Source organism: Rhizobium sp. P32RR-XVIII, from assembly GCF_012641395.1.
Taxonomy (GTDB): Bacteria; Pseudomonadota; Alphaproteobacteria; order Rhizobiales; family Rhizobiaceae; genus Rhizobium.
Genome location: NZ_JABAIH010000001.1, coordinates 279394 through 335424 on the forward strand (window position 1 = coordinate 279394; position 56031 = coordinate 335424).

Sequence of the window (56031 nt, forward strand, 5' to 3'; positions counted from 1 at the left end):
CTCGAAGCCTACGCCGCTACCGTCAAGCAGAGGAGGAATGACGATGAACACCGCAAATGAAATCCGTCTCTCCGGCCGCAGCCGGGAGATCCTGCTTACCCGTGAGATCGACGCCCCGCGCGAATTGGTCTTCAGCCTTTGGACCGAGCCGGAGCATCTGTTGCAATGGTGGGGTCCGCACAATTGTTCGGCACCCTCGGTTTCGGTCGATCTGCGCGAAAGCGGCGCCTGGCGTCACTGCATTCTGGGGCAGGATGGCAAGGAATATTGGAGCCGGGGCCGTTACATCGAGATCAGCCCACCGGAACGCCTCGTCTTCACCTTCGCCTGGGAAAATGATGCCGGCCAGCCAGAGCACGAGATGCAGGTAACGGTCGAGCTGGAGGAAAAAGGCGAGGGTACGCGCCTCATCTTCCGCAAGCGCGAGCTGCCGAACGACACCGAATTCAAACTGCAGTCGGAAGGCTGGAGCGAGGCGCTCGATAAGGCCACCGCCTATGCGGAAGCCGCCGCCAAAGGGAGGAAATGATGAAGAGGACATATCATGGAAGCTGCCATTGCGGCGCCGTCAGCTACGAGGCCGATCTTGATCTGCAGGGTGGCACGTTCAAATGCAACTGCTCGATCTGCAAGAAGAAACGCAATTGGCTGGCAGTTGCTACGCCGGCCGATTTCCGCCTGATCTCGGGCGAAGACAACATCAGCGAATATCAGTTCGGCTCACACAGATTGCATCATCTGTTCTGCAAGAATTGCGGAATCAGCTCCTTCAATTGGGGCGAAAATCCTGGCAAGTTCTATGCGATCAGCGTCAGCTGCCTCGACGATGCCACCGACGAGGAGCTCGCCTCCTCTCCGGTCGGCTATTTCGACGGCCGCGACGATCGCTTTGATCGTGCGCCGGCTGAAACGCGGCATCTATGATGCCGCTATTTTTCCCAATCCTCGATCCGTAGCCCGGCAATACGCCCGAACTCCTTGAAATTATGCGTGATAAGCGTCAGGTCTCGTGATACGGCCTGGCCTGCAATCAACACATCATAATGACCGATCGGCGTTCCGGCGGCGTTGAGCATAGCGCGGATCTCGCCGGCCTTCCGGGCGTCGTCTTGATCGAATTCGAGAATTTGGAATTGCAATGCGTCGATGCGCGCAAGGTTTTCGCTTGTCCGCAGGCTCTTGTAGGCACCGTAGAACAGATTGTGCGCTACGATTGCCGATATAGCGAAGTCCTGTGGGCTATGCTTGCGTAGCGTTGCCAGGAAGGCGTCATTGCCCTTCATCAGGGCAATGACCGCATTGGCGTCGAGCAGGTATTTCATTTGAAGAAGTCGAGCTCGGGCTTATCTTCGCCGGCTGGCTGCTCATTGGCACCATCTGCGAAATCGCTATCGACCTCCGCCGTCACATCGGCCAGCCAATCCCAATCGTCTGAAACGGGTTCGAGGATGATGGCCTTGCCCTGGCGGCGGATGGCAACGGTGTCGCCTTCGAAGCGGAATTCCTTCGGCAGACGTACGGCCTGCGAGCGGCCCGACCAGAATATCCTTGCCGTGTTCATTGCCATGTCTCCTGATGAGATATGGCAATGATATATACCATTCCCGCTTTAGCTTCAACCAAGCCTGATATACGGCACATTCTTCTTCTGCACCTCATCCAGCGCTTCCTCGTATCCGGCGTCGGCGTAGCGCATGACGCCGAGCGCCGTGTCGTTGGTGAGCGCATGGTCGAGCCGTTCGTCGGCAGCGTCCGTGCCGTCGGCGACCACGGTCACGCCGCAGCTGGTCATGTAACCGGCATAGCCGCCGCCGCCGGAATGAACGACGACGAGATCGGCCATCGAGGAGCAGAGCATCATGGCGTCGATCAGCGGCCAGTCGGCGATCGCGTCAGAGCCATCCTTCATGCGCTCGGTCATGATGTTCGGATGCGCCATGGCACCGGCATCGAGATGATCGCGCGAGAAGGCGACGGGGCCCTTGAGTTCGCCGCTGGCAACCAGCCCATTCACGCGTCGCGCAAGCGCCGTCCGTTCGCCGTGGCCGAGCCAGGCGATGCGCGCCGGCAGACCCTCGAAGGGGATATGTTCACGGGCAAGTCGGATCCAGTTGGTGATGATCTTGTTGTCGGGGAACATCTCGAGCAGCAGCTCGTCGATCCGGGCGATGTCGCTCTCTTCGCCGGAAAGCGCCATCCAGCGAAACGGGCCGATCGCGCGGGCAAAGAGCGGCCGCAAATAGGCTTCGGTGAAGATCGGAATGTCGAAGGCGTTCGCAACGCCGCCTTCCTTTGCCTGCGTGCGGATCAGGTTGCCGTTGTCGAAGACCTCCGAGCCCTTCTTCTGGAACTCCAGCATCGCCGTTACATGCTGGACGATCGACGCGCGGCTTGCCGCCATCAACTGGCCCTGGCCCTCATCCCGCAGTTCCTTGACCTGAGCAAGGCTCATGCCTTTCGGCACATAACCATAGACGAGATCATGCGCCGAGGTCTGATCGGTGACGATATCCGGCACGATGCCGCGCCGGGCGACTTCCGGATAGATTTCGGCCGCATTGCCGACAAGGCCGACGGAACGCGCCCGCTTCTCCTTCACGGCCGTGTCGATCATCGCGAGCGCCGTATCGAGGTCGGGCGCGATCTCCTGCAGATAGCCGATCTCCTGGCGCTTCTTTGCCCGCTCCGGATCGATATCGACGCAGAGGATCGCCGCACCCGCCATGCCGCCGGCGAGCGGCTGCGAACCGCCCATGCCGCCGAGCCCCGCGGTCAGCACGAAGCGGCCAAGGAGATCGCCGCCGAAGCGCTTTTCGGCGATGCGCATGAAGATCTCGTAGGTGCCCTGAATGACGCCCTGGCTGCCGATATACTGCCAGGCGCCGGCCGTCAGTCCGCCCCAGCAAATCAGTCCCTTGCGCTGCAGCTCGTAGAACACCTCGGCTTTCGCCCATTGGCCGACAATGTTGCAATTCGCCATGATGACGAGTGGTGCGTTGGCGTGGGTTTTCACGAGACCGATCGGCTTTCCGGACTGGATCAGCAGCGTCTGATCCTCATCCATCTCGGTCAGCGCCTTGACGATGCCTCTATGCGCCGGCCAGTTGCGGGCAGCCTTGCCGAGCGCCGCATAGACGACGAGATTATCGGGGTCCTCGCCAACGGAAAGCACATTTTCGAGAAGACGCAGTAGCGCTTCCTGTCGCCAGCCTTTGGCCCGCAGCTCCGGCCCGCCGGGAATCGGAAATTTCGGATGGCGTGGATTGGCCTTCGGCATGAAATGTCCTTCCTCAAGTCCCGGTTTGTTACTTTGCCGGCAGCGAGGTCACATAGGCGACCGCTGCATCGAGCAGTCGCCGGCGCAGCGCATCGTCGCCATAGGCTCGCGCATCGGCGCGTACCCAGCCCTGCATCGCCCGTTCGCCCGACAGCATCTGGACTACGCCTGGTAAATTCAGCGCCCAACCGTCATTGCCTTTGCCGAGCCGAACCAGCATCCCGTCCTCTCGCGCACCACAAAGGAGGTTGCCATTCAGCATCAGGGCCCAGCCGCCGAACATGGTCTTTTCGCTGAGGCCCGGCATATCGCCGAGCTCCTCTTTCAGCAGTCCCTCAAGCCCGGTATCGCGCGCCATGGCATCAGACCTTCGTCTCCAGGGCGTAGCGCATGATCTCGATGCCCATCGCCCTTTCGACGGGCGGATAGACGGTCGGATCGAGCACGCTTGCGGAAAGCGGGATGATTTCCTTCGGCACATGCAGGATGAAGACCGGCATGCCCTCCTTGAGCTGGCCGACGCTGAGCGGTTCGCCCTCCGGCGAAAGCGTCGTGATGACCGCGGGAAATGTAGCCACGCGCTTACCATCGGCGTCGTCGACGGCCATGTACTCATTCATCACATGCATGGTCACGGTCTTCGCGCCGGAGCCGACGACGATCGTACCGATATCGAAGGCCTCGGTGGTGTAGACCACGTCCTTCTTAGTGATCGTGCCTTCAGCGAGGATATGGCCGCCGGTCGTCTTGCAGATAGCGTCGATCACCGCCGTCCCGCCCTTCTTCTCCGCTGCGATGATTGCCTCGCCGAGCGAAAGCGCCATCGAGATGCCGCCAAGCGCCGCGTTCTTGCGCACATAGGAGGCTCGCAGCGGATTGCGGCAGCTGGCGATGAAGCCGCCCGATTGGTCGGCGGCGGCACGCAGAATCGGCGAGATCTTCGCGGTCGCGCCTTTCACGACCAGCTCGATGTAGCGGTTTTCGGCGCGGTTGCCGCCTACTGCCGTCTGGATCATCTGCTCCGGCGAACCGGCCATGCCGATCGAGCCCATGTCGCCGGTCGGATGCGCACGGATATCGCCGATCGCGTCCACGACCTTGGTGCCGAGGATTGCCGAGGGCAGCCAGCCGTTCAGCGTCGAGGATCTGCCGTTCTGTCCAATGATCAGCCCGGAAAGCTTTTCGCCAAGCTCGTCCTGCAGAAGCTGCACCGCCTTCACATAGTCGATGCCCTGCATTTCCCAGGGCGTGGTGGAGGCCGGCGCGCCGATCGCCGCCGCTGTCGCAATCCAGTCGTTGTCCTCCAACTCGTCGATCGTAACGAGCTCCGGCTTGCCGACATTGACCGCCGCATAGCCGAGCATACGCCCATGATCGGCCCAGCCGCCGCCGCCCGCCGCATAGACGGAGCCGCCCTTGACGGCTGCTTCGACATCTTTCTCAACGAGTATGCGCCCCATCACGCCTTCTCCTTGTTCAGCGTCCTGTCCATCTCCCGCACGGCCTCGAAAAGCACGGCGGCACCGAGGGCGATGTCGTCGTTTTCGGCCCATTCGTCCGCCGAATGGCTGCGGCCTTCCTTGCAGGGAACGAAGATCATGGCGGCCGGGGCCACCTTGGCGATCCAGGCCGTATCGTGTCCCGCGCCGGAGGCCATGCGCCGGTGCTTGGCGCCGACGGTATCGCAGGCCCGCTCCAGCGTCTCCAGGAGGCCGGCATCGCCGGGCGTCGGATAATTGTCGGACACGCGTTTTGGGGAGTTGATCGTCACCCCATGGGCAGCTGCAAGCTGGAGAACATGCACATCCAGCCATTCGCAGAAAGCTTCCATGTCGCTGCGGATTTCCGCACGGCCGTCGATCAGCATCACGGCCTTGGACGGGACGACATTGGCGGCATTCGGCTCGATCCGGAATTCGCCGACGGTTGCCGCAAAATGGCCCGGTGTCTTTGCCTGCTCGGCTGCCGCGTCGCGGATATCGAGCACGAGTCGCGAGGCGGCCACCAGCGCATCCGCGCGGCCATCCATTGGGGTCGTACCGGCGTGGTCGGCCCGGCCTTCGACCGTGATCTCGATCCGGGTGATACCTGCAATCGCCGTCACGATGCCGATATCCTTCCTCTCGTTTTCAAGCACCGGCCCTTGCTCGATATGCAGCTCAAGGAAACCCGCAAGATCGGGCCGATTCTGCTGCAAGAGCACCCCTGGACGACCGCCGACTTGCGCAATCCCCTCGGCAAGGTCGCGGTCGCCGCTGGTGCGCGAAAGCCACGCCTCGGGAAGCTGCCCGGTCATGCCGCGGCTGCCGACGCACGAAACGCCAAAAATGCTGACCTCTTCCGCAAGGAAATCGACGATCTCCAGATCGTGCTCCAGCGCGATCCCCCGATCCTCCAACGCACGCGCGACCTCCAGAGCCGAGATGACGCCCGCGATGCCATCGAAGCGCCCGCCATCCGGCACGGTATCGGAATGCGAGCCGACCATGATCGTGCCGAGCCCCGGCTTGCTGCCCGCTCGACGCCCGATGAGATTGCCGCCGGCATCGATCCGCGTTTCGAGCCCGGCCGCCTGCATGCGCGCTTCGATATAGGCGCGTCCTTCGAGAAACAGCGGCGAAAAGGCGCGGCGTGTCCAGGGATGTCCAGGCTCGGTGATCTTCGCCAGCGCATCGATATCTTCTGCGATGCGGTCTGCGTTGACGGGCAGGTTACGGCTCATGCGATTTCTCCGGCAATGATTTGGCGCGGCAGCGGACGGACGAATTTCCCGGTGCCGGGCTCGGCAAGCACCTTCGTGCCATCGGTTATCTGTTGGCCGCGCAGATACGCGGCTGAAACGGTCCATGGCAAGGCTATGCCATTGTACGGGCTCCAGCCGACGACATTGTTGCCGCTCGCGGCGGCATCATAGACCTTTTCGCGCGGCTCAAGCACAGTGATATCGGCATCCTTGCCCGGCGTCAGCGCGCCCTTGATATGGTCGAGGCGGAAATGTTTCGCCGGATTTTCCGCCATGAGCTTTGCAGCCCAGGTAAGCGGAATGCCGCGTTCGAGCGCGCCCTTGACGAAGAGTGGCACCATCACCTCGAGCCCAGGCACACCGGATGCATTCGCCAGCATGTGCGGATCGGTCTTGCGGTTTTCGGACCAGCTGACATGGTCGGTCGACACCAGCCAGACATTGCCTTCAGCGACCTTCCGCCACAGCGTTTCCACCTCGGCGCGCGGCCGGATCGGTGGATTGATCTTGGCCTTGCCCCCGAGGCGCTTCACGTCGTTTTCCTCGTCCAGCGTCAGGTAGTGGATGCAGCACTCGACGGTCGCCTCGAAACCGTCGCGACGATAGGCGCGAGCGATATCGTAGCCGCGGCCGAGCGAACAATGCACGACATGAGCCGGGCAGCCGGTATTGGCGCCAGTCTCGAAGATAGTGTGCATGGCAAGCAGCTCTGTAATCGGCGGGCGCGAGAGACCATGGGCACGCCAATCGGTGATGCCGCAGGCCTTTACCTGCTCGATGTAGGCGCGCACGGCTTCGTCGTCCTCATTGTGGACGCCAGCCGTCAGCCCGGTCGGTGCGATCGCCGCAAAGCACTCGTCGAGCAAGGCGGGAGGAATGCGGGGGAAACGCTTAGGATCCGTGCCGAAGGTCGAAAACTTGAAGGCCGCGACGCCGGCGTGCACCATTTCGGGGATGCGCGCAGCACGCTCTTCCGGATTGACCGTGCCATAGAGCGCGAAATCGACACGCGCCTGCGGGCTCGCGTGATCGATCTTCTTCTTTACCGCTTCCGCCGAGCAGACGAGATTGCCTTCGTCATAGGGCATGTCCACGATTGTCGTGACGCCGCCGGCCGCCGCCGAGCGTGTCGACCAGATGAAGTCCTCCTGATCCTTCTGGCTCAGCGAATGCACCTGCGCATCGATCGCGCCGGGAAGGATCAGCGCCTTGCCGAGAAGATGCCGCTCCTCCCCCGAAGGCGGCACTCCGACGCCAACCTGGACGATTTTACCATCGCTGACCGCGACATAGCCCTCTTCGAGGATGCGCTCCGGCAGAACGACCGTACCCTGCAGAACGAGATCGAAATCACTCATGCGGATGCCTCCGTGCCGTTCAAGTGTCAGATAGTACAGGGTTGCCCGCAAGCCGCTCCTCGATACGCTCCCGCGAACCCAGCGCGAAGAAGTCGTCGAAAGAGGCGATCGGCACTTCGGCGATCAATTTGGAAACAAAGGCGTCGGCTCCAAGACCTTCCTCGATCGCCTCGACCTCGGCCGAAAGCGGCCGGTCGACCGTATAAAAATCTGCATGGCTGCGGACGACGTCGTAGATCATGCCCGAAACGCCCTTCGGCTGGTCGCCCAGAATGTCGGCCGCCTGCGCGGCAAGCAGGGCTTCGAGCGCCGCAAGCCGCCTCAGCGCCCGCATCTGCCGTTCGAAGCGCTCGATCACCAGCGGCAGAAAAGCGGCCTCGTCCTCGAGCCCCGCCGCAACCACCAGCGACTGGGCCGATACCGGGTTGGACATGGAAAGGACGCGCGAGAAGATTTCGCCGGCGAGCTTGATGATCGGCCCGAAGCCTGTCGCGATCCGGCCTTTCGGCACCAGATTGACCGGCAGATCGCGCCTCTGTCCGTTACCGAGGAGGACGCAGCGGTTGAAGGCATTGCGGGCAGCATGCGCCATGCAGATTGCTGCCGATTCCAGCAGGATCGTCACGTCAAGAGGCAGTGAACCGCCGGAGGTCATCACCTGGCCCTCGACGACCACGGGGTTGTCATCTGAGCGACCTGTAGCCGCGAGAATCTTGTGGCCAGTCGTAAGCAGATTCTCGATCACCGCACCGAAGACCTGCGCAATCATGCGAAGGCTGAGCGGGTCCTGCACGTGGGTCGCAACCGGCCATTCCCAGGCGTCTGACGCATTGCAGAGCCATGCACCGATCAACGCTTCCCGGGGGGTGCCGACATGGCGCACCGACCGCCATGGATCGCGGGACGCGCCAAGCGCGCCGGCGGCCATCATCCCGGTTGCGAGCAGCACGCGGATCGACGCTGCGGCATTGCGCGTCGCCTCCGCTGCCGCCGCAAAACTCACGGCATTGATGCTGAGCGAAGCAAGGCTGTCACGCGGTGCCATCCTGACCGGCTCGAGGCCGGCTGCCTCGAAGGCCTCGACCGCCTGCATGCGCCTGCCGCGATAGACCGCCTCGCCAACGCCGGTCAGAACCGCACCGATTTGCCCCATGAGGCCGATATCCGCACAGCCGATCGAGCCCGTCCGCCGGACGACGGGGATAAGATCTGCCCTGAGAAGCCGCAGATAGGTTTCCACGAGTTCGGGTGTGCACCCGACCTGGCCCGTCAGAGCGGTATTGATGCGGATCGCCATGGCATTTCGCACGACAGCGGTCGAAAACGGCGTACCGGTGCCGAAGTGATGGGCGCGGACGAGGCCGAGGTTGAAAGCGTCAAGGTCTTCCGGCGACCACTCGACATCCTTCATCGCTCCGACGCCAGTCGTAGAACCGTAGACCGGAATGCCGGCCCCGATCGCATCCTCCACGACCGAACGCGCAAGTTCCACGCGCGCCATGCCCGTCTCCGTCACCGACAGGGCAACCTTGCCGGAACCAATCCTCACCATCTCGGCGAAACCGAGTGGTTGGCCGGAAAGTTCGATGCCGGGGCGTTCGTGCTTCATCTGCAGGTCTCCTTGATGGCGAGATTAAGCGAGCATCTCGCATCATGGGATATCCCAAATGCCGAACACAGCATGCGATTGTTTGTGTTTCAGCTCAACTCAGCATCACGGCTATGTAGATAAGCGTCAATGCGATAATCCAAAGCGCGAGACGGCCGTACCGGCTGTGCCTCGCCTCGGATTTGCCGATCGCCTCCGCAGTCTGCGGATCGAAGCGCAGACCATGCTCGCTCATATGCAGCAGCTGGTGATGGAATTTCTCTGTCTTCGCGGCGATTTCCGGTACGGCTTCGGCGAGCTTCACCGCCGCCTTCAGCCCATCCTTGAGATCGGTCACGACCCGCTTCGGGCCGAGATTGTTGCGAATCCAGTCTCCGACAACAGGCTCCGATGCCTTCCACATGTTGAAGCGCGGGTTCAGCATGCGCGAAACACCTTCGACGACCACCATGGTTTTCTGCAACATGACCAGCTCGGGCCGGGTCTGCATGTCGAAAAGTTCCGTCACCTCGAACAGGAGCGTCAACAGCTTGCCCATCGAGATCGTCTCGGCCGGCTGGCCGTGGATCGGTTCGCCGATCGCCCGGATCGCCTGTGCGAAGCTTTCAACATTGTGATGGGCCGGCACATAGCCTGCTTCGAAATGGACTTCGGCAACGCGCACGTAGTCGCGGGTGATGAAGCCATAGAGGATTTCGGCGAGGAAGCGCCGCTCCTTCTTCCCAAGCCGTCCGACGATACCCATGTCGACGGCAACGATATCGCCGTGCACATCGACAAAGAGGTTTCCGGGGTGCATGTCGGCATGGAAGAAGCCGTCGCGCAGCGTATGGCGCAAAAAGGACTGGATCAGCGTGTCGGCAAGCGTATTGAGGTTGTGGCCGGCCGCCTGCAAACCCTCGACGTCGGACATCTTCACGCCGTCGATCCATTCCATGGTCATGACGTCGCGGCCGGTCCTTTCCCAGTCCACCTTGGGAACGCGGAATCCGGGATCCTGGTCCGTATTCTCGGCAATCTCGGAGAGGGCGGCGGCTTCCAGCCGAAGGTCCATCTCCACTTTCGTGGTCAGCTCGAGCGTTTTTGTGACCTCTACCGGTCTCAGGCGCCGGCTGGAAACCATGAAGCGTTCCTGCATGTGGGCAACGAGATACATCGCCTCGATGTCATGCGCGAAGCGCTGGCGCACGCCGGGGCGCACGACCTTCACGGCGACCTTCTTGCGGCCTGTGGCCGTATCGACCTCGGCGGGGTGCACCTGTGCAATCGAAGCAGCGGCGATCGGATCATCGAAGCTGGTGAAAAGCTCCTGGATCGGCCGCCCGAGCGACCCCTCGACGCTCGCCTTCGACGCCGCGGTGGGGAAAAAAGCCATGCGATCCTGGAGCTGGGACAGGTCGTTGGCGAATTCGACGCCGACAACGTCCGGGCGCGTCGCCAGAAACTGACCGATCTTCACATAGGAAGGTCCGAGCCGTTCAACGGCGCGCGCCAGCCGGTCACTGCGCTTTTTGTATTTCGCCCGGCTGCGGGCAAAGATGCTGACGAAAGATTTGGCAAGGCTGACGGAAGGCGGCAGTCCCTCGGAGGGCAACGCCTCGACGACGCCCTCGCGCACCAGGATCCAGCCGACCCGAACGAGCCTGAGATATGCTCCGAAAGCACTCATCTAGATTAAAGTTTCCAACCCGAGTGCAGGGCCGCGATGCCGCCAGTGTAGCTGGTATAGGTCACACGCGAAAAACCCGCCCTGCGTATCATCTCGGCGAAATTTTCCTGGTTCGGGAACTTACGGATCGATTCCACCAGATATTCGTAGGGCTCGGCTTCGCCGGTTATCGCCCTGCCGAATTTCGGAATGGCGTTGAAAGACCAGGCATCATACAGCTTGTCCAGAAGCGGCATCTCGACCTCGGAAAATTCCAGCACGAGCAGTCGGCCCCCGCGCCTCAGCACGCGATAGGCCTCCGAAAGCGCCACGTCGATGCGGGGTACGTTGCGGATGCCGAAGGCGATCGTATAGGCATCGAAGCTGCCGGTTTCGAAGGGCAGATCCTCCGCATTGGCCTCGACAAAGGCAAGGTTGTCCGAAAGCTTCTTCTTTTCTGCCCGTTCGGCGCCGACGCCGAGCATTGAACCATTGATGTCGAGCACGGTTGCGTGCGCCATTCGGTTCGAGGCCTCGATGATGCGAAAAGCGATGTCGCCGGTGCCGCCTGCAACATCCAGCACCTTGTAGCTAGGCTCCTTGCGCGGGTTGAGGGCGGCCACTAGGGCGTCCTTCCAGGCGCGGTGCATCCCCATCGACATGACATCGTTCATAATGTCGTAACGCCGGGCAACCTTGTGGAACACCTCGTTGACGAGGCCCTGCTTTTCGCCCCTCGGCACTTGCCGGAAGCCGTAGGATGTTTCCATGCCGCCATCGGCGGAGGTGCGGCTTTCTGACATCGGACTACTCCGTTACTGGAAATCGGTACGGCCACCATAGCGAAAGGCCGTGCGAGAGGCTATCTGTGGACGAGGGCGATACCCCGCGGTCTACTGGCGCTATAACCCACAACGTCCGCAGTTGAAATACGTTTAGATACAGATGGGTTAAGATGCCGGAATTGCCAGAAGTCGAAACGGTAAAGCGGGGTCTTTCGGCCGCGATGGAAGGCGCGCACATCAAGAAGCTGGAACTACGCCGCGGCGACCTGCGCTTTCCTTTTCCGGAGGATTTCGAAGGTCAGGTTTCGGGCCGTACCATTATCGGGCTCGGCCGGCGCGCCAAGTATCTGCTGATCGATCTCGATAGCGGCAAGACCATCATCTCCCATCTCGGCATGTCCGGCTCCTTCCGCATCGAGGCCGGTTCCGCCAGCGGGACGCCCGGCGATTTTCATTACGAGCGATCGAAGGATGAAAGGCATGACCACGCCATCTTTCATCTGGAAGGCAAGGATGGTCCGCGCCGCGTCATTTACAACGACCCGCGGCGGTTCGGCTTCATGGACATCGCCGATCGCTCCGAGCTGCAGAATAATCCCTTCCTTTTCGCCCTGGGGCCCGAACCGACCGGCAACGAGCTGAGCGCTGCCTATCTGGCCGAGCGTTTTGCAGGCAAGGCGCAGCCGCTGAAGGGGGCATTGCTTGACCAGAAGACCATTGCCGGTCTCGGCAATATCTATGTCAGCGAAGCGCTTTGGCGCGCGCACCTGATGCCAACGCGCGCTGCTGGAACGCTGGTCACCAAGACCGGACGGCCGAAGGAGCCACTGAACCTTCTCGTCGCGTCGATCCGCGATGTCATCGCCGATGCGATCAAGGCCGGCGGCTCGTCGCTCCGGGATCATATCCAGACGGACGGCTCGCTTGGTTATTTCCAGCATGCCTTCTCCGTCTATGACCGCGAAGGCCACCCTTGCCGCACACCCGGTTGCGGCGGTACGGTTTCGCGCATCGTGCAGGCGGGTCGTTCAACCTTCTATTGCCCGGTCTGCCAGAAATAGGGAGAGAAGCATGGCCTACGAGACGCTAATCGTCGAAACCAGAGGCAATGTCGGCCTGATTACGCTGAACCGCCCGCAGGCGCTGAACGCACTGAACTCGACGGTGCTCAAGGAACTGAAGCAGGCCTATGCGGACTTCCACGCCGATGAGGCGATCGGCGCGATCGTTCTGACCGGTTCTGAGCGCGCATTTGCCGCCGGCGCCGATATCAAGGAAATGCAGCCGCTGCAGTTCGCCGATATGTACAAGGCGGAATTCATCAGCGGCTGGGACGAGATTGCCAAGGCCCGCAAACCGGTGATCGCTGCCGTCAGCGGCTTTGCCCTCGGTGGCGGCTGCGAACTCGCAATGATGTGCGACTTCATCATAGCGGCCGAGACCGCAAAGTTCGGTCAGCCCGAGATCACGCTGGGCGTCATCCCAGGCATGGGCGGCTCGCAGCGCCTGACGCGGGCCGTCGGCAAGTCGAAGGCCATGGATATGGTGCTGACCGGACGGATGATGGACGCTGCGGAAGCGGAGCGCGCCGGCCTCGTTTCGCGTGTGGTTGCGCCCGAGCGGCTGCTGGACGAGGCCATGGAAGCCGCCGCGAAGATTGCTTCGCTGTCGCAGCCGTCGGTGCTGATGGCCAAGGAAGCAGTCAATCGCGCCTTTGAAACCACGCAGGAAGAAGGCCTTCGTTTCGAGCGCCGTCTGTTCCACAGCCTTTTCGCGACGGAAGATCAGAAGGAAGGCATGGCCGCCTTCATCGAGAAGCGCAAACCGGCGTTCAGGCACCGGTGAGCGCCGCGGACGGAGAAAGCCTGCGTATCCTGCAAAATGCGCGTTGACGAGCCGCGGCTTTAGAGTTATATGCCCGCCCACGGTTCGGGAAGCCTATCAGGTTTTCCGTTTTGCTCCCGCATTGCTGGATGTTGTGGCCGCAGGGCCCGCGGTGATGATGGAGTTTGTTCGAATTCTTGAGAGAGGCATCCATGGCCAATACAACTTCGGCGAAAAAAGCGACTCGTAAGATCGCCCGCCGTACCGACGTCAACAAGGCTCGTCGCTCGCGCGTTCGTACGTTCGTTCGCCAGGTCGAAGAGGCACTCGCAGCTGGTGACGCTGCAAAGGCAAAGGAAGCCTTCCTCGCAGCTCAGCCGGAACTGGCGCGCGCTGCAGGCAAGGGCGTCCTTCACGCCAACACAGCATCCCGCAAGGTTTCGCGCCTTGCCGCTCGTGTGAAGGCCCTGTCGGCAGCCCCGACCGCGTAATCTTTCATTAACAAAGCTTTTGTTATAGTTAGCCCGGTAACCAAGCCGGGCTTTTTCGATTCTGTTTATGTTCTGCGGATTGGGGAATTTGACAGCTGTTTCATGTCGTTTAGGTGACACGAAAAATCGTTGAAAATCAAATGCTTGCGAGAGGATGTTTGCAGATTGGACGACTCTCGCGCCTTCTGGCCGACTCAGTTGTGAGTCAAGCGGATTTTATTTTTTTTTCTTTCAATGCGTGTCCAAAATGTCGATTTCGGGAATCTCCTTGATTCTCCTGCGATTCTTTTTTGCCTTTGCGGCGGCGCCCTAAAACAGCCGCCGGAGTCAATGGCCGCTTCTTAATTTTGCGTAAAATTCGCCATTGATCTCTGCAACCGATCCTGCCTAAATGCGTTCCAGCAGAGGGCGCGGACATCACCTGCAAAGGCTCGGTCTAAACTGCCATGTCGGCAGGCCGATGTGTTGCACCATCTGTTACGGAGCAGTGTATCTCTCCGTTTTTTCAAGCACTTGAGTTATTTGCGCCGCGGCCGTGGCTGGTCGCGGAACGGAGAAGCTTTGTGCGTTCTACGGCCACACGTTTAAGGTGAGCCGGAAGGGCTGGGGGAAGTAAATTTGCGTTGGGGGTTGGCTGACCGGAAACGAGGTCTGGCAGTCAACCTGGCACCGAGAACATGACGGAGGCCGCATAAAGGCGGTTTCCGCCACGGTTTTCTGCGCCGGTCTCGCTAGGCGGGACAGCGTTTGTGTGAACCGGCAGCCGGTGGCTCATGAAGGAGTCGCTCGCATGCTAGAACGGGGAAAATTGATCGGGCGGCCGTTCTAGGTGATGACCGCCCGGTAGAAGAAATTTGGAAGGCGGCATGATGCAAATGAATTCTCTGACGACGACCGGTGCTCTTGAAAATGGGGACAAGACACCGCAAGCGTTCGGCTCAATTCGCCCGGAAACGGCAGGGGAAAAGGGGGATATGAAGCATGGCGTACTTTTCGATCGTGTCGGTGCACGTCTGAAGGCTCAGGTCGGTCCAGACGTTTATGCAAGCTGGTTCGCACGTCTGAAGCTGCACTCGGTTTCAAAGAGCGTCGTGCGACTCTCGGTTCCCACCACATTTCTCAAGTCGTGGATCAACAATCGTTATCTTGATCTCATCACCAGCCTCTTCCAGCAGGAAGACGCAGAGATTCTGAAGGTTGAGATCCTCGTCCGCACGGCAACACGTGCCGGCTTGAAGCCGATAGATGAGGTGGCTCCGCAGGAGCCGGCCACGCAGGCCGCGCCAATGCGTCGTCCTGCCGCTGCTCAGCCGGCGGGTCACGCCGTTCAGCAGGCGGTTTCGGCCGCTGCTGCGGCTCGTCCCGCGACGGCAGGCCAGCCGTTGTTCGGCTCGCCGCTTGACTCGCGCTTTACCTTCGACACCTTTGTTGAAGGCAGCTCGAACCGTGTTGCGCTTGCTGCCGCAAAGACGATTGCGGAAGCAGGGCAGGGTGCCGTTCGCTTCAATCCGCTCTTCGTTCATTCGAACGTTGGCCTCGGCAAGTCTCACCTGCTGCAGGCGATCGCCAATGCGGCGGTTCAAAATCCGCGGGCTCTGCGAGTCGTCTATCTGACGGCCGAGTATTTCATGTGGCGTTTTGCAACGGCGATCCGCGACAACGATGCGCTGACGCTGAAGGACTCACTTCGCAACATCGATCTTCTGATCATCGACGACATGCAGTTCCTGCAGGGCAAGATGATCCAGCATGAGTTCTGCCACCTGCTGAACATGTTGCTGGACAGCGCCAAGCAAGTGGTCGTCGCTGCCGACCGCGCGCCCTGGGAGCTGGAATCGCTTGATCCTCGGGTGCGTTCGCGCCTGCAGGGCGGTGTTGCGATCGAGCTCGATGCCCCCGACTACGAGATGCGTCTCGAAATCCTGAAGCGCCGCCTGGCGAATGCCCGGCAGGAAGATCCGTCGCTCGAAATTCCGGCGGAGTTGTTGTCGCACGTTGCTCGCAGCGTAACCGCAAGCGGCCGCGAACTGGAAGGGGCCTTCAATCAGCTAGTCTTCCGCCGTTCTTTCGAGCCGAATCTGTCGATCGAACGGGTGGACGAGTTGCTGGCTCATCTCGTCGGTTCCGGCGAGCCCCGCCGCGTGCGCATCGAAGACATCCAGCGCATCGTCGCCCGCCACTACAATGTCTCGCGACAGGAACTGGTTTCGAACCGCCGCACGCGCGTCATCGTCAAGCCGCGCCAGATTGCGATGTATCTCTCCAAGACGTTAACGCCGCGCTCCTTCCCGGAGATCGGCCGCCGCTTCGGCGGACGCGACCATACGACGGTTCTGCACGCCGTTCGCAAGATCGAGGAGCTGATTTCGGAAGACACCAAGCTCTCGCATGAGATCGAGCTGCTGAAGCGCCTGATCAACGAATAGCGCCATCCAGCGCAAGAAAAAATCCACGGCCGGGAGCGATCCCGGCTGTTTTCATTTATAAGGTTTTTATTCTATACAACCCTCGCATCAAAGACGGCGCACACTGGATGAACGGTGGCGCACGGGAGGGAAAGAATGAGTTTCAAGAAAATCGCCGTCGTCGGCCTGGGTAAGGTCGGACGGCTTGCGGCAACGCTTTTGCATGAGGGTGGTTTCGAGGTCACGGGCGTCGATGCCCGGCTGCCGGCGTCGGAGGTACCTTTCGCGTGCCGGACGGGCGACATATCGAGCCCGGCTGTCGTGGCCGAGCTGCTGTCGAGCGTCGAGGCGGTGCTGTCCTGCCTGCCCTATCACCTGAACATTGAGCTTGCTCGCGCCGCACATGCCGCCGGTATCCACTATTTCGATCTCACGGAAGACGTACCGACCACCAATTTCATCATCGAGCTCTCGAAGACTTCGCGCGGCCTGATGGCGCCGCAATGCGGTCTGGCGCCCGGCTTCGTCGGTATCGTCGGGGCAAGCCTGGCGGACGGGTTCGATCGCTGCCGCTCGATCCGCATGCGCGTCGGCGCTCTGCCGCAGAATCCGACCGGTTTGCTGGGCTATGCCTTCAACTGGTCGCCGGAGGGCGTCGTCAACGAATATCTCAATGACTGCGAGGTGATCGAGGGTGGCGTACGCAAGCTCGTCTCACCGATGGAGTGGCACGAGACAATCTATGTCGAAGGCGTCAAGCTCGAAGCGTTCACCACGTCGGGCGGTCTCGGCACCATGTGCGATACGCTGCTCGGCAAGGTCGACAATCTCGACTACAAGACGATGCGGTACCCGGGCCATATGGACCTGATGAATTTCTTCTTCCATGAGCTGTTGATGCGCGAGCAGCGAAAGCTCGCCGGCGAAATCCTGACCAATGCCAAGCCGCCCGTGGAGGACGATGTGGTCTATGTCCATGTCGCTGCCGAGGGCACAGAGGCAGGAAGCCTTCGGCGCAAGGAATTCGTGCGGGCCTATTATCCGATCGAGATTGCCGGTGCACGCCGCACTGCGATCGCCTGGACAACCTCGGCCTCCGTCGTTGCCGTTATCGAAATGGTCCGCGATGGTCTGCTGCCGGCTGCCGGCTTCCTGCATCAGGAGCACATTCCGCTCGACATGTTCCTGCAGACGCCGACCGGCAGCCTGTTCGCGGCCGGCGCCTCAAGCCGCCATTAGCGCCTTGAAAGGCGCTAGGATTTGAGGCTCGCCCAATAGGCGCCTTCGAAAGGCACGGCAGCAAAGCGCTCGTTGAGCTCGGAAAGGCTGCCTGCCGGATCGACGTCACCGAAGAGGTCGGGCCTGACCCAGGTCGCGACCGCTTCGGCGGCCAGAATGTTCAGTGGCACGGCATTGAAGAAGTTCCACATGCCGTGCACCTTGCCCTCCCGGACCGCCTTCAGCGGTGCAAGATTTGGCATCTTCACGGTTTCTTCCAGCGTGCGCCGGGCTTCCGACGGATCGACGCCCGGGCCGATGGAAAAGGTCGTATAGGTCCCGCCTGGCGATCCGGTCGCAATGTAGACGTCAGGATCGGCGGCAATGACATACTCGGCCGTCACCGGCCCGCCCTGCGGAGGAAGGTTGTCGCTCGCGACGTTGCGCCCGCCGGCCAGAGTGATCAATTCGCCAAGCCCCGTCCGGCCGATTGCCCAGCTTCCCCGGATGTCGCTCGGAAAGGCATCCATCAGCACAAGAGGGCGGGCATCCGTCGCGCCCGCCGCTTTGGTTCTGATGCGCTCCCGCCGCATCTCGAAGAATTGGGCAAACTCCTCGGCCTGCTGGTCTTGCTCGAAGATCCGGCCGAGGAGGCGCATGTCGCGCGGTGTTGTGTTCAGCGGATCGCGATTGATATCGACGACGACGACGACCGGGATGCCGACCGAATCGAGATATTGGATGGCGAGCTGCCCCACTTCGCTATCGGCCTGCCATATGCTCATGATCGCGAGATCGGCGTTCAGCGACAGCGCCGTCTCCACGGATAGGCCATCCGCGTGGCCGTTGCCGACGATTGGGACGTTCTCGATAGCCGGAAACTTTTTCCGGAACGCCTCGTAGATAAACGGATTGTCGCCTTTCATGTCGGTCGACCAGCCGGCGAGCAGGCTGACGGGGTCGGGATGGATCAGCGACAATGGGACAAGGTTGAAGCCAGTCGCGAGGATCACGGCTTCCGGCTTCTTCTTGATCGTCACCTTGCGGCCGGTAGCATCGGTGAAGCTCAACGGCCAGCGCGTCTGCGCCTTTGCGATATTTGGAGCGCAAAGAGCAACGGACGCTGCGGCGAGCAGATCCCGCCGGCTGATAAGAAACTGGGTCATCGCTGGTTCCTCTGATTTGGCAGTGCGCAGAGCTTGCCGCAGCTCGGAATTCCGGGAAGCATGTATCGAAGGCAGCAAATCTTGCGCCGTGCGACCTGCTCGCCGTCCTCATCCAGGTAGCTGAGGCAGCCGCAAAACGGATTCACGCTTCCATCCGGAAGGCGGCTGCTAACAAAAAGCGGCAGATCGGGACCGGCCGGTGGTGCATCCCGCTCGGTTAGCCGCAGCGCGTAGTCGATATAGACGGCGGCATTGTTCCAGCAGAGTTTCGCCGAGATGCCGCAAATCTTCAGAATGGCCACAACCTCGCCAAGATGGGTTTCAAGCAACGAACCGACGGCCTCGAAACTGTCGGTCTCGATCTTGTCTTCGATGATGCCGGCGTGCGGAACGCCGAAAGAGCGCGGCAAACCGCTCTCCTCCAGTGCAATCGTCATGCCCGCGAATTCGACGGGAAGCGCCTGCGACGCGAGGCGCCGCGCAAGCAGGTAGGGGATGGAAAGTCCCGAGAAATAATAGAGCGACCACATGGAAACGACGGCGCGCCGGTCGGTGCCTCCCGAGACCTCGGCGTAGCGATCAACCGCGCGCTGGAAGCCGCCGCCGCGAAAAAAGGCAGGCAGCGGCACGCCGTCGGCAAGCTCCTCGCTGAGCATCATCTTGTCTCGGCACCAGGCATGCTCGCCGGAAAAGGCAGGAGACAGGCCAAACGGCCTGTCACCCATCTTCATGTCCCCATCGCTTGCCATCGGGTTACCAAGCGTAACGCAGTGTGCCGATCACCGCGCGGCCCTGGTCGCGGTAGCAGAAGCCTGCAGAGCAGACGGGCTCACGACGGTCGAACAGATTGGTGGCGTTCACTTGCAGGCTGAGGCCATCGTACTTCTTGTCGAGAGCCGCGAAATCGTAGCTGACGGCTGCGTCGAAGAGGACACGGGCGCTGTTCTGCGTCGTGTTGTAGTCACTGCCGTAGCTCTTGCCGATGTAGCGGGCTCCGAGGCCGACCCCGAGACCGTAGACCGGGCTAGTCTCCTGGAACGTGTAGTTCGCCCAGAGCGAGGCCATATGCCTCGGCACCGAGGAGACGTAATTGCCGACCGTCCCCGTCGTGCCTTCGAGGATCTTCGCATCCGTATAAGTATAGGCGGCGATGAGGGAGAGGCCGTTGTCAAGGCTGGCATTGGCCTCGAGCTCGAGGCCTCTCGAGCGGATCTTGCCGCGCTGGACCTGGATGTTGGCGGGACCTGAAGGCAGGTTGACGACCTCGTAATACAGGCTGTTCTTCTGATCGATGTTGAACAGCGCGGCCGTAAGCATCATGTTGGTGTCCGGCAGAAGATATTTGACGCCGATCTCTTCCTGTTCGCTTTCGGTCGGCTTGAAGGGTTGACCGGTTGCCTGATTGATGCCGGCATTCGGCGAGAAGGCGGTGGAGTAGCTGATATAGGGTGCGAGGCCAAAATCGGTCTCGTACGTCAGGCCCACTCGACCGGTGAACTCGTTGTCGTTCTGCGAGTAGGTATCGACGGCGTCGGTCACGAGATCAGTGTTCTTGGTGTCGCTCCAAACCCAGTCGTAGCGCCCGCCGACCGTCAGAATCCAAGCATCGTAGCGGATCTGATCCTGGACATACGTGCCGGTTTCCCATTGGTCCTGAACGGTGCGCGTCTGGAAATCGATGTGCGGGACGGGAGCGCCGGCATCAGGATTGTTTGTATCGAGTGGCGGCGAAACGCCACGGCCGTCGAGCGAGCGCCAACGCAGCCGCGTGAATTCCAGTCCGGTCAGAAGTGTGTGATCGAGGGCGCCGGTGTCGAACTGGGCTTCGAGCTGGTTGTCGATCGTGAAAGTCGTCAGCCGCTCGTCGAAAGTACCGGCACTGCGGTCGAGAAGCGTCGGATCAATGGCGTTCGGGGCGTATGCGAAGGCCCAGTCGGCATCGATATTGAGTGTCGAAAAGCGTGCGTTCTGGCGGAATACGAAGGTATCGTTCAGCCGGTGCTCGAACTCATAGCCGATGCGGCCCTGGTTCTGGACCGAGTCGTTGAAGGCCGGATTACCGGCAAAATAGTCGGTCACCTCGCCGGTAACCGGATCGTTGTAGTAGGCCGCTGTCCCGCCGGTCTTGGTCCTGGAATATTCTCCGAGGATCGTCAGCTTGGTGTCCTCGTCCGGCTTCCACATGAAGGCGGGCGCGATGTAGGCGCGATCGTCGGGAACGCTGATCTGCTCCGTCTCGGCGTCGCGGTAGAGACCGGTCACGCGATAGTAGAAAGGATCCTCATCGTTGACCGGTCCGGAGAAGTCGAACTGGCCCTGATAGCGCTGATCGGTGCCGAACTGTCCCATGACCTCGTGGTAAGGCTCTTCCGTCGGGCGCTTGGTGATCAGATTGAAGAGACCGCCGGCACCCGTGGCGCCATAGAGCGCAGAGGAGGGGCCGCGCAGGATCGAAACGCCCTCAAGACCGTAAGGCTCCGTCTTGAAAAGCGAGGAGCCGGCGCCCGGCTGACGCAGGTTGTCGCGGAACACGCCCGTGTAGGTCACGTCGAAGCCGCGTACGGTGAAACTGTCGAAGCGCGGATCGAAGCCATAGGCGCCGACGCGGGTGCCGGGCGTGTAGGCGATCGTGTCGAGAAGTGTCTGAGGGTTGCGATCCTTAAGTTGCTGTTCGGTCACCGACGAGATCGATTGCGGCGTCTCGATGAAGGGTGTGTCGGTCTTTGCGCCGGTGGCGCTGCTCTTGCCGACATAACCGTCCGCCTGGATCACGCCGCCGCTGCCGCCATTGACGATGATGTCCTGCAGCACTGTCGCTCCATCATCCTCTTGCGCATTGGCAGCCGCGTCCTGCGCGGCGGCAGGCAGAAGAAGATGGGCCATTGCAGCCCCCGTTAATGCCGATGTGCGCAGCAATCTCATAGTAAAAAGGTGAATTTTCATTGCCTCATGACCCTTGGGAGCTCATTTCAAAAAAACATGAGTCTAATAGTCATGAAAGAACCAAAAGAAAACCTTTTTATGAGTAATTTTGTCAAGTTTTTGGAGGATGCTGTGCCGGTGCAAGAGCCCTCAGCTCTTCGCTTCCGAAAGCAGCCAACGCCGGAAGGCCGCGACAGCCGGACGCTCAAGGGCGGCGCCCGGATAAACGAGATGAAAGGCGAGGCGGCTCGCGACGCCGAGAGGGAAGGGTGCGACCACTGAGCCCGCGGCGAGTTCTTTCTCCAGGAACGACCGCCGCATCAAGGCAAAACCCAGCCCCGCCTTCATTGCGTCATAGGCGCCGTTCCCATGCATGAAGATTGGCCCGCGCGAAGGATCCACCTTCGTCGCACCCACCGCCTCCAGCCAAAGCTTCCAGTCGTGGCGATAGACGTCGTGGATGAGTTGGAAGCCGGCAAGCGTGTCCGGGGAAGGCTGTTTCCCAAGTTGTTCTGCCAGCCGTGGGATGCAGACGGGCACCAGTTCGTCATCCACAAGCCGCTCGCTGACGAGGCCGTCATAGCCACCGAGCCCATGTCGGATCGCCAGATCGATGCCGTCCCGCTGAAAGTCGAGCACGCGATGCGAGGCGCTGATGCGCACGTCGATCTCCGGATGGATCTCCTCGAAGCGTCTTAGCCGAGGGACGAGCCAATAGGTCGCAAATCCCGCCGTGCAGGTGACGTTCAGCACGGAACCGCGCGCCCGCGCGGTGATCGCCGCTGTCGCCTCCCGCACCAGCCGGAAGGCGGCACGTAGCGTCGTAAAGTAATCGGCCCCCTCCACAGTGAGAGAAAGCGCCCGCGCCTTTCGCTCGAAAAGCCGCACGCCGAGCGCAGCCTCTAGATCGCGGACCTGCAGGCTGACGGCGCCGGGAGTGACGTTCAACTCCTTTGCCGCCATCGTCATGCTGAGATGCCGCGCGGCGGCCTCGAAAGCCCTTAGGGCCGAAAGGGAAGGCAGATATTCGCTCATGATTTAGCTCAGCTAAAGAGTAGATCGAAAAAGACTCGTTTGTCGAAGCTGAATTCACGAAATAATATCAGCAGGAAAGCGATGTTCAAACGGAATTGCGAAGAACAGTTCAACGAGCATAATTCGCGGCTTTGCCGAAGCTGGAACGCAAGAAACGGGTGGCGCGACGGACCGTTAAAGCCTAACCCACCGTAGAACGGGAGGAAGAGTGGCATGCAGCAGAAACAGATGGGCCCAGCCGAATGGGGCATGTTGCTGATCCTGTCCCTGCTCTGGGGCGGGTCCTTCCTCTTCAACGGCATTCTCGTCAAAGCGCTGCCGCCGTTTACCATCGTCGCGGGTCGCGTGCTGCTCGCGGCAATCGCCCTCAATATTATCGTGCGGATCATGGGACATTCCATGCCGCGCGACGGCAAGAGCTGGGCCGCCTTCTTCGGCATGGGTGTACTGAACAACATGATCCCCTTCTGCCTCATCGTTTGGGGGCAGACTCACATCGCAAGCGGCCTCGCTTCGATCTTGAATGCCACAACGCCGCTGTTTACCGTCGTGGTTGCTCATATTCTGACTGCTGACGAGAAGATGACCGGCAATCGCCTGATTGGCGTGCTCGTCGGCTTTGCCGGCGTCGCCTACATGATCGGCTTCGATGCGCTTCACGATCTCGGCTCGAATGTCCTGGCGCAGTTCGCCGTCCTTGGCGCTGCGATCTCCTATTCTTTCGCCGGCATCTGGGGGCGCCGCTTTCGGGCCATGGGCATGCCGCCACTGCTGCCGGCCGCAGGACAGGTCACCGCTTCAACGATCCTGATGCTGCCGATAGCGCTGATTGCCGACCGGCCTTGGGCTCTGCCTGCACCCGGCATCGAGACCTGGCTGGCGCTTTTCGGTCTCGCCCTGCTTTCGACGGCAATCGCCTACGTGCTTTTCTTCCGCATTCTGGCAACGGCGGGTGCGACGAACCTGGCGCTGGTGACTTTTCTGATCCCGGTCAGTGCCATTCTGCTGGGCGCGATCGTCCTCGGAGAGCAGCTGCAGGCGAAACACCTGATCGGCATGGCAATGATCGCTGCCGGTCTGGCAGCCATCGACGGACGGCTGATCTCGCTTGGGAAAAGGCGCCCGGTCTGAGCCTCAGCAGGCGAGATCGGCGACGAGGGAATCGAGGATCAGCATGCCGGCGGGCGTGCAGCGGAGCCGGGAATTGCCGATGCGCTCGATAAAGCCAAGTTCCAGTAAAATTTCCTCGCGCTTGCGGTCGAGGTCCCGGCCGGAAAGCTGCTGCCAGCGAGCAAGGTCGATGCCTTCCTTCAGCCGCAGGCCCATCAAGAGCAGCTCGTCTGCCTGCTCGTCATAACCGAGCCGTTCCTGCTCCAGAATGCCATGGCCATCGCGTTCGACAAGCTCCAGCCAGGCCTCCGGTTTGCGCTCGGTGGCCGTTGCAATCTTTTCGGGCCCGCGCGTCAGGCGGCCATGTGCGCCGGGGCCGATCCCGGCATAATCGCCGTAGCGCCAGTAGGTCAGGTTGTGCCGGCTTTCGGCGCCGGGTCGCGCGTGATTGGAAACCTCGTAGGCTGGCATGCCTTCGCGCGCCGTGATCTGCTGCGTCGCTTCATAGAGCGCCGCCGATTGATCGCCATCAGGAACGATCAGCTTGCCGGCCTTGTGCAGGCCGTAGAAGGGCGTGCCCTCCTCGATCGTCAATTGATAGAGCGAGAGGTGATCGACGGCATAGGAGATTGCTTCCTTCAGCTCCTTCTCCCACGCCTCCACCGTCTGGTCCGGGCGCGCATAGATCAGGTCGAAGGACATGCGCGGGAAGATATCGCGCGCCAGCTTTATCGCCTTCAGCGCATCGGCGACGTCATGCAGGCGGCCGAGGAACTTCAAGTCACGGTCGTTCAACGCCTGAACGCCGAGCGACACACGGTTGACGCCCGCCGCGCGATAGCCCCGGAAGCGCTCGGCCTCGACGCTCGACGGATTGGCCTCCATGGTGATCTCGATGCCATCAGGCACATGCCAGTGCTTCGCAATGCCCTCGAGTATCGCCGAAACGGTCGCCGGGTTCATGAGCGACGGCGTGCCGCCGCCGAGGAAGATGCTCGTCACCGTCTTCGGCCCGCCCATTTGGCGAACGGAAGCCATCTCTCTGAGGAAGGCTGCGGTGAACCGCTCCTGATCGACCGGCTGATGGCGGACATGGCTGTTGAAGTCGCAGTACGGGCACTTCGCCGCGCAGAATGGCCAATGCACATAGACGCCGAAACCCGGCTCTCCCGTGTCGGGGAGAAGCGTCGCATCGCGTGTCAGGCTTGCCGTATCGAGAATTTCCACGAACCGACCCTACGCTTCCAGGCAGGTTTCGACAAAGAGTTTGAACGCGCGCGCCCGGTGCGACAGCGCCTGCGGCTTGCCGATGCTCCAGCCGTGCTTCTCCTCGGCGCTCATCTCCCCGAAGGTGATGCTGTAGCCTTCCGGTTGAAAGACGGGATCGTAGCCGAAGCCCTGGCTCCCGCGTGGCGGCCAGACGACCGTTCCTTCGACCTCGCCGCGGAAGAGCTCGGTATGTCCGTCCGGCCAGGCGAGGCATAGTACGCTGACGAAGCGTGACGTCCGCTGCTCGGGCTTCATGGCTCCGGCTTTTTCCAGTGCCTGTTCCACCTTTTCCATGGCCATCGCAAAGTCCCGCGTGCCATCGGGCCTTTCCGCCCAGTTGGCGGTGTAGACGCCCGGATCGCCTCCGAGTGCATCGATGACCAGGCCGGAATCGTCCGAAAGCGCCGGCATATTTGCTGCCTTCGCGGATGCGAGCGCTTTGATCGTCGCGTTCTCCTCGAAGGTCGTGCCTGTCTCATCCGGCTCGACGAAGTTGAGCTCTGCTGCCGATTTGGCGATGAAGCCGAGCGGACCGATTAGATCCTGGATCTCGCGGATCTTGCCGGCATTGTGGCTGGCGACGACGATCGTTTTCGTGTCAAGCGTGCGCATGGTCGGTCCTATTTGATGCCCCAGATTCTGGCTTCGGCGCATTCGAGGCTGTTTCCTGCCGGATCGCGGAAATAGATCGAGCGGCCACCATTCGGCCAGTGCACTTCGGATTCGATGTCGATGCCGGCGGCCTTGAGCTGTGCGGCCATGACATCGATGTTTTCACCTGACACGCGGAAGCATGCGTGGCCCTGACCTCTCGTGCCATGTGGTGGCACCTGCAAGGCATCGGCCGCCGGCGGCTTGACCGTTTCGTCGGGGTTGAAGATCAGGAGCACGCCTTGCCCGCAGCGGAAGAATACATGCCGGTCTCCGCCACGCGCGATCTTGGCAAGGCCGAGCACGCCTTCGTAGAAAGCCTCGGCCTTGTCGAGATCGTCCGCGTAGAGCGCGGTTTCCAGCATGCCTTCCAGCAAGGCAGTCATCCGGCGATCGCCTGTTTCTGCATCTCGACGAGCTCTGCAATGCCGGCCTTCGCCAGCGTCATCAGCGTGGTAAATTCCTCGTCCGTAAAGGGTGTGCCTTCGGCGGTGCCCTGAATTTCAACGATGCCGCCGGCGCCCGTCATGACGAAATTCGCATCGGTTTCGGCCGAAGAATCTTCAAGATAGTCGAGGTCGATCACCGGCTGGCTGGCGAAGATACCGCATGAAATTGCGGCGACATGATCCTTGAGCACGCGCTCGACCTTGATCATGTTGCGGGCTTCCATCCACTTCAGGCAGTCATAGAGCGCAATCCAGGCGCCGGTAATCGAGGCGGTCCGCGTGCCGCCGTCAGCCTGGATGACGTCGCAATCGAGCGTGATCTGGCGTTCTCCGAGTTCCTTGAGATCGACGATGGCGCGAAGCGAACGGCCGATGAGTCGCTGGATTTCCTGCGTGCGCCCGCCTTGCTTGCCAGCTGCCGCCTCGCGCTTCATCCGCTCGCCGGTTGCCCGCGGCAGCATGCCGTATTCGGCCGTGACCCAGCCCTTTCCGGTGTTGCGCAGCCATGGCGGCGTCTTATCTTCAAGGCTCGCCGTGCAGAGCACATGCGTATCGCCGAATTTCACCAGGCAGGAGCCTTCCGCATGCTTCGAAAAATTGCGCTCGAAGGTGACCTTGCGCATCTGGTCGGTTTTTCTGCCTGAAGGCCGCATTCTAATCTCCTGAAGCAAGATACCGAAAAGTGTCAGCGGTTTTCTGACAGCATCATGCAATGGTTTATGGTGTTGACCGCTTCTACGATTGGCGGCAGCCATTTGCAAATTCCCTTTTGCCTCGGGGGCGAGAATGACTATATTTTCGGGGTGATTGTTAGCAGCGCGGGTGCAAGGAAGTTCATGGGGTTCAGGTCGACGTCGATTTCGGATGCCGTTGCTGCGCTGGATGAACGCTCCAAGGAGATCTTCCGTCGCATCGTCGAAGGCTATCTGGAAAACGGCGAGCCGCTTGGCTCACGCAATCTTTCCCGCATTTTGCCGATGTCGCTATCGCCGGCTTCCGTGCGCAACGTGATGAGCGATCTGGAAGAGCTGGGCCTGATCTACTCGCCGCATGTCAGCGCCGGACGCTTGCCGACGCAGGGCGGTCTCCGCTTCTTCGTTGATGCCTTTATGCAGGTCGGCGACCTTTCCGCGGAGGATCGTGCGACTATCGAGCGCCAGGTTCGGCCCGAAAGCCGTGACAATGCGATGGAATCGATGATGAACGAGGCAAGCAGGATGCTTTCGGGCATTTCGCGCGGCGCCGGCCTTGTCATCACGTCGAAGAGCGATCCGATCCTCAAGCATGTCGAATTTATCCGCCTGGAACCCACCAAGGCGCTTGCCGTCCTCGTTGGCGATCACGACCAGATTGAAAACCGCATCATCGAATTGCCCGCAGGCGTCACCTCGGCGCAGCTGACGGAGGCTGCGAATTTCCTCAACGCGCATATGAGCGGCCAGACGCTGCCGGAATTGCGAAAGCAACTCAGCCATTTGAAAGAGAATGTCCGCAATGAGCTGGACGCCTTGTCCCAGCAGCTCGTCGAGCGCGGTATCGCCGTATGGTCGGGCACCGCCGATGAAGGCAAGCCGCCGCAGCTCATCATTCGCGGCCGCTCCAATCTGCTGGAGGGCCTTGCGGGCGTGGAAGACCTTGACCGCCTCCGGATGCTCTTCGACGATCTGGAAAAGAAAGACAGCCTGATCGAGCTCTTGAATCTTGCCGAAACCGGCCCGGGTGTGCGGATCTTCATCGGCTCGGAGAACAAGCTTTTTTCGCTTTCCGGCTCTTCGCTCATCGTCGCGCCCTATCGGGACGAGGACGATCGCATCGTTGGCGCCGTCGGCGTCATCGGACCGACGCGACTCAATTATTCCCGCATTGTGCCGATGGTTGATTACACGGCACAGCTGATTTCCAGGCTTTCGCGCGGCACCTTGTAAAAGCCGGAATTTCCCCTTCTTTGTCACGCAGACTTGATTTTTTGCGGTCAAAGCTCGATATCGGGCCCATCCCAAGACAACCCCAGTACCGGAGACCGTCATGATCGACGAAACGACGAAAAACGGACCTGACGCTGCCGCGGCCGAAGCCGCAGCCGACGCTGCCGCAAACGTCGAGAACGAAACCACCGCGGAAACGCCGGCCGAGCTTGATCTCATTGAACGCATCAAGTCGGAAAATGCCGAGCTGCGCGATCGCTATCTGCGCCTTGCTGCGGAGATGGATAACCTGCGCCGCCGCACCGAACGCGACGTCAAGGACGCCAAGTCCTATTCCGTCGCCGGCTTTGCGCGAGATATGCTCGCTGTCTCGGACAATCTTCGCCGCGCGCTCGAGTCCATCCCGCCGGAAGCAAAAGAGAGCGGCGACGCTGGCCTTACGACATTGATCGAAGGCGTCGAGATGACCGAGCGTTCCATGCTGTCGGCGCTTGAGCGCCATGGTGTTCGCAAGCTGGAGCCGGTCGGTCAGAAGTTCGATCCGCACTTCCATCAGGCGATGTTCGAGGTTCCGAACACCGAAGTGCCGAACAACACCGTCGTCCAGGTCGTCCAGGCTGGCTTCACGATCGGCGAGCGCGTACTGCGCCCGGCCATGGTCGGCGTCGCCAAGGGCGGCCCGAAAGCAGCCGAAGCCGATATCAACACCGCCTTCACAGAAAAAGACGCCTGATCCCTCAGGCGTCTTTCGGCAACCAGTTTGAAAATCAGATGCGGGCGAAGCGCTCGATCAGCAGATCGTAGAAGCCGTCCGCATCCACATGGCGCATCACCTTGGCGTTGCGCTTGCGGTCGGTCACGTGCCACCAGTCGATCACGGTCATGCCCGCGGTCAGTTCCGATTTTACCTCGATCTCGACGTTGCAGTGACGGCCCTTGAAGAGTTCGGGCTTGAGCAGATAGGCGATAACTGCCGGGTCGTGCAGCGGTCCGCCATCGGAGCCATATTTCTCGATATCGAAGCGCTCGAAGAATTCCAGCATCTCGACCATCGCTTTTACCGGCGCCGTGCCAAGCTCGGCCATGCGCTCGATCCGGCCCTTCTGCGTCAGGAGCTGATGCGTCACGTCAAGCGGCATCATCACGATCGGAATGCCGGAACCGAAGACGATCTCGGCTGCTTCGGGGTCGACATAGATGTTGAATTCCGCAGCCGGCGTTATGTTGCCGCCTTCGAAGAAACCGCCTCCCATCATCACCAGCTCGCGAACGCGGGGAATAATGTCCGGCGCCTTCTGGAAAGCCAAACCGATATTGGTGAGTGGCCCAAGCGTGCAGAGCGTCACCGCGCCCTCCGGCTCGCGGCGGAGTGTTTCGATGATGAAATCGACCGAATGCTGCTCCTGCAGCGGCATCGCCGGCTCATTGAGTTCCGGACCGTCGAGGCCGGTTTTCCCGTGCACGTGCTCGGCTGTGACCAGCTTGCGCGCCATCGGCGCGTCTGCGCCTGCGAAGACCTTCATGTCCGGCCGGCCGCATAGCTCGCACACGATGCGCGCATTGCGGCTCGTATAGGAGAGCGGCACATTGCCTGCGACGGTCGTGATGCCCAGTACCTCCAGCTCTTCAGGGCTGCCGAATGCCAGCATGATGGCTGCGGCATCGTCCTGGCCGGGATCGGTGTCGATGATAATCTTTCTAGGCTTCGCCATTCCGTCTTCCATTCCCCAAGGTGCACGTCGCGGCGGGCACCGTTCGTTTATCTTTCCGTCGCAAATCGGCCCGGCCGCTGCGGGCGACGATTTGATGCGAGCGGCCATGGCAATTGTCAAGCAATCAGCGAAGCCCGGCTCGTGTGTTTGCCGGCAGCGGCACGAGGCTTGCGCAAAAGACGCAGCCTTCCCATATTAACGGCATCCGGATGCTGCGCTTGAGGTCCGGAAAGGTCGCTTGCATCAAGGACTTGAAAGATGAGCCGCATGACACCCTTCGCCAGCCCGCTGCTTCTGGGCTTCGACGCCATGGAAAAGACGCTGGAGCGTATCTCCAAGGCAAGCGACGGTTATCCGCCCTACAATATCGAACGGATTGCCGCCGGTCACGGAGCGCCTGAGCGCCTGCGCATCACGCTTGCCGTCGCTGGCTTCAGCGAAGAAGAACTCGACGTCACGACCGAAGAAAACCAGTTGCTGATCCGCGGCCGCCAGGTCGAGCAGGGCGAGCACGAATATCTCTATCGCGGCATTGCCGCCCGACAGTTCCAGCGCACCTTTGTGCTGGCCGATGGCATGCAGGTTCTGGGCGCCAGCCTTAAGAACGGATTGCTCGCCGTCGACCTCATTCGTCCGGAACCGGCGCGCATGGTGAAGAAAATTAACATTTCGGTCTCACAGTAGGACAACGGCCCCATTCGGCTGTTGGTCCCTTCTTCCGGAGGAACAGGAATGTTGATGAAAGAAGCGAATTCTCACCTGACGAAATCCGAGCTTGCCGGCATCGGCAACGGCGAGGTCGCGTATATCCGCAAAATGCGCACCGAAGAAGTTTCGAAGTGCTTTCCCGAAGCACCGGATATCGATCCGGGCGTGGACCTCTGGGCACTTTTCGGCGCCGACGGCACGCCGATCCTGCTGACGGATAATCGCTCCAGCACGTTCTTCAAGGCTGCTGAAGACGAATTGAAAACGGTCAGCCTGCACTAGAAAGCAGGCTTAGACTCTCTTGAATGTGAGATAGGCCGAGGAGCGGCCCTCTCGCCGGGCCTTGGCCTCGTAGCGTGTACTCGGCCAACCTTCGTAGGGCGCCAGCCAATCGGCGGCGTTTTCCGCAATCCAGTCGAAGCCGCCATGGTCCCGGCACTTCAGCAGCGTCCAATTCACGTAAGTATCGATGTCCGACGCGAAGCAGAAAAGCCCGCCGGGCTTTAGCACGCGATGGAAGCGGTCGAGATTGGTCTTGGAGACGAAACGCCGCTTCCAATGTTTTCGCTTCGGCCATGGATCAGGATAAAGAAGGTCGATCTGATCCAGGCAATGGTCCGGTAGCCAGTCGAGCAGCTGCGTTGCGTCGTCGTTATAGACGCGGATATTCTTGGCGCCTGTCGCCTCGACGCTTGCAAGCAGCTTCTGCATGGAATTGATGAACGGCTCGACACCGATGAAGCCGGTGGAGGGCATTTCCTGCGCGCGATGGATCAGATGTTCACCACCGCCGAAGCCGATCTCCAGGCGCAGCCTTTCCGTTGGAACCGGAAAGAGATTGTTCAGCGGCTCGGGCGGAGCCGCTGAAAGGTCGATGAGGAATGCCGGGAGCAGGGTGGTGAGCCGTTCCGCCTGATGTTCGCGGAGAGCCTTTCCCTTGCGGCGGCCGAAAAAAGCTTCGGTCGCGCGCCCCCGGCGTTCCATATCCGTCATGCTGCTTCCCGGATCTTGACGGCTTCCTTCAGCGCCTTGACGAGGTCCGTGCGCTCCCACGAGAAGGAGCCGTCGCGGCCCGCCTTGCGGCCGAAGTGGCCATAGGCGGAAGTCTTGGCATAGATCGGCTTATTCAGGTCGAGGTGGCGGCGGATGCCGGTCGGCGAGAGATCCATGTTCTTGCGGATCGCAGCTTCCACCTGATCCTCGCTGACGCCCTTGCCGGTGCCGTGCAGATCGACATAGATCGACAGCGGCTGAGCCACGCCGATCGCGTAGGACAGCTGGATCGTGCAGCGGTCAGCGAGACCGGCGGCAACGACGTTCTTGGCAAGGTAACGGGCGGCATAGGCGGCAGAACGGTCGACCTTGGTCGTGTCCTTGCCGGAGAATGCGCCGCCGCCATGCGGTGCGGCACCGCCGTAGGTGTCGACGATGATCTTGCGTCCCGTGAGACCAGCGTCGCCGTCCGGGCCGCCGATGACGAACTTGCCGGTCGGGTTGATGTACCAGTTGCAATCGGCTGCGATCTTCAGATCACCGAGGGCTTCGCGGATATAGGGCTCCACGACCGAGCGAACCTTCTTCGAATCCCACGTGTCGTCGAGATGCTGGGTCGAAAGAACGATCGAGGTCACTTCGGCCGGCTCGCCGTTGACGTAGCGCACCGTCACCTGGCTCTTGGCGTCCGGTCCGAGCTTGCCGACGTCGCCTTCGCCCTTCTTGCGGGCGGTGGCAAGCAACTGAAGGATCTTGTGGGAGTAGTAGATCGGCGCCGGCATGAGATCCGGCGTTTCCTTGCACGCGTAACCGAACATGATGCCCTGGTCGCCGGCGCCTTCGTCACCCTGCTGGTCGGCGGCGTTGTCGACGCCCTGCGCGATATCGGCAGACTGCGAGTGCAGCAACACGTCGATCTTCGCCTTCTTCCAGTGGAAGCCGGCCTGTTCGTAGCCGATGTCCTTGATGGCCCGGCGGGCAGCAGCCTTGAACTTCGCGGGGTTGATGACGTCGTTACCGTCCTTGTCCTTCTTCATCAGGCTCGGCGGCAGGCGGACCTCTCCGGCGATGACGACGCGGTTGGTTGTCGCCAGCGTTTCGCACGCAATGCGCACGCTCCAGGGGTCTACGCCGTTCTTCGCCGCCTCACGATAAACGAGATCCACGATCTCATCGGAGATACGGTCGCACACCTTGTCCGGGTGACCTTCGGCAACAGACTCACTAGTGAAAAGATAATTAGCGCGCATTTCGGGATTTCCCTCAAAGAACAAAAGCCGTGTAGTTGGTACTCATTTCACGTCGGAAAAACAAGCACAGAAGGACATAAATATATCTTTATATCTAGTGTGAATCGATAAATTTTGCCCTTAAAACGCAAAAAAGGCGGTCTTTCGACCACCTTCTCAAACGACACTCCTGGAGGCGCTTATTCCGCGTCGGCTTCCGCCGCCAGAGCCTTGACAAGCTCCACGATCTTCCGGCGGACCTTTGGGTCCGAGATTTTTACGAATGCGCGATTGAGTTGCAGGCCTTCCGACGAAGAGAGGAAATCGACAACGTAATTCGAGCTTGACGCTTCCGCCATCCCGGTCAAGGAGCCGGATTGTTCGCCCGGAGCGTCCTCGAAGAAGAAGGAAACCGGGACATTCAGAATGCTAGAAATGTTCTGGAGGCGGCTTGCGCCGACGCGGTTCGTCCCTTTTTCGTATTTCTGGATCTGCTGGAAGGTAATGCCCAGGCTCTCGCCAAGTTTTTCCTGACTCATGCCAAGCATTGTCCGGCGAAGACGGATACGGCTGCCAACGTGGATATCGATCGGGTTTGGCTTCTTCTTGTTTTCAATCATGGTCTTGCCCTAGCAAAGAATTTCAACCTCGTTAAACCGGCAGTGCCCAGACCCACCCGTAACGCCACGTTGCAAGTGACGCGTACCCATCATCAAGCATATGTTAACAACGCCGATTGCGACCACTATGCAATTTTAGGGGTTTTTGGTCAATTCGCCTTGAAAATAAAACCCATACGGGAAATCGACCCGATCAAAAGCAGTAACGTTTCAGTCAACCAGAAGTACGTCTGCCGGGGAAACGAGTCCGAGGCACCGCCGCCAAATCCCTCAAGAGTTGCGTCAGCGAACCCGGTCTCGTTGAGCCCTAGCCCGGCAACGATCTGCCCATGCGCGTTCACGATTGCGGAAATACCGCTGTTGCCATCCCGAATCAGTGGCAGGCCGGTCTCCACGGCGCGCACACGCGCCTGCTGAAAATGCTGGTAAGGGCCAGGCGTATTCCCGAACCATGCGTCGTTCGTGATGTTCAGGATCGCGCCCGCTTCGGCAATGTCGCCGGTCATCTCATCCGGAAAGATGATCTCGTAGCAGACCAGGGGATAGAGTTTCAGTCCCGTCGGCAGTTCCAGGAGATGACGTGTCGCCGAGGCAGAAAAGCCGCCGGGCATTTCGACGATATTCTGGATACCGAGATCGTTGAGGAAATTTTCGAAAGGCAGATATTCGCCGAACGGAACGAGGTGCACTTTGTCCGAAGCGGCGACGATCTGGCCCCGCCCGTCGATCACGATGATCGAATTGTAGTATCGAACCGGGTTTCCGGGCCCCATCTCTTCGGCCCGCACCGCGCCTGCAATCAGAATCTGATTGTCGTCCAGGGTGTCGGCGATCCGGGTGAGCGCATCCTGATTGTCGGTGAGAATGAAGGGGATCGCCGTCTCCGGCCAGACGATGATGTCCGGCTTCCTGCCGCCACTTTGGGGAGGTGCGGCGGAAAGCTTCAGATGAGTCTCGAAGATCGCCGACCGGTCCGCATCCGAATCCATCTTCGCGGCCTGGTCGATCATCGGCTGAACGAGCCGGATCACGGGCCGCTTTTCTTCCGGCACGGGGCTAGCCTTGGGGGCGACGTACAGCGCGTAGGCGCCATATCCGAGATGCGCCGCAAAGAGCAGCGTCGCCAGCCCCACGCCCCATGCCGCACCCTGCCGCGTCCCAAGAAGCGCAGGTGCTGCGAAGACAAAGACGGCAAGCGCGGTCACACCCATGGCGCCGATGACATGCGCGGATTGCATCATGAGCGGCATGGGCATCATGCCGTAGCCGATCGCGTTCCAGGGAAAGCCGGTGAATGTCACGCTGCGCAGCCATTCGAAGAGGCCGAAGCTTGCAGCAAGCGCAGCGATGCGGCCCATTCCGTCCGACCAGAAGATGCGGGCAATCGCCGTAGCGAGGCCATAATATACAGCAAGCACCGCCGGCAGGCCGAGGATCGCCAACGGCAGCGCCCAGGCAAATTCTTCCGAATCGATCAACAGGGCGTGGCCAAGCCACCAGAGGCCTGCGACGAAATAGCCGAAGCCGAAAAGCCAGCCGATCGCGAACGAGGGCCAAAGGCGGCCTAGAAAACTTGCCTCAGGAGAGGCGGCTGCGCCGTCGATCAGCCAGACGAGGAGCGTGAATGAAATAAACATTGCGGCGAAGAAGCCGATTGGCGGCAACGCCAGAACCGCAAACGCGCCGGCAAGCACCGCCAGCAATGCTCTTTTGAAACCCCAGACCAGGATAACCTTGTCCGCAAACCGCTCCATGCGCGCTCCGTTCAAGCCGCGAATCAACTCGGCTCGCAGTCTTTCAAAAAAGGCGCGTTTTGTCGTCCTGCGGAAATCAGCTCGACGTCGATTCGGTGGGCCGGTCGTCCGTTAATCCGGTCGTGCCGTCGCCGTCGGCCTTGACGCGGCGACGGATCGCTTGGCGCTTGCGGGTGATGCGAACGCGCTTGATGCGGCGCGGATCGGCCTCGAGAATGTGGAATTCGAAGTCCGGCAGTGCTTGTACGACTTCGCCTCGTACCGGAATGCGGCCGAGGGCGGAGAAAATCAGGCCGCCCAGCGTATCGACTTCGTCGACCTGCTCGCTGATGTCGAAATCCGGGCCGATAGCCTCTGCGATCTCCTCCAGCTCGACGCGGGCATCCGCCACGAAGACGTCTTCGGAAATACGCTTGAACATGACCTCCTCATCGTCATGCTCGTCGTCGATATCGCCGACGACCATCTCGACGATGTCCTCGTGCGAAGCGAGCCCGTCGGTGCCGCCATATTCGTCGATGACGAGCGCCATCTGCGTGCGGTTCACCTGCATGCGGCGAAGCAGATCGGATGCAAGCATCGATGGTGGTACGAAAAGAATCTTGCGGATGATGCCGGCCTCGGCGAGCGTCTTCTGCAAGTCGACGCGAGCGAGATCGAAATTCGGCTTCGCCGAGCGTGCCGGCTTCTGAATGTTCTCCGGGGCGATCTCGACAAGCGGGTCCGGCCCTTTGGGTGTCTTCGCGCCCGCTCGGCGCTTGTTGCGCGCCTGCTTGGCGACATAGGAAAGGAGGTCGCGGATATGCACCATGCCGCGCGGATCGTCGAGCGTCTCGGCGTAGACCGGCATACGGGAGCGTCCGGATTCCTCGAAGAGAATCATCAATTCGCCGATGGTTATGTTCTGATCGACAGCCTCGATATCGGCCCGAGGCACCATCACGTCTGCGACGCGCACCTCGCGGAAGCGGAGGATGTTATGGAGCATCGCCCGCTCGTCTGGCGAAAAGGCATCGTCGCCGGTGTCCGACGTCATAAGCGCGTCGGCGAGATCTTCGCGAATGCGCGAGCCCTGCTGCGGGCGAAGAATGCGGGCGGCGCGCGCCCAGAAGGATCGTCCGGATTGCCTGCTACTACTGCCCGCCTCATCTGAGGAGGAGGATTGATCGGCGTCCTTGGCTTCTGCCGCGGGTTTCGTCGTAAAGTCGCTCATGGTTCCATTTTTAGGTCTTGACCCTCGTATGGGTCAGATAGGCCGAGTACCGCCAAAATGCGAGTCTCTAACCCCTCCATAATTTCGGCTTCGTCACTATCCATATGGTCGTAGCCGAAGAGATGCAAGAAACCATGTACCATCAAATGCGTCAGATGGTCTTCGAACGGCTTTTCGAGCTCTCGTGCTTCTCGTTCGACGGTTTCCTTGGCGATGATGATATCACCAAGCATCGGTCCTGGCATCTTTCCCGGCGTCACCGGAAAGGCTGGGAAGGAGAGGACATTGGTCGCCTTGTCCTTCTTGCGCCATTCGGCGTTGATCGCACGGATGGATTCGTCATCCGTGAAGACGAGCGAAAGCTCCGTCCCCGTCTTTGGAAACTTCTGCTTCTCATTGCTCTTGAGAAAGCTCGCCGCCGTTTCGAGCACGCGCTCCGCCAACGCCCGAAGCTCATCTTCGGAGGGCCAGTCGCCCTCCTCGATGCTGATCTGGATATCGAGCTCGGCCATCAGACCTGCGGGCCGGCATCTTCCGGCCGGGTTGCATAGGTGGCGTCATAAGCCCTGACAATCCGTCCGACCAGCGGATGGCGCACGACATCGACATCCTTGAAGCGGATCGTCGAAATTCCTTCCACGTCCTCCAGCAGCTGCAGCGCCTCGACAAGTCCGGACCTCACCCCGCGCGGCAGGTCGATCTGGCTCGGATCGCCGGTCACCATCATGCGTGAATTCTCGCCAAGACGCGTCAGGAACATCTTCATCTGCATGGATGTCGTGTTTTGCGCTTCGTCGAGGATGATCGCTGCGTTCGACAGCGTTCGACCGCGCATGAATGCGAGCGGGGCGATTTCGATGACGCCGGCCGTGATCGCGCGCTCGACCTTGTCACCCGGGATCATGTCGTAGAGCGCATCATAGAGCGGTCGGAGATAGGGGTCGACTTTCTCCTTCATGTCGCCCGGCAGAAAGCCAAGGCGCTCGCCGGCTTCGACGGCTGGGCGGGAAAGAATGATCTTCTCGACGGCTCCGCGCTCCAGGAGCTGGGCGGCATGCGCAACGGCGAGATAGGTCTTGCCGGTCCCGGCAGGTCCGACGCCGAAAACCAGCTCGGCCCGCTCCATGGCGCGTATATAGGCATCCTGCGTCGGCGTCCGCGCAACGATCGTCTTCCTGCGCGTCGAAATCTGCGCCATCGTCAGCTTGGTTTTTTTCTCCATAGTCGGCAGGCTCAACTGATCGTCGGCAGCAACCGCCATGCGGATTGCGCCCTCCACGTCGGATCGTTCCACGCTGCCGCCTTTCTGGAGCTTTTCATAGAGGTAGTCGAGGGTGCGTCGCGCTTGATTGGTGGTAACGACATCACCCGTAATAACGACGGAGTTGCCCCGCGCGCGCGCATCGATATTGAGCCGCTCTTCGAGAAGTTTCAGGTTCTGGTCGAATTGACCAAATAGCTCACTGGCGAACCGGTTGTTCTCGAACGTTAGGACGAAATGATTGGCGTCGCTCGCTATGCGTGGGTGGCGCGGTGAAGAAGAAACCAATTCTTGTCCCTTCAAGCGGTCGAGCTCCTTAGGTTAGACCTCAGCCTCTGCAAACTCGGCAAACAGGCTGTTAGTTCCGGTTCCGGTGATTCGCACATTGATAATGTCACCGATTTGCGATGCTTTTGCATCAACATTCACTGACTGAAGCCAAGGGGAACGACCGATAATCTGTCCCGGCAGCCGGCCCGGCTTCTCAAGCAGCAGATCGATCGTCTTGCCGACGCAGGATTCGTTGAATTCCTGCGTCTGCCTGAGAAGAAGCGCCTGCAGCCGCTCGAGCCGTTCTGCCTTGATCTCTTCCGGCACCTGGTCCTTCATTTCCGCACCGGGCGTACCCGGCCGTGTCGAGTATTTGAAGGAGAAGGCCTGCGCATAGCGCACCTCCCCCACCAGACGCAGTGTAGCTTCAAAATCCTCGTCTGTCTCCCCTGGGAAGCCAACGATGAAATCGCCGGACAGCGCGATATCGGGGCGGGCAGCCCGGATGCGCTCCATCAGCGTCATATATTCAGCCGCGGTATGGCGGCGGTTCATGGCTTTCAGGATGCGGTCCGAACCGGACTGCACGGGCAGGTGCAGGTAAGGCATCAGAGCGCGCAGATCGCGATGCGCCTCGATCAGGCGGTCGTCCATATCGCGCGGATGGCTGGTGGTGTAGCGGAGCCGGGCAAGGCCTGGGATTTCCGCAAGCCGGTAGAGAAGGTCGCCAAGGCTCCACTCTTCGCCATTGGGGCCGGCGCCATGCCAGGCATTGACGTTTTGCCCGAGCAGCGTGATTTCACGCACGCCGCCGTCCACAAGTTTTTGTGCCTCCTCGAGAATCTGACTGACCGGCCGGGAGACCTCCGAACCACGGGTATAAGGAACGACACAGAAGGTGCAGAACTTGTCGCAGCCTTCCTGAACGGTCAGGAACGATGTCACTCCGCGCGCGCGAATCTTCTTGGCTTCGGCAAGCGGCAGATGCTCGAATTTGTCTTCCAGCGCATATTCGGTGTCGACGACGCGATGGCCGTCCTTGGCACGCCGCAGGGCTTCCGGCAGGCGGTGATAGGTCTGCGGGCCGATGACAACGTCGACGGCGGGCGCGCGGCGAAGAATTTCCTCGCCCTCTGCCTGGGCGACGCAACCGGTAACGCCGATCATCATCTCGCGCCCGCTGGCAGCCTTTTTCTTTTTCATCTCCCGCAAACGGCCCAGCGCCGAATAGACCTTTTCGGCCGCCTTTTCGCGGATGTGGCAAGTGTTCAGGAGGACGAGGTCGGCCTCTTCCATATCCTCGGTAGGCTCATAGCCGTCGCGGGCGAGGGCATCGCTCATGCGCGTCGAGTCGTACACGTTCATCTGGCAGCCATAGGTCTTGATGAAGACCTTGCGGCTGTTGCTGCCATCGCGGAGCCCCTCGTTGGGGGCAATCTCCGGGGCCGGAAGAAGGGCGCTGTCTTGGGTCATGGCGGGCTATTTAGTGGTTTTTTGCCCTGTAGAAAACGGAAATCTTGACTCAGGCAATTTCGCGGCCGCGCAAGCGGCTGTTGAGCATGGCGCGGATGCGGCGTGCGATGGTGGCGCTGACCTCCTTTCGGCTCGAATCCGAACGGTACTCGACCGCCTCGCCGAAGGTGACTTCGGCATCGAACGCGGCACATTTTACGATATCGAGGAGGTGCGGCACGAGTTCCACGTCGCCGGGCCAGCTGGCCAGCGGGCGATGATAGCGCCCCATGGCAATGCCGTGCACCCTGGTATAGGCGATCGCGACCGGCTGCACGAAGACTGAGCCGTTCGGCGAGTGGGGCACGGCCATTGCGGCTGCCCCGAAGAGCGAGGATTTGACCTCCAGCAGACGATTGCCGTCGGAGGTCGTGCCTTCCGGAAAGAGCACGACGATTTCGCCGTCGGCCATGCGGCTTGCAATCTCGCTTGCCTGGGCACCGGTCTTTCGCTTCTCTTCGCGAACGATGAAGACGCTTTTCTGCAGGCGGGCGAGCAGTCCGAAGATCGGCCAGTCACGCACCTCTATCTTGGCGATGAAAGCGACATCGGCGATGGACGACAAGACCATGATATCCATCCAGGAGGCGTGATTGGCACATAGCATCAGCGGCCTGCGTCCCTCGAGCCTACCGTGGACCTTCACGCGAATGCCGAGTCCGTGGCAGGCAACGCGATGCCAGAGGCGCGGGAGCGTACGCCGAAGCCTCCAGTCGAAATATAGACTGAGAAGCTGGAAGGGCATCAGCAGGATGCTTGCGGTGACGATGACGATCGCGGCATAGGCGATACGCAGCCAGACGATCAACTCCAACTCCCCGCGGGTCCGGTCATCGGTTCAGCGTTCGTCTTTCTTCAGCGGAATGCCGTAAAGCTCCAGCCGATGGTCCACGAGCTGGAAGCCGTGTTCGCGGGCAATACGCTCCTGCAGCGCTTCGATCTCCGGCGAACGGAACTCGATGACCACTCCGTTCTTCAGGTCTATCAGGTGGTCGTGATGCTCTTCCGGTACTGTCTCGTAACGCGAGCGGCCGTCGCGGAAATCATGGCGGGCGATGATGCCGGCGTCTTCAAAAAGCTTGACTGTGCGATAGACGGTCGAGATCGAAATCTTCGCATCGACCGTTACGGAGCGACGGTGTAGCTCCTCGACATCCGGGTGGTCGGCCGACTCTTCCAGGATACGGGCAATCACCCGGCGCTGCTCGGTCATCCGCATGCCGCGCTCGGTGCAAAGCTCCTCAAGGGTCTTGGCTGTGTCCGTCATTGGCGGCCTTCATTAGAAATTCCGGTTCTTCACGGAACTAGCGAAGAACGCGCTTCATGACAAGCGCCGTGGAAACGGCACCGTTCGCGTCCTTGTAGTATCCACGGCGCTCGCCGACCTTCTCAAAGCCGAGCTTGCGATACAGTCCGAGAGCGGCAGCGTTGCCGTCATCGACTTCCAGGAAAATGCTTTCGCCGCCGCGCAGCTTGGCTTCGCGCATCGCCGCCTGCATCAGCCTCCAGCCGAGTCCTGCGCGTGCAACCCTCGCCTGCACGGCGATCGTCAGAATTTCCGCCTCGCCAGCGACCTCCCGGGCAAGTACGAAGCCCGGCAGCGGTTTTTTCAGAAAGGCGTTCGTCTGGCGCGCGACGAAACCGAAGACGTTGTCCTGGCTGAGCAGACCGTAGAACTCGCCGTCTCCCCAGGGGCGTGCAAAGCGTTCCCCGTGCAGGGTAGAAACCGCATGGCAGTCGTCGCTTTCCATGGCGAGGATCTCGAATTCCGGTTTCAAGGTCAGATAGGATTCCAGCATGGTCACACTCGTGCGATCGCAAACCCGGCCTGCGGTTTGGCGTCGGGTCCGCGCAGATAAAGAGGCTTCGGCTTTCCAGAACCCGGATCGGCGGCAGCGCCGAGGCGAGCCACGATGGAGATGGGAAACTTGTTGGCTTGATCGCCAGCGCCTTCCGGCCTCAGCAGCGGCGCCGCCGATCCGGTGATCTCGCCGTCGAAGGTTGCCGTGATGGATTGAGCCTCCTCGATCGTCACGGCACGAGGTTCGTCGAGCGCCACGCCGTCGGCGGAAAAACTCTGGAGATAAATTTCGCCGCGCTTGGCATCCATGGCGGCAAGAACGGCGCGGCCGGGGGTCTTCTCGCGCTGGGCGGCAGCCATGGTTTCAAGCGTCGTGATGCCGACAGCCGGAATATTGAGCGCAAGAGCAAAGCCCCGAGCCGCCGCGACACCGACACGGATGCCGGTGAAGGAACCTGGACCGATGGTGACCGCAACGCGTTCAGCCATCGCGAGCTTCATATCCGCCTGCTTCAGCACGCGGTCGATGATTCCCATCAAATGTTCCGCGTGACCCTTGCCGATCATGTCCGATGCCTCCCCCAGCATCGTATCGCTGCCGCTGTCGTATAGAGCGGCAGCGCAATCCACACCCGCCGTGTCGAGCGCCAGAACAATCATGCCATCAATTTCCGAATAAAAACCACCATAAAATCAGCCAGCTCGCCGCAATGTTGAGCCGGCTGAATTTCGGCGCAAGCCCTTAGGCTGCGATCACTTCCTGCACTTCGGGAACGAAGTGGCGAAGCAGGTTCTGGACGCCGTGCTTCAGGGTCGCCGTAGACGAGGGGCAGCCGGAGCAGGAGCCCTTCATGTTGAGATAGACCTTGCCATCCTTGAAGCCGCGGAACGTGATATCGCCGCCATCCTGGGCCACTGCTGGGCGCACGCGGGTGTCGAGCAGTTCCTTGATGGTGAGCACGATGGTTTCGTCAGCCTCGTCAAAGAATTCACCGCCGGCATCGAGTTCTTCGGAAAGCGCGGAGGCTTCACCCATCACCGGCTTCCCAGACATGAAGTGTTCCATGATGGAGCCGAGGATAGCGGGCTTCAGGTGCTGCCACTCCTGATTCTCTTTGGAAACAGAGATGAAGTCATAGCCGAAATAGACGCCGGTAACGCCCGGGATTTCGAAAAGGCGGGCGGCGAGCGGTGAAGCCTGTGCTTCCTCGGCATTGCGGAATTCGGCCGTGCCGCTTTCCATGACGACCTTACCCGGCAGGAACTTTTGGGTGGCGGGGTTCGGCGTGGCTTCGGTCTGAATGAACATTTCGCTCTCCATGCGGGCCAGATCGTTGCTCAGGCCGTCTTTAGAATTCTTCAAAAGAAAATAGGCCGATTGGCCACGCTAATCAAGAGCCCGAGACTCCAGAAATAGGCTGCCTTGGCGCCCTATGCTAGGCCAGCGCATCCAGTTCCTCGTTGGTCAGCGTATCGGGCAACACGGTAACGGGAATTGGAAAGGCAGCAGCTTTTCCGACAACAGATGACACCAGTGGCCCGGGGCCTTCCTTGGCAGAACTGGCGGCCAGCACCAGGATTGCGATATCGCGGTCTTCCTCGATCACCGCATTGATCTCCGCGACGGAACTTCCCTCACGGATCACGATTTCCGGTTCGATGCCGATCGTTTCGCGGACCACCAGAGCTGATTTGGCGACAACGGCTTCGGCCTCTTCGCGGGCCTCGGCCCGCATGATCTCCTCAACGCCCAGCCATTGCTGAAAATCGCCTTCGGGAATGACATAGACGAGCACCAGTCCGCCATTGGAATTCTTAGCGCGCCGGCCCGCATAATGCACGGCGCACTGGCACTCGGGTGTGCCATCGATGACCGCCATGAATTTGCGGCGATGACCTTCCAGCCGTGAGAGTCGCTTTGATACCATGGCTCGGACTCTGACACCCTAGCCGGGAGATTTGCAAGCCCCCGTTTTTGCACGGAGGCTCGCTATCTGCGACATGCCTAGTACAGGAAGCCGATGATGTCGCGTATATCCTTCATGGTGGCTTCGGCGCGGGCGCGAGCCCGCTCGTTGCCGTTGTGAAGGATGGCGTCGATGTGGCTCGTATCGTCCATCAGGCGGCGCATCTCTCGTGTGATCGGCGACAGCACCTGGACTGCAAGCTCGATCAGCGCCGGCTTGAAGACGGAGAACTGCTGGCCACCGAATTCCGACAGCACCTGGGCTTTCGACTTATCGGCCAGGGCGGCATAGATGCCGACGAGGTTGTCGGCTTCCGGCCGGCCCTTCAGGCCTTCCACTTCGCTCGGCAGCCCCTCCGGATCGGTCTTGGCCTTGCGGATCTTTTTCGAGATGGCGTCTTCGTCGTCCATCAGGTTGATGCGCGAGAGGTCCGAGGGATCGGACTTCGACATCTTCTTGGTGCCGTCACGAAGCGACATGACGCGCGGCGCAGGGCCATCGATCAGCGGCTCTACCATCGGGAAGTAGGCATGCACAGGCTCGTCGCCGACGGTGATGTCGATGCCGTGGCCGGCCCGGCGAATGTGATCCTGATAATCGAGGTTGAACTTCATCGCGATATCGCGGGCAAGCTCGAGATGCTGCTTCTGATCGTCACCCACCGGAACATGCGTGCCGCGATAAACGAGAATGTCAGCCGCCATCAGGCTTGGATAGGCCAGTAGCCCTAGCGAGGCGTTCTCTCGGTCCTTGCCGGCCTTGTCCTTGAACTGCGTCATGCGGTTCATCCAGCCGATGCGGGCGACACAGTTGAAAATCCAGGCGAGTTCGGCGTGCTGCGGCACGGCCGACTGGTTGAAGACGATATGCTTCTCCGGATCGATGCCCGAGGCGATGAAGGCTGCGGCGATCGAGCGGATCTGGCCGGGCAAGTCCTGGTGCACGAGCTGAGCGGTCAGCGAATGCAGGTCGACGACGCAATAGATGCAATCGTTGCCTTCCTGCAGCGCCACGAACTTGCGGATTGCGCCGAGATAGTTTCCGAGATGGAGATTTCCGGTCGGCTGTACGCCGGAAAATACGAGCTTTTTGAATTCGGTCACGTTGTCCTCGATTAGGCTGGTGGAGGGCCCCAGACCCAAAGGGTCATGTTGCTAACGCGGCGGCTTATGCACGCGCGAAGGGCAGCAATCAAGAGGCGGCGGGTGCGGTGTGTTGAATGAGGTCGAAGGTGTTGCCGTAAGGATCCGCAAACACGGCCACGGTGCCGTAAACTTCGTGACGTGGAGCCTCGAGGAAGGTGACCCCGTTCGCAAGCATTGCGGCATAGTCCCGGTCGAAATCGCCGGTCTTCAGGAAGAAGCCCACGCGGCCGCCGGTCTGGTTTCCAATCGCCGCCTTTTGCCGTTCGCCCACTGCTTGCGCAAGCAGGAATGCGGCACCCTCAGGACCTCTGGGCTTGACGACCACCCAGCGCTTGCCTTCGGGCTGCACCTCGTCCTGCAGGCAGTCAAACCCCAGCGCGCCGCAATAGAATGCCTTTGCGCGATCATAGTCGTCGACGACGAGCGTAACGAGGAAGAGAGATTGGGGCATCAATAAGGCTCCGGCTGGGGCTGCTATTTTGCATTACATCGTCTTGCCAGCGACGGACAGTGTCTTCTAATGCAAGGTTGTGCCAACGCATTGATTTCCATCAAAAGGTTGAGAGTAATTTATACTCAATTTTAGCTACATCTGCTGAATGAGGCCAAGAAAATGAGGATATCTCATTTTATATACAGGTATAAAATTTCACAAAATGGCCACTTTTTGAATGAACGTTCTCGCCACCAACCAGAGCGCAGCATGATCGGCTGCAGTTCTACCTGGAGGGGACGTCATGCATACGACCTTATCACTCGTTCTTGCTGGCTTGTTCACCTTGTCCTGCTGCGTCAATGCCGAGGCGCAGACCAGCAAAAAAACCAAGGTAAGACCTTTCAACAACACCGCATCCCTGGCTTACACGGTTCAGACCGTTAGCGTCAAAATCGGCTGCTTCCCGCCGCAGCTTAGAGCCATCCTCTCACATATCGCGGCCAAGACCGGTCGAATACCGGTGGTTACCTCCGGCTTCCGGCCGCGTTCCGGCCGCGCGCATTCTCAGCACCGCTATTGCAACGCAGCCGATATCCGTGTGGCGGGCGTCTCTGAACGGGCGATCATCGCGGCAGCGCAGACCGCACCCGGCATCGGCGGCATCGGGCGATACTGCAACGGAATTGTCCATGTCGATGTCGGGCCGAAGCGCCGCTGGAGCTATTGCTGACAACGATGGCCGCAGTCAGACTTCGGTGTTGGGCGCAGGCTTCCGTTTGAGGTTCCGCCGGATCATGCCAAGATCGGCGCCGCCGATCAGGAACGCTGTCGCGAAGTAGACAGCCATGGCGATGACGATCAGAAGGCCGAGCGTGCCGACCTTCGCGGTCAGATGCGCGCCTGAGGCTAGCCACGGCTCCCAACGGTGCTGCAGGTACATGATCACACCGCCCATGACGGCTGCGGAGACGACGAGCAGTGCCGTGCGCCGCGCCAAGGCCCATTCCCAGGTAAGGTGACCGCGGCGCAGCAGCGTGGTGAACAGAAGCACGGTGCTGATCCAGCCCGCCGTCGCCTCCGCCACGGCAATGCCGGGCGCGCCGAGGAAGGGAAAGAGCGTCAGCGCCGTCGCACAGTTCACGCCAACGGCGACGGCGGAAAAGCGCATCGGCGTCTTGGTGTCCTCGCGCGCATAGAAGCCCGGCTGTAGCGCCTTGATCAGCACGAAGGCGGGCAGACCGATGCCGTAGACAGCGAGGATGGAGCCGACGATCGCGGTGTTTTCCTGGTGGAAGGCGCCACGCTCATAGAGGACGCGGATAATCTCGTCGGAGAGAATCCAGAGCGCAAAGGCGGCCGGGATGGTCAGGAACAGCACGAATTCCATCGACCGGTTCTGCAGGTTCGCGGCCTCGCGCAGATTGCCGCCCTTGAGGGCGCGCGCCAGTTCGGGCAGCAGCACCACGCCGACGGCGACGCCGACAACGCCGAGCGGCAGCTGGTAGATGCGATCCGCATATTGAAGCGCTGCGATCGCGCCTTCGCGTGAGGAGGCGATCGCCTGGCCGACCATCTGGTTGATCTGGGTGATACCGCCGGTAACGGCGGCTGGCACCGCAAGGATCAGCAGCCGCTTGACGTTCGGCGTGATGCGGGGGAAGCGAAAGCCGATGCTCATGCCCGCATGCAAGACGCCGATATAGACGACGACGAGTTGCAGGATGCCTGCCGCGAGGACGCCCCAGGAGAGATACCAGGCGGTCTGGAGCGGTTCGGCGCCGATATAGAGCGAGTAAAACAGCGCGCCGATCATCACCACGTTGAGGAAAACGGGCGCGATGGCTGCGGCAAAGAAATGATGCAGCGAATTCAGCATCCCGCTCATCATCGCCGTCAGCGACATGCACATGAGATAGGGAAACATCACCGCTGCCATCCGGACAGTGATCGAGAATTTTTCCGCATCGTCGGCAAAGCCCGGCGCGATGACGAAGCGCACGAGCAACGGCATGCAAAGCTCCATCACGATGGTGATGAGCAGCAGCACGGAAAAGAGGACGCCGAAGACTTCCTCGGAAAAGCGCTTGGCGCCATCCGTGCCGTTCGCTTCGATCTCCTTCGCAAAGAGCGGCACGAAAGCCGCGTTGAAGGCGCCTTCGGCAAACAGCCGGCGGAAGAGATTGGGAAAGCGGAAGGCGGCGTAGAAGACGTCGGCCATGGGACCGGTACCGAGAGCCGCCGCCATCAGCGTTTCGCGAGCGAAACCGAAGATACGGCTGCCGAGGGTCGCGCCGCCGACAGTGGCGAATTTCTTGACAAGACTCATACGGGGGAACCGGCTTTCTTTTCACCCGGCTGCAGGGTTTGCGCCGTATCGGCGGGCGCAATGATGCCGGAGGGCATGCGCTCGCGAAGCTCATCCTCCTCGCCGGCCATAACAGCCTTCAGCCGGGCAGTGATATTGGAGCGCTTGCTGTCGCTGGAGATCTTCTGTCCGACGAGGTCCGTGACGTAGAAGGTGTCGATCACCTTCTCGCCGAAGGTCGTGATGCGGGCAGATTGGATATCAAGCGAAAGATCGGACAGCACGGCGGTGATCTCCGAAAGCAGGCCGGTGCGGTCGAGGCATTCGACTTCGATGACGGTGAACTTGTTCGACAGGTTGTTGGTAATGTTGACCGACGGCGGAATGACGAATGCCTTGTTCTTCTTGCGATTCTTCGTGCGCGTGGCAATGACCTCCGGCAGCCGCTTGCGTCCGGAAAGCACGTCTTCGATCATCTTGCCGATGCTGGCGGCACGGCGAAGCTCGTCGGCGTCGTCCTGGAATTCGCGGCTGATATGGATCGTATCCAGCGCACGGCCGTCGGAAGTCGTGAAAATCTGCGCGTTCACGATATTCGCGCCCGCTGCCGCACACGCGCCGGCAATGATGGCGAGCAGGCGGGGGTGGTCTGGAGAGAGCACCGTAACTTCGGTAATCGCATGGAAACTATCCGTCCGCACGGTCGTCGCCAGCGCCTGACCGTTCTTGTCAGCCTGGCGGATGAAATGGGCGTGACGAACCTGGTCTTCCAAAGGAACGGAAAGCAGATAGGGCTGGTAGTGCAGCTTGCTGTAAGTCTTGCGATCCTTCTGGCTCCAATCCGACAGCGCGTTGAACAGCGCTTCCGCCGCGAATTGAGCCCGCTCCTTGCGGGAGACCTGCGAAAAGCCGCCTGAAAGTAGCAGCTCGGTCTCGAAGTAGAGCGTTCTCAGCAGCTGGCCCTTCCAGCCGTTCCACACGCCGGGGCCGACCGCACGGGTGTCGCAGATTGTCAGGATCAGCAGCATCTTCAGGCGATCGAGTGATTGAACCCGGTCGGCAAAGTCGGTGATTGTCTTGCGATCGGTAAGGTCGCGGGTCTGTGCGACCATCGACATCGTCAGATGCTCCTCGATCAGCCAGACAACGAGTTCCGTCTGCTTTTGTGAGAGACCGAAACGGGTGCAGAGTTTGCGAGCAACACGGGCACCGGCGACGGAATGGTCTTCCTGCCGGCCCTTGGCAATATCGTGGAGAAGGACGGCAATATAGAGCGCCTCGCGATCTTCGATATGCGGCATCAGCTTGTTGGAGAGCGGATGCAGCTCCTCGGCCTTGCCCTTGTCGATTTCGGAGAGGACTTCGACGGAACGGATCAGATGCTCGTCCACCGTGTAATGATGATACATGTTGAACTGCATCATCGCGACGATCTTGCCGAATTCGGGAATGAAGCGGCCGAGCACGCCGGCCTCGTTCATGCGGCGCAGGATGAGGGCCGGATCGCGCTTGGAGGTAAGCATCGACATGAAGAGGCGGTTTGCCTCGTCATTTTCCCGCAGATCGTTGTCGATCAGGTTGAGCGAGCGCGTGACGCCCTTCAGCGCATCCGGATGGAACTCGAGACCATGGATATCGGCAACATGGAAGAGACGGATGATGTTGAGCGGATCGTGCTTGAAGACGTCCGGACTGGAGAGCGCAATGCGGCCCCGGTCCTCGACGAATTCCATGCAGCCAGGGATTTTGCGCGTGCGCCGGGCAAAGCGGCTGATGACGCCGCTGAGTCCAGGCGCGGACTTCGCTTGCTGATCTTCGAGGGCCGCGCATAGAATTCGTGTCAGGTCGCCGACATCCTTCGCAACCAGGAAATAGTGCTTCATGAAACGCTCGACGGCCGAAAGGCCCGGGCGGGAATGATATCCAAGCGCCTCGGCAATCTCCCGCTGGATGTCGAATGAAAGCCGCTCCTCCGCCTTGCCGGTCAGGAAGTGCATGTGGCAGCGCACTGCCCAGAGAAAGTCGTCAGCCTTCTCGAAAACGCGGTACTCATGCTTGGAGAGGACCCCAAGCGCGACGAGTTCAGCAGTATCGCGGACGTGGTAGTAGTATTTGGAAATCCAAAAGAGCGTGTGGAGGTCGCGAAGCCCGCCCTTACCCTCTTTGACGTTGGGCTCGACGAGATAGCGGGTATCGCCCGCCTTGCGGTGGCGGTCGTCGCGTTCGGCAAGCTTGGCGGCGATGAACTCCGGGCCAGTGCCGGTGACGATCTCCTTGTCGAAACGGGTCTCAAGCTCGGTCGCGAGCATTTCCAATCCGCAGATGTAGCGCATCTCGAGGATCGCCGTGCGGATCGTCATGTCGGACCGGGAGAGCGCGATGCACTCCTCGATCGTCCTCGTTGCATGGCCAACCTTGAGGCCCATGTCCCAGAGGACGTAGAGCATGAATTCGACGGCCTTGTGGGTCTCTTCCGCCGGCTTCGGCTGAAAAAGGAAGAGCAGGTCGATATCGGAGCCGGGCGCCAGCGTGCCGCGGCCGTAGCCTCCGACGGCGGTGACTGCAAACTTGCCGCGCTGAGCCGGGAAGACATGGGCTGTCGTGAACTCGTAAAGCGCAGAAATGATGTGGTCTTGCACCCAGGAAATGCGCCGGGCGCAGTTCAGGCCGCCGCCGTCGGCCGAGAGAAGCGCCCGTGCCCTTTCGCGGCCCTCGCTGCTTGCTTTCTTGAGGGTGGCAAGCAGCTCGGAACGCATGACGTCCGGCTGATTCTTGTTGGCTTCGGCAACCGCCTCGCAAAGGGACCGCAGATAGGCTGGGTCGAGAATTTCCGAGAAATCGATGTCGTTCGTCGCCATGCGCGGAGCGGCTTCCTGTTCGCGCGGCGCGACCGCGTCTCGTTTCGTCTGCATGCGCTATAGCCTCTTTGCCCGGCGTTTGACACGGGCTTTCATACTGCAAGAACCCTTAATTTTGGCGAAAAGGTGGTTGCCTTCTCCCTTGGGAAGGAAGGGCTCTCAAGCCGCGACTTGTTCATTCACCGAGTAAAGGACGCTGCGTGCCTCGCCGGCAATCGCGTCAACAGTGGCTTTATCGCATTCGCGGTAGCCAGCCTTGGCAATGGCAGTCGCAAGCTCGCAGATGATAGCACACGATCGCGTGATTTCGAGCATGCCGAAGGGGGAGTTCCAGCCGCGGGGGGTGCCATGCTCGTCCGCATTGCGCAACGCTTCGAGGACGGTGAACATTTCGGCAAGGCGCCGGGTTTCCTGCAGGAGACTGCCCATGAACATTGCGGCTCTCCCTAGGTCATCTGCTTTTTGAGATCATAAAGCGCATCCAGCGCCTCGCGCGGCGTCATGTCGTCGAGGCTCATTGCCTTCAGCGCCTCTTCGACCTTCGAGGGCTTGCGATTTGTATCCTCGCGGCGCACGGCGACTTGAAAGAGCGGCAGGTCATCGATCAGCTGGCTCGCCGGATTCTTGCGGTCGGCATCCTCCAGACGGCTCAATACATCACGGGCTCTGGCGACGACTGAGGCGGGAAGGCCAGCCAGGCGTGCGACCTGGATACCGTAGGAGCGGTCAGCGGCGCCGGGACCGACTTCATGCAGGAAAATGACGTCGCCGTCCCATTCCTTCACTTTCATCGTCGCGTTTGACAGGCGGGGAAGCTTTTCGGAAAGCGCTGTCAGCTCATGGAAATGGGTGGCGAAGAGCCCGCGGCAGCGGTTGGCCTCGTGCAGATGCTCGACCGCCGCCCAGGCGATGGACAGACCGTCGAACGTTGCGGTGCCGCGGCCGATTTCATCGAGGATGACCAGCGAGCGGTCGGTCGCCTGGTTGAGGATCGCCGAGGTTTCGACCATTTCGACCATGAAGGTCGACCGACCGCGCGCCAAATCATCCGAGGCCCCCACGCGGGAGAAGAGCCGGTCGACGATGCCGATATGTGCCGAGGTGGCGGGCACGAAGGAGCCCATCTGGGCGAGGATTGCAATCAATGCATTCTGGCGGAGGAACGTCGACTTACCGCCCATGTTCGGACCGGTGAGCAGCCAGATTGCCCCGTCCTTGCCGCCCGAACTCGGCGAGAGGTCGCAATTGTTGGCGACGAACGGGCCGGAGGACTGGCGCCGCAGCGCCTGCTCGACAACCGGGTGACGACCGCCTTCGATCGAAAACATCTTCGATCCGTCGACGAGGGGCCGGCAGTAGGCCTGTTCCTCGGCAAGCAAGGCGAGGCTGGCCGCAACGTCGATGACTGCAAGTGCCCGGGCCCCAGCCTTGATCGTCTCTGCTTCAGCGACCACCGCTGCCGCCATCCGGTCGAAGGCTTCGAGCTCGATCTGCAATGCCCGGTCGGCTGCGTTCGCGATGCGGCTTTCGAGGTCGGCAAGCTCGGTGGTTGTGAAGCGCATGGCGTTCGCCATCGTCTGGCGATGGATGAAGCGGGCCTTGGCGTCGGGCGTATCCGTCATCGGCCCGGCATTGCCGGCGGTCACCTCGATAAAATAGCCGAGGACGTTGTTGTGCTTGATCTTCAGCGATTTGATGCCGGTCTCATCCGCGTACTGCAGCTGCAATCCGGCTATGACCCGGCGCGACTGGTCTCGCAGCGCCCGTACCTCGTCGAGTTCGGCATTGGCGCCGTCACGCAGGAAGCCGCCGTCGCGCTTCAGAAGCGGCAGTTCGTCGGCGAGCGTTTCAGTAAGCAGCGTTTCGAGTGCCGATGGCAATGCTTGCAGGCCGGAAAGCGCCTTGCCGAGTTCTTCCGGGAGAAGCGCTGTGCCAAGCAGTCCGGCCACGTCGGCAGCGGCACCCAGTCCCTGCCGGATCGCCCAGAGATCGCGGGGACCACCGCGATCGAGGGCGAGGCGGGAGAGTGCGCGCGGCATATCCGGCACATGCTTCAGTGCGTCGCGCAGATCGCCGCAGAGCGACGGCTCCTCCATGAGGAAGCCGATCGAGTCCAATCGCTCGTTGATATGGGAAGGATCGGTCAGCGGCGACATCAGCCGCTCGGCGAGAAGTCGAGCTCCACCCCCGGTGACGGTGCGGTCGATCGCTTTCAAGAGCGAGCCGTTCCGGTCGCCCGACAGCGTGCGGGCAAGCTCCAGATTGGCCCGGGTTGCGGGATCGATGAAGAGCGTCGAGGCGCCGCTCTCCCGCTCCGGCTTGCCTAGGGGCGGGCGTTCCGCGATCTGCGTCTTTTCGACGTAGGCGACGGCCGCCGCCGCGGCGGCGAGTTCGGCGCGGGAGAAGGTGCCGAAACCGTCGAGCGTGGAGACGCCGAAGTAGCGGACGATGCGGCTTTCCGCTGTTGCGCTGTCGAAGAGAACGGCCGGCTGCGGCACGGCAGTGCGGCCGAGCACGTCGAAGACCGGCTTCAACTCAGCATCATGGAAGATCGTATCGGGCAGGATCAGTTCGCGCGGATCGATGCGCAGGATATCTGCGAGCAGTCGCGAGCTTTCCGTCTCCGCAAGCCGGAAAACACCGGTCGATATGTCGATCCAGGCAAGCGCCATCACCGGCTCGGATGTGCCGCGAATCCGGGTAAGCGCCATCAGATAGTTCGATTCCGAGGGCGAAAGCAGCTTTTCCTCGGTGATCGTGCCTGGTGTGACGAGTCGGATGACATCGCGTTTGACGACGGATTTCGAACCGCGCTTCTTCGCCTCCGCCGGGTCTTCCACCTGTTCACAAACAGCGACGCGGAAACCGAGCGCGATCAGTTTCTGCAGATAGTCATCTGCCGCATGCACCGGCACGCCGCACATCGGGATATCCTGCCCCATGTGCTGACCCCGTTTCGTCAGGGTAATGCCGAGTGCGCGCGAGGCCTCCAGCGCATCCTCGAAGAACAGCTCGTAGAAATCGCCCATACGATAGAAGAGCAGCGAACCGGGATTGTTCGCCTTGATCTCGATGTACTGCTCCATCATCGGCGTTGCCGACGCGCGGCTTTCTTCCGTGGCAAGCTCGGCCGCGGTGAAGGCTTCGTTTCCGGTGTCTATTCGTGCGTTCACGGGGTTGCAGTTTTTCCCAAAAAAACAGGTGCCAACCCTATCCGCGCGCCGCTATAGATGACAACAGCTATTCAGGAAGGGCAACGCGTCGCCCACAAGACGTTGGAGGAGAAATGGCAGATACCGAGAAGAAAGACCGTCCGATCCGTACGGTCAGTGACAATGAAGCGCTCGAATTTCACGCTATGGGGCGGCCCGGGAAGCTGGAAATCAACCCGACCAAGCCGATGGCGACGCAACGCGATCTTTCGCTTGCCTATTCGCCGGGCGTCGCAGTGCCGGTCAAGGCAATCGCTGCCGACCCTGGTACGGCTTATGACTATACGACACGTGGCAATATGGTGGCCGTCATCTCCAACGGCACGGCGATTCTCGGTCTCGGCAACCTCGGGGCGCTTGCCTCGAAGCCGGTGATGGAAGGCAAGTCCGTTCTGTTCAAGCGCTTCGCCGATGTCGATTCGATCGACCTCGAAATCGACACGGAAAATGTCGACGAGTTCATCAACTGCGTGCGCTTCCTCGGCCCCTCCTTCGGCGGCATCAATCTGGAGGATATCAAGGCTCCCGACTGCTTCATCATCGAGCAGCGGCTGCGCGAGTTGATGGATATCCCTGTCTTTCACGACGACCAGCATGGAACGGCGATCATTGCAGCCGCCGGCCTCATCAATGCGCTGGAGCTGACCGGACGAGACCTGAAGACGACGAAACTCGTCTGCAACGGTGCCGGGGCCGCGGCAATCGCCTGCGTTGAACTCATCAAGGCGATGGGCTTCAATCCGGAGAACGTCATTCTCGTCGATACCAAGGGCGTGATCTACCAGGGCCGCACCGAGGGCATGAACCAGTGGAAGTCGGCGCACGCGGCAAAGACCAAGGCGCGCACTCTGGAGCAAGCCATGAAGGGTGCGGACGTCGTTTTCGGCCTGTCCCAGAAGGGTGCTTTTACGGAAGACATGATCCGCTCGATGGCGGAACGGCCGATCATCTTTGCGATGGCCAATCCCGATCCGGAAATCACGCCGGAAGAGGTCGCCCGCATCCGCGATGATGCCATCATGGCGACGGGGCGCTCCGACTACCCGAACCAGGTGAACAACGTTCTCGGCTTCCCTTACATCTTCCGCGGTGCGCTCGACGTGCGGGCAACGACGATCAACGACGAGATGAAGATCGCTGCCGTCGAAGCGCTTGCCGCTCTGGCGCGCGAGGACGTGCCGGACGACGTCGTTGCCGCTTACCAGGGCAACCGGCCGCGCTTCGGCGCGCAGTACATCATTCCGGTTCCCTTCGATCCGCGCTTGATCTCGGCGATCCCGGCGGCAGTGGCGGAGGCTGCGATCAAGAGCGGTGTCGCCCGCAAGGCGATCACCGACATGGCCGGCTATCGGCGCGAGCTTTCGGCCCGGCGCGATCCGATCGCCTCGACGCTCGCGAGCCTCTATGAGCGGGTGCGCCGGCGCCCGAAGCGCATCGTCTTTGCCGAGGCGGAGGAGGAGCAGGTCCTGCGCGCGGCGATGTCCTATGCCAACCAGGAGCTGGGCACCGCAATCCTTCTCGGCCGCGAAGACCTGATAAGGGCAACAGCGGAGCGCGCCGGTATCGACCTTAACCGGCCGGGCCTCGAGATCGTCAACGCACGCATTTCGACCCGTGGCGAAGTCTATATCGATTATTTGTATGCACGATTGCAGCGGGACGGTTATCTCCACCGCGATGTGACACGCCTCATCCATAACGATCGCAATCATTTCGCCGCCTGCATGGTCGCGCTCGGCGATGCGGATGGCATGGTCACGGGCCTCACCCGCAACTATTCGACGGCGCTGGAAGACGTGCGCCGCTGCATCGATGAGAAGCCCGGTCACCGTGTCATTGGCGTTTCGCTGGTGCTTGCGCGCGGCCGCACGGTCTTTGTTGCCGATACCGCGGTTCACGACATGCCGACCGCCGAGGCGCTCGCGGATATTGCCGAGGAAGCGGCAGGTCTTGCACGCCGCATGGGTTATCACCCGCGCGTTGCGCTGCTCGCCTATTCGAGCTTTGGCCATCCCTCGGGTGAACGCTCGGAGCGCATACGCGAGGCGGTGAAGATCCTCGATAAGCGTCGCGTCGATTTCGAATACGACGGCGAAATGGCGGCTGATGTGGCGTTGAACCGCAGGGTAATGGACCAATACCCGTTCTGCCGCCTGTCTGCGCCGGCAAACGTACTGGTCATGCCAGCCTTCCACTCGGCCTCGATCTCCACGAAGATGCTGCAGGAGCTTGGCGGATCGACGGTCATCGGCCCGATCCTGGTCGGCCTCGACAAGGCCGTTCAGATCACCTCGATGGGGGCCAAGGATTCCGACATCGTCAATATGGCCGCGATTGCAGCTTACTCGGCCGGGTGATCCCAACAAAAAGCCCGCCTCGAGCTTTCGAGGCGGGCTTTTGATTGAACTTCCAGGAAATCAGCTTGCGAAACGGCCGGCGTCGGCGCCGTAGTAGTTCAGATAGCGATCTGAAATGCTCGCGATCGGCAGCACGATCAGCACATCCGTCGTGTTGAAAGCATGGTCGACGACAGCCGTCGACCCGACCATGGCACCGAGGCGAAGATATCCTTTGATGAGCGGCGGAAGCGCCATCAGGGCTTTCTTCGGGTTGACGGCTTCCTGCGGCATCAGATCCATGTCGCGCGCCAGATGCGGCAGCGCGCTGACTGCCCATTCGCCCTTGGCAAGAACGGTATGGTGCAGGAAGGAAAGCGCCAGCGCGTGGCTCTCCGGATAGACGCCAGGGAAGGAGGCGCAACCGAACATGGCGCTCATGCCGTGCTTCAGCGCGTAAGCCCAGTTACCCTGCCACAGAAGTTCGACCGTGCGCTTCGTGCGGTATTCCGGCAGCACGCAGGAGCGGCCGAGCTCCATGAAACGCTTGTCCGGATGGCGTGCGAGAAGCTCGTCGATCGCGAATTCGGAAGCCGAGTAAAAACCGCCATTCGCCATGGCTACGTCCTGGCGCAGCAGGCGGTAGGTGCCGACGATCTGGTCTTCCGTGTCGCCTTCTATCGAGTTGTCGAGAACAAGAAGGTGATCGCAGAAGGCGTCGTAAGCGTCGAAATCGCGTTCGCGGCGCATGGCTTCCGGCGGGAGCTGTGCCTGCATTTCCTGAACGAAAACCCGGTAGCGCACATGCTGTGCC

Annotated in this window: 55 protein-coding genes (2 of these 55 cut by a window edge); 15 read left to right on the plus strand and 40 right to left on the minus strand. The window is 60.8% G+C overall.

What is annotated here, in order from left to right:
- The 3 genes in view from HGP14_RS01425 to HGP14_RS01435 are tightly spaced (each overlapping or abutting the next) and all read left to right on the plus strand, a layout consistent with a single transcriptional unit that may run on beyond the window.
- Positions 1-60 carry the end of an ArsR/SmtB family transcription factor gene (locus HGP14_RS01425; RefSeq protein WP_168828064.1) on the plus strand. Its footprint begins 291 nt before the window's first position, so only the last 60 of its 351 coding nucleotides appear in the window; its start codon lies beyond the left edge, outside the window; its stop codon occupies positions 58-60.
- Entirely contained in the window at positions 44-529 is a 486-nt protein-coding gene (locus HGP14_RS01430) for an SRPBCC domain-containing protein (RefSeq protein ID WP_168828065.1), read from the plus strand. Before HGP14_RS01425 ends, HGP14_RS01430 begins: the two co-directional genes overlap by 17 nt.
- Entirely contained in the window at positions 529-924 is a 396-nt protein-coding gene (locus tag HGP14_RS01435; protein ID WP_168828066.1) for a GFA family protein, read from the plus strand. The genes HGP14_RS01430 and HGP14_RS01435 overlap by 1 nt, the downstream gene beginning before the upstream one ends.
- A 5-nt stretch (positions 925-929) precedes the next feature.
- Here the strand turns inward: HGP14_RS01435 and HGP14_RS01440 are convergent, their stop codons facing one another.
- From HGP14_RS01440 to ubiE, 10 genes are all read right to left on the minus strand, one after another.
- On the minus strand, positions 930-1322 hold the full coding sequence (locus tag HGP14_RS01440) for a type II toxin-antitoxin system VapC family toxin (RefSeq protein WP_168828067.1): 393 nt from the start codon (positions 1320-1322) through the stop codon (positions 930-932).
- Positions 1319-1561 (minus strand): antitoxin, encoded by a 243-nt coding sequence (locus tag HGP14_RS01445; RefSeq protein ID WP_168828068.1) that lies wholly within the window; start codon positions 1559-1561, stop codon positions 1319-1321. Before HGP14_RS01445 ends, HGP14_RS01440 begins: the two co-directional genes overlap by 4 nt.
- Positions 1562-1615: 54 nt before the next feature.
- Positions 1616-3277, minus strand: coding sequence for a urocanate hydratase (locus HGP14_RS01450; protein WP_168828069.1), 1662 nt, complete (start codon positions 3275-3277; stop codon positions 1616-1618).
- Between the two features lie 28 nt (positions 3278-3305).
- Positions 3306-3635 carry a TfoX/Sxy family protein gene (locus HGP14_RS01455; RefSeq protein WP_168828070.1) on the minus strand — a complete coding sequence of 110 codons (330 nt, stop codon included), beginning with the start codon at positions 3633-3635 and terminating at the stop codon, positions 3306-3308.
- Between the two features lie 4 nt (positions 3636-3639).
- The gene (locus HGP14_RS01460) at positions 3640-4737 is read right to left on the minus strand and encodes a DUF917 family protein (RefSeq protein WP_168828071.1); all 1098 of its coding nucleotides are present in this window, start codon (positions 4735-4737) and stop codon (positions 3640-3642) included.
- On the minus strand, positions 4737-5999 hold the full coding sequence (locus HGP14_RS01465) for a Zn-dependent hydrolase (RefSeq protein ID WP_168828072.1): 1263 nt from the start codon (positions 5997-5999) through the stop codon (positions 4737-4739). Before HGP14_RS01465 ends, HGP14_RS01460 begins: the two co-directional genes overlap by 1 nt.
- Positions 5996-7378, minus strand: coding sequence for a dihydroorotase (locus HGP14_RS01470; RefSeq protein ID WP_168828073.1), 1383 nt, complete (start codon positions 7376-7378; stop codon positions 5996-5998). The genes HGP14_RS01465 and HGP14_RS01470 overlap by 4 nt, the downstream gene beginning before the upstream one ends.
- Before the next feature lie 19 nt (positions 7379-7397).
- Positions 7398-8987, minus strand: coding sequence for an aromatic amino acid lyase (locus HGP14_RS01475; RefSeq protein ID WP_168828074.1), 1590 nt, complete (start codon positions 8985-8987; stop codon positions 7398-7400).
- Between the two features lie 94 nt (positions 8988-9081).
- Positions 9082-10656: a 2-polyprenylphenol 6-hydroxylase gene (gene ubiB / locus HGP14_RS01480; protein WP_168828075.1), complete on the minus strand. Its 1575-nt coding sequence runs from the start codon at positions 10654-10656 to the stop codon at positions 9082-9084.
- Positions 10657-10661: 5 nt separating this feature from the next.
- Complete coding sequence (gene ubiE, locus HGP14_RS01485) at positions 10662-11438, minus strand: bifunctional demethylmenaquinone methyltransferase/2-methoxy-6-polyprenyl-1,4-benzoquinol methylase UbiE (protein WP_168828076.1); 777 nt, start codon at positions 11436-11438, stop codon at positions 10662-10664.
- Positions 11439-11590: 152 nt separating this feature from the next.
- Between ubiE and mutM the strand changes: the two genes are divergently transcribed.
- The 5 genes from mutM (at position 11591) to HGP14_RS01510 (ending at position 17379) form a co-directional block, all read left to right on the plus strand.
- Positions 11591-12481, plus strand: a complete 891-nt coding sequence (gene mutM / locus HGP14_RS01490; RefSeq protein ID WP_168828077.1) for a bifunctional DNA-formamidopyrimidine glycosylase/DNA-(apurinic or apyrimidinic site) lyase — start codon at positions 11591-11593, stop codon at positions 12479-12481.
- A gap of 10 nt (positions 12482-12491) precedes the next feature.
- Entirely contained in the window at positions 12492-13265 is a 774-nt protein-coding gene (locus tag HGP14_RS01495; protein WP_168828078.1) for an enoyl-CoA hydratase, read from the plus strand.
- 191 nt (positions 13266-13456) lie between these two features.
- The gene (gene rpsT, locus HGP14_RS01500; protein WP_168828079.1) at positions 13457-13735 is read left to right on the plus strand and encodes a 30S ribosomal protein S20; all 279 of its coding nucleotides are present in this window, start codon (positions 13457-13459) and stop codon (positions 13733-13735) included.
- 869 nt (positions 13736-14604) lie between these two features.
- Positions 14605-16161 (plus strand): chromosomal replication initiator protein DnaA, encoded by a 1557-nt coding sequence (dnaA, locus tag HGP14_RS01505; RefSeq protein ID WP_168828737.1) that lies wholly within the window; start codon positions 14605-14607, stop codon positions 16159-16161.
- A gap of 135 nt (positions 16162-16296) precedes the next feature.
- Positions 16297-17379, plus strand: coding sequence for a saccharopine dehydrogenase family protein (locus HGP14_RS01510; RefSeq protein WP_168828080.1), 1083 nt, complete (start codon positions 16297-16299; stop codon positions 17377-17379).
- Between the two features lie 14 nt (positions 17380-17393).
- Here HGP14_RS01510 and HGP14_RS01515 read toward each other — a convergent pair whose 3' ends face one another.
- The 4 genes from HGP14_RS01515 to gcvA all read right to left on the minus strand — a co-directional run bounded on the left by HGP14_RS01515 (position 17394) and on the right by gcvA (position 22481).
- Entirely contained in the window at positions 17394-18524 is a 1131-nt protein-coding gene (locus HGP14_RS01515) for an ABC transporter substrate-binding protein (protein ID WP_168828081.1), read from the minus strand.
- Complete coding sequence (gene fhuF / locus HGP14_RS01520) at positions 18521-19255, minus strand: siderophore-iron reductase FhuF (RefSeq protein ID WP_168828082.1); 735 nt, start codon at positions 19253-19255, stop codon at positions 18521-18523. The genes HGP14_RS01515 and fhuF overlap by 4 nt, the downstream gene beginning before the upstream one ends.
- Positions 19256-19277: 22 nt before the next feature.
- The gene (locus HGP14_RS01525; protein ID WP_409527060.1) at positions 19278-21446 is read right to left on the minus strand and encodes a TonB-dependent siderophore receptor; all 2169 of its coding nucleotides are present in this window, start codon (positions 21444-21446) and stop codon (positions 19278-19280) included.
- Positions 21447-21596: 150 nt separating this feature from the next.
- Positions 21597-22481, minus strand: coding sequence for a transcriptional regulator GcvA (gcvA, locus tag HGP14_RS01530; RefSeq protein ID WP_168828084.1), 885 nt, complete (start codon positions 22479-22481; stop codon positions 21597-21599).
- A 213-nt stretch (positions 22482-22694) separates the two neighbouring features.
- On the opposite strand from gcvA, the gene HGP14_RS01535 reads away from it, so the two are divergent.
- The gene (locus HGP14_RS01535) at positions 22695-23612 is read left to right on the plus strand and encodes a DMT family transporter (protein ID WP_168828085.1); all 918 of its coding nucleotides are present in this window, start codon (positions 22695-22697) and stop codon (positions 23610-23612) included.
- A 3-nt stretch (positions 23613-23615) separates the two neighbouring features.
- Here HGP14_RS01535 and hemW read toward each other — a convergent pair whose 3' ends face one another.
- The 4 genes from hemW to rph are packed head-to-tail and all read right to left on the minus strand — an operon-like array spanning position 23616 to position 26613.
- Positions 23616-24818, minus strand: coding sequence for a radical SAM family heme chaperone HemW (gene hemW / locus HGP14_RS01540; RefSeq protein WP_312862085.1), 1203 nt, complete (start codon positions 24816-24818; stop codon positions 23616-23618).
- A gap of 9 nt (positions 24819-24827) precedes the next feature.
- Positions 24828-25472 carry an RdgB/HAM1 family non-canonical purine NTP pyrophosphatase gene (gene rdgB, locus HGP14_RS01545; protein ID WP_168828086.1) on the minus strand — a complete coding sequence of 215 codons (645 nt, stop codon included), beginning with the start codon at positions 25470-25472 and terminating at the stop codon, positions 24828-24830.
- A gap of 8 nt (positions 25473-25480) precedes the next feature.
- Positions 25481-25897: a VOC family protein gene (locus HGP14_RS01550; protein ID WP_168828087.1), complete on the minus strand. Its 417-nt coding sequence runs from the start codon at positions 25895-25897 to the stop codon at positions 25481-25483.
- Positions 25894-26613, minus strand: coding sequence for a ribonuclease PH (gene rph, locus HGP14_RS01555; RefSeq protein WP_168828088.1), 720 nt, complete (start codon positions 26611-26613; stop codon positions 25894-25896). The genes HGP14_RS01550 and rph overlap by 4 nt, the downstream gene beginning before the upstream one ends.
- 183 nt (positions 26614-26796) lie before the next feature.
- Between rph and hrcA the strand changes: the two genes are divergently transcribed.
- Positions 26797-27885 carry a heat-inducible transcriptional repressor HrcA gene (gene hrcA, locus HGP14_RS01560; protein WP_168828089.1) on the plus strand — a complete coding sequence of 363 codons (1089 nt, stop codon included), beginning with the start codon at positions 26797-26799 and terminating at the stop codon, positions 27883-27885.
- Between the two features lie 100 nt (positions 27886-27985).
- Complete coding sequence (gene grpE, locus HGP14_RS01565) at positions 27986-28618, plus strand: nucleotide exchange factor GrpE (RefSeq protein WP_168828090.1); 633 nt, start codon at positions 27986-27988, stop codon at positions 28616-28618.
- A 34-nt stretch (positions 28619-28652) separates the two neighbouring features.
- Here the strand turns inward: grpE and HGP14_RS01570 are convergent, their stop codons facing one another.
- The gene (locus HGP14_RS01570; protein ID WP_168828091.1) at positions 28653-29597 is read right to left on the minus strand and encodes a nucleoside hydrolase; all 945 of its coding nucleotides are present in this window, start codon (positions 29595-29597) and stop codon (positions 28653-28655) included.
- 258 nt (positions 29598-29855) lie between these two features.
- Between HGP14_RS01570 and HGP14_RS01575 the strand changes: the two genes are divergently transcribed.
- Both HGP14_RS01575 and HGP14_RS01580 read left to right on the plus strand, forming a co-directional pair.
- Entirely contained in the window at positions 29856-30281 is a 426-nt protein-coding gene (locus HGP14_RS01575; protein ID WP_168828092.1) for an Hsp20 family protein, read from the plus strand.
- A gap of 48 nt (positions 30282-30329) precedes the next feature.
- On the plus strand, positions 30330-30587 hold the full coding sequence (locus tag HGP14_RS01580) for a DUF1150 family protein (protein ID WP_112713755.1): 258 nt from the start codon (positions 30330-30332) through the stop codon (positions 30585-30587).
- 9 nt (positions 30588-30596) lie between these two features.
- Here HGP14_RS01580 and trmB read toward each other — a convergent pair whose 3' ends face one another.
- From trmB to HGP14_RS01660, 16 genes are all read right to left on the minus strand, one after another.
- Positions 30597-31298, minus strand: a complete 702-nt coding sequence (trmB, locus tag HGP14_RS01585) for a tRNA (guanosine(46)-N7)-methyltransferase TrmB (RefSeq protein WP_168828093.1) — start codon at positions 31296-31298, stop codon at positions 30597-30599.
- On the minus strand, positions 31295-32548 hold the full coding sequence (gene metK, locus HGP14_RS01590) for a methionine adenosyltransferase (protein ID WP_168828094.1): 1254 nt from the start codon (positions 32546-32548) through the stop codon (positions 31295-31297). Before metK ends, trmB begins: the two co-directional genes overlap by 4 nt.
- Before the next feature lie 179 nt (positions 32549-32727).
- Positions 32728-33147, minus strand: a complete 420-nt coding sequence (locus tag HGP14_RS01595; RefSeq protein ID WP_168828095.1) for a helix-turn-helix domain-containing protein — start codon at positions 33145-33147, stop codon at positions 32728-32730.
- 149 nt (positions 33148-33296) lie between these two features.
- The gene (gene lnt, locus HGP14_RS01600) at positions 33297-34901 is read right to left on the minus strand and encodes an apolipoprotein N-acyltransferase (protein ID WP_168828096.1); all 1605 of its coding nucleotides are present in this window, start codon (positions 34899-34901) and stop codon (positions 33297-33299) included.
- A gap of 76 nt (positions 34902-34977) precedes the next feature.
- Positions 34978-36114, minus strand: a complete 1137-nt coding sequence (locus HGP14_RS01605) for a hemolysin family protein (protein WP_168828097.1) — start codon at positions 36112-36114, stop codon at positions 34978-34980.
- Positions 36111-36626, minus strand: coding sequence for an rRNA maturation RNase YbeY (ybeY, locus tag HGP14_RS01610; protein ID WP_168828098.1), 516 nt, complete (start codon positions 36624-36626; stop codon positions 36111-36113). Before ybeY ends, HGP14_RS01605 begins: the two co-directional genes overlap by 4 nt.
- A complete protein-coding gene (locus HGP14_RS01615; protein WP_168828099.1) occupies positions 36626-37678 on the minus strand; it encodes a PhoH family protein in 1053 nt (350 codons plus the stop codon). Before HGP14_RS01615 ends, ybeY begins: the two co-directional genes overlap by 1 nt.
- 18 nt (positions 37679-37696) lie before the next feature.
- The gene (gene miaB, locus HGP14_RS01620) at positions 37697-39118 is read right to left on the minus strand and encodes a tRNA (N6-isopentenyl adenosine(37)-C2)-methylthiotransferase MiaB (RefSeq protein WP_168828100.1); all 1422 of its coding nucleotides are present in this window, start codon (positions 39116-39118) and stop codon (positions 37697-37699) included.
- A 49-nt stretch (positions 39119-39167) separates the two neighbouring features.
- Positions 39168-39965, minus strand: a complete 798-nt coding sequence (locus HGP14_RS01625) for a lysophospholipid acyltransferase family protein (RefSeq protein ID WP_168828101.1) — start codon at positions 39963-39965, stop codon at positions 39168-39170.
- 30 nt (positions 39966-39995) lie between these two features.
- Positions 39996-40424: a Fur family transcriptional regulator gene (locus tag HGP14_RS01630; protein WP_168828102.1), complete on the minus strand. Its 429-nt coding sequence runs from the start codon at positions 40422-40424 to the stop codon at positions 39996-39998.
- A 37-nt stretch (positions 40425-40461) separates the two neighbouring features.
- Complete coding sequence (locus HGP14_RS01635) at positions 40462-40956, minus strand: GNAT family N-acetyltransferase (RefSeq protein ID WP_168828103.1); 495 nt, start codon at positions 40954-40956, stop codon at positions 40462-40464.
- 2 nt (positions 40957-40958) lie between these two features.
- A complete protein-coding gene (gene tsaB, locus HGP14_RS01640; protein ID WP_168828104.1) occupies positions 40959-41618 on the minus strand; it encodes a tRNA (adenosine(37)-N6)-threonylcarbamoyltransferase complex dimerization subunit type 1 TsaB in 660 nt (219 codons plus the stop codon).
- A gap of 82 nt (positions 41619-41700) precedes the next feature.
- Positions 41701-42267 carry a NifU family protein gene (locus HGP14_RS01645; protein WP_168828105.1) on the minus strand — a complete coding sequence of 189 codons (567 nt, stop codon included), beginning with the start codon at positions 42265-42267 and terminating at the stop codon, positions 41701-41703.
- Positions 42268-42394: 127 nt separating this feature from the next.
- Positions 42395-42886 carry a universal stress protein gene (locus HGP14_RS01650; protein ID WP_168828106.1) on the minus strand — a complete coding sequence of 164 codons (492 nt, stop codon included), beginning with the start codon at positions 42884-42886 and terminating at the stop codon, positions 42395-42397.
- Positions 42887-42963: 77 nt separating this feature from the next.
- Complete coding sequence (gene trpS, locus HGP14_RS01655) at positions 42964-44028, minus strand: tryptophan--tRNA ligase (RefSeq protein WP_168828107.1); 1065 nt, start codon at positions 44026-44028, stop codon at positions 42964-42966.
- Between the two features lie 88 nt (positions 44029-44116).
- Complete coding sequence (locus tag HGP14_RS01660; RefSeq protein WP_205926994.1) at positions 44117-44521, minus strand: VOC family protein; 405 nt, start codon at positions 44519-44521, stop codon at positions 44117-44119.
- Positions 44522-44807: 286 nt separating this feature from the next.
- Here HGP14_RS01660 and HGP14_RS01665 point away from each other — a divergent pair, with 286 nt between their 5' ends.
- The gene (locus HGP14_RS01665; RefSeq protein ID WP_168828109.1) at positions 44808-45236 is read left to right on the plus strand and encodes a YcbK family protein; all 429 of its coding nucleotides are present in this window, start codon (positions 44808-44810) and stop codon (positions 45234-45236) included.
- Between the two features lie 15 nt (positions 45237-45251).
- Here HGP14_RS01665 and murJ read toward each other — a convergent pair whose 3' ends face one another.
- From murJ to mutS, 4 genes are all read right to left on the minus strand, one after another.
- Positions 45252-46832: a murein biosynthesis integral membrane protein MurJ gene (murJ, locus tag HGP14_RS01670; RefSeq protein ID WP_168828110.1), complete on the minus strand. Its 1581-nt coding sequence runs from the start codon at positions 46830-46832 to the stop codon at positions 45252-45254.
- Positions 46829-49723: a [protein-PII] uridylyltransferase gene (locus HGP14_RS01675; RefSeq protein ID WP_168828111.1), complete on the minus strand. Its 2895-nt coding sequence runs from the start codon at positions 49721-49723 to the stop codon at positions 46829-46831. Before HGP14_RS01675 ends, murJ begins: the two co-directional genes overlap by 4 nt.
- Before the next feature lie 105 nt (positions 49724-49828).
- The gene (locus HGP14_RS01680; RefSeq protein WP_168828112.1) at positions 49829-50104 is read right to left on the minus strand and encodes a hypothetical protein; all 276 of its coding nucleotides are present in this window, start codon (positions 50102-50104) and stop codon (positions 49829-49831) included.
- Positions 50105-50115: 11 nt separating this feature from the next.
- A complete protein-coding gene (gene mutS / locus HGP14_RS01685; RefSeq protein WP_168828113.1) occupies positions 50116-52842 on the minus strand; it encodes a DNA mismatch repair protein MutS in 2727 nt (908 codons plus the stop codon).
- Positions 52843-52955: 113 nt separating this feature from the next.
- On the opposite strand from mutS, the gene HGP14_RS01690 reads away from it, so the two are divergent.
- Positions 52956-55238, plus strand: coding sequence for an NADP-dependent malic enzyme (locus tag HGP14_RS01690; protein WP_168828114.1), 2283 nt, complete (start codon positions 52956-52958; stop codon positions 55236-55238).
- Positions 55239-55298: 60 nt separating this feature from the next.
- On the opposite strand, the gene HGP14_RS01695 is transcribed toward HGP14_RS01690, so the two are convergent.
- Positions 55299-56031, minus strand: partial view of a GNAT family N-acetyltransferase gene (locus HGP14_RS01695; protein WP_168828115.1) — the 3' portion only. The gene runs 143 nt beyond the window's last position; only the last 733 of its 876 coding nucleotides appear in the window; its start codon lies off the right edge, out of view; its stop codon occupies positions 55299-55301.

What these genes read in the sequence shown, in the direction of transcription:
- HGP14_RS01690 (WP_168828114.1), top strand. Translation starts at nt 52,956, where the DNA reads ATGGCAGATACCGAGAAGAAAGACCGTCCGATCCGTACGGTCAGTGAC.
- rpsT (WP_168828079.1), top strand. Translation starts at nt 13,457, where the DNA reads ATGGCCAATACAACTTCGGCGAAAAAAGCGACTCGTAAGATCGCCCGC.
- HGP14_RS01430 (WP_168828065.1), top strand. Translation starts at nt 44, where the DNA reads ATGAACACCGCAAATGAAATCCGTCTCTCCGGCCGCAGCCGGGAGATC.
- HGP14_RS01495 (WP_168828078.1), top strand. Translation starts at nt 12,492, where the DNA reads ATGGCCTACGAGACGCTAATCGTCGAAACCAGAGGCAATGTCGGCCTG.
- HGP14_RS01510 (WP_168828080.1), top strand. Translation starts at nt 16,297, where the DNA reads ATGAGTTTCAAGAAAATCGCCGTCGTCGGCCTGGGTAAGGTCGGACGG.
- HGP14_RS01460 (WP_168828071.1), bottom strand. Translation starts at nt 4,737, where the DNA reads ATGGGGCGCATACTCGTTGAGAAAGATGTCGAAGCAGCCGTCAAGGGC.
- dnaA (WP_168828737.1), top strand. Translation starts at nt 14,605, where the DNA reads ATGCAAATGAATTCTCTGACGACGACCGGTGCTCTTGAAAATGGGGAC.
- HGP14_RS01635 (WP_168828103.1), bottom strand. Translation starts at nt 40,956, where the DNA reads ATGCTGGAATCCTATCTGACCTTGAAACCGGAATTCGAGATCCTCGCC.
- HGP14_RS01630 (WP_168828102.1), bottom strand. Translation starts at nt 40,424, where the DNA reads ATGACGGACACAGCCAAGACCCTTGAGGAGCTTTGCACCGAGCGCGGC.
- murJ (WP_168828110.1), bottom strand. Translation starts at nt 46,832, where the DNA reads ATGAGTCTTGTCAAGAAATTCGCCACTGTCGGCGGCGCGACCCTCGGC.
- mutM (WP_168828077.1), top strand. Translation starts at nt 11,591, where the DNA reads ATGCCGGAATTGCCAGAAGTCGAAACGGTAAAGCGGGGTCTTTCGGCC.
- HGP14_RS01445 (WP_168828068.1), bottom strand. Translation starts at nt 1,561, where the DNA reads ATGAACACGGCAAGGATATTCTGGTCGGGCCGCTCGCAGGCCGTACGT.
- ubiB (WP_168828075.1), bottom strand. Translation starts at nt 10,656, where the DNA reads ATGAGTGCTTTCGGAGCATATCTCAGGCTCGTTCGGGTCGGCTGGATC.
- HGP14_RS01605 (WP_168828097.1), bottom strand. Translation starts at nt 36,114, where the DNA reads ATGAGCGACTTTACGACGAAACCCGCGGCAGAAGCCAAGGACGCCGAT.
- HGP14_RS01440 (WP_168828067.1), bottom strand. Translation starts at nt 1,322, where the DNA reads ATGAAATACCTGCTCGACGCCAATGCGGTCATTGCCCTGATGAAGGGC.
- HGP14_RS01665 (WP_168828109.1), top strand. Translation starts at nt 44,808, where the DNA reads ATGCATACGACCTTATCACTCGTTCTTGCTGGCTTGTTCACCTTGTCC.
- HGP14_RS01645 (WP_168828105.1), bottom strand. Translation starts at nt 42,267, where the DNA reads ATGTTCATTCAGACCGAAGCCACGCCGAACCCCGCCACCCAAAAGTTC.
- HGP14_RS01580 (WP_112713755.1), top strand. Translation starts at nt 30,330, where the DNA reads ATGTTGATGAAAGAAGCGAATTCTCACCTGACGAAATCCGAGCTTGCC.
- HGP14_RS01650 (WP_168828106.1), bottom strand. Translation starts at nt 42,886, where the DNA reads ATGGTATCAAAGCGACTCTCACGGCTGGAAGGTCATCGCCGCAAATTC.
- HGP14_RS01680 (WP_168828112.1), bottom strand. Translation starts at nt 50,104, where the DNA reads ATGTTCATGGGCAGTCTCCTGCAGGAAACCCGGCGCCTTGCCGAAATG.
- HGP14_RS01515 (WP_168828081.1), bottom strand. Translation starts at nt 18,524, where the DNA reads ATGACCCAGTTTCTTATCAGCCGGCGGGATCTGCTCGCCGCAGCGTCC.
- grpE (WP_168828090.1), top strand. Translation starts at nt 27,986, where the DNA reads ATGATCGACGAAACGACGAAAAACGGACCTGACGCTGCCGCGGCCGAA.
- HGP14_RS01550 (WP_168828087.1), bottom strand. Translation starts at nt 25,897, where the DNA reads ATGACTGCCTTGCTGGAAGGCATGCTGGAAACCGCGCTCTACGCGGAC.
- HGP14_RS01525 (WP_409527060.1), bottom strand. Translation starts at nt 21,446, where the DNA reads ATGAGATTGCTGCGCACATCGGCATTAACGGGGGCTGCAATGGCCCAT.
- gcvA (WP_168828084.1), bottom strand. Translation starts at nt 22,481, where the DNA reads ATGAGCGAATATCTGCCTTCCCTTTCGGCCCTAAGGGCTTTCGAGGCC.
- HGP14_RS01475 (WP_168828074.1), bottom strand. Translation starts at nt 8,987, where the DNA reads ATGAAGCACGAACGCCCCGGCATCGAACTTTCCGGCCAACCACTCGGT.
- HGP14_RS01450 (WP_168828069.1), bottom strand. Translation starts at nt 3,277, where the DNA reads ATGCCGAAGGCCAATCCACGCCATCCGAAATTTCCGATTCCCGGCGGG.
- HGP14_RS01595 (WP_168828095.1), bottom strand. Translation starts at nt 33,147, where the DNA reads ATGATTGAAAACAAGAAGAAGCCAAACCCGATCGATATCCACGTTGGC.
- HGP14_RS01435 (WP_168828066.1), top strand. Translation starts at nt 529, where the DNA reads ATGAAGAGGACATATCATGGAAGCTGCCATTGCGGCGCCGTCAGCTAC.
- hrcA (WP_168828089.1), top strand. Translation starts at nt 26,797, where the DNA reads ATGGGGTTCAGGTCGACGTCGATTTCGGATGCCGTTGCTGCGCTGGAT.
- lnt (WP_168828096.1), bottom strand. Translation starts at nt 34,901, where the DNA reads ATGGAGCGGTTTGCGGACAAGGTTATCCTGGTCTGGGGTTTCAAAAGA.
- ubiE (WP_168828076.1), bottom strand. Translation starts at nt 11,438, where the DNA reads ATGTCAGAAAGCCGCACCTCCGCCGATGGCGGCATGGAAACATCCTAC.
- HGP14_RS01675 (WP_168828111.1), bottom strand. Translation starts at nt 49,723, where the DNA reads ATGCAGACGAAACGAGACGCGGTCGCGCCGCGCGAACAGGAAGCCGCT.
- HGP14_RS01660 (WP_205926994.1), bottom strand. Translation starts at nt 44,521, where the DNA reads ATGCCCCAATCTCTCTTCCTCGTTACGCTCGTCGTCGACGACTATGAT.
- HGP14_RS01455 (WP_168828070.1), bottom strand. Translation starts at nt 3,635, where the DNA reads ATGGCGCGCGATACCGGGCTTGAGGGACTGCTGAAAGAGGAGCTCGGC.
- HGP14_RS01570 (WP_168828091.1), bottom strand. Translation starts at nt 29,597, where the DNA reads ATGGCGAAGCCTAGAAAGATTATCATCGACACCGATCCCGGCCAGGAC.
- HGP14_RS01575 (WP_168828092.1), top strand. Translation starts at nt 29,856, where the DNA reads ATGAGCCGCATGACACCCTTCGCCAGCCCGCTGCTTCTGGGCTTCGAC.
- HGP14_RS01465 (WP_168828072.1), bottom strand. Translation starts at nt 5,999, where the DNA reads ATGAGCCGTAACCTGCCCGTCAACGCAGACCGCATCGCAGAAGATATC.
- rph (WP_168828088.1), bottom strand. Translation starts at nt 26,613, where the DNA reads ATGCGGCCTTCAGGCAGAAAAACCGACCAGATGCGCAAGGTCACCTTC.
- ybeY (WP_168828098.1), bottom strand. Translation starts at nt 36,626, where the DNA reads ATGGCCGAGCTCGATATCCAGATCAGCATCGAGGAGGGCGACTGGCCC.
- miaB (WP_168828100.1), bottom strand. Translation starts at nt 39,118, where the DNA reads ATGACCCAAGACAGCGCCCTTCTTCCGGCCCCGGAGATTGCCCCCAAC.
- metK (WP_168828094.1), bottom strand. Translation starts at nt 32,548, where the DNA reads ATGCGCGCTAATTATCTTTTCACTAGTGAGTCTGTTGCCGAAGGTCAC.
- tsaB (WP_168828104.1), bottom strand. Translation starts at nt 41,618, where the DNA reads ATGATTGTTCTGGCGCTCGACACGGCGGGTGTGGATTGCGCTGCCGCT.
- rdgB (WP_168828086.1), bottom strand. Translation starts at nt 25,472, where the DNA reads ATGCGCACGCTTGACACGAAAACGATCGTCGTCGCCAGCCACAATGCC.
- fhuF (WP_168828082.1), bottom strand. Translation starts at nt 19,255, where the DNA reads ATGAAGATGGGTGACAGGCCGTTTGGCCTGTCTCCTGCCTTTTCCGGC.
- HGP14_RS01470 (WP_168828073.1), bottom strand. Translation starts at nt 7,378, where the DNA reads ATGAGTGATTTCGATCTCGTTCTGCAGGGTACGGTCGTTCTGCCGGAG.
- HGP14_RS01535 (WP_168828085.1), top strand. Translation starts at nt 22,695, where the DNA reads ATGCAGCAGAAACAGATGGGCCCAGCCGAATGGGGCATGTTGCTGATC.
- trmB (WP_168828093.1), bottom strand. Translation starts at nt 31,298, where the DNA reads ATGACGGATATGGAACGCCGGGGGCGCGCGACCGAAGCTTTTTTCGGC.